47 protein-coding genes (1 of these 47 only partly in view) are annotated in these 46326 nt (G+C 40.6%); 24 read left to right on the top strand and 23 right to left on the bottom strand.

What is annotated here, in order from left to right; translation table 11 throughout:
- Both FTT71_RS08200 and FTT71_RS08195 read left to right on the top strand, forming a co-directional pair.
- On the top strand, nucleotides 1-725 hold a 725-nt coding region (locus FTT71_RS08200), incomplete at its 5' end, for an IS30 family transposase (RefSeq protein ID WP_180160858.1).
- A gap of 395 nt (nucleotides 726-1120) precedes the next feature.
- On the top strand, nucleotides 1121-1339 hold the full coding sequence (locus FTT71_RS08195; protein WP_004973244.1) for a hypothetical protein: 219 nt from the start codon (nucleotides 1121-1123) through the stop codon (nucleotides 1337-1339).
- A 154-nt stretch (nucleotides 1340-1493) separates the two neighbouring features.
- Here the strand turns inward: FTT71_RS08195 and FTT71_RS08190 are convergent, their stop codons facing one another.
- Entirely contained in the window at nucleotides 1494-1940 is a 447-nt protein-coding gene (locus FTT71_RS08190) for a universal stress protein (RefSeq protein WP_004973247.1), read from the bottom strand.
- A 50-nt stretch (nucleotides 1941-1990) separates the two neighbouring features.
- The gene (locus tag FTT71_RS08185; RefSeq protein ID WP_004973248.1) at nucleotides 1991-2440 is read right to left on the bottom strand and encodes a universal stress protein; all 450 of its coding nucleotides are present in this window, start codon (nucleotides 2438-2440) and stop codon (nucleotides 1991-1993) included.
- A gap of 315 nt (nucleotides 2441-2755) precedes the next feature.
- Here FTT71_RS08185 and FTT71_RS08180 point away from each other — a divergent pair, with 315 nt between their 5' ends.
- Nucleotides 2756-3727: an alpha/beta hydrolase gene (locus FTT71_RS08180; protein ID WP_179988659.1), complete on the top strand. Its 972-nt coding sequence runs from the start codon at nucleotides 2756-2758 to the stop codon at nucleotides 3725-3727.
- A 44-nt stretch (nucleotides 3728-3771) separates the two neighbouring features.
- Here the strand turns inward: FTT71_RS08180 and FTT71_RS08175 are convergent, their stop codons facing one another.
- The 4 genes from FTT71_RS08175 to FTT71_RS08160 all read right to left on the bottom strand — a co-directional run bounded on the left by FTT71_RS08175 (nucleotide 3772) and on the right by FTT71_RS08160 (nucleotide 7756).
- On the bottom strand, nucleotides 3772-4947 hold the full coding sequence (locus FTT71_RS08175) for a benzoate/H(+) symporter BenE family transporter (protein ID WP_179988638.1): 1176 nt from the start codon (nucleotides 4945-4947) through the stop codon (nucleotides 3772-3774).
- An 83-nt stretch (nucleotides 4948-5030) separates the two neighbouring features.
- Complete coding sequence (gene leuE, locus FTT71_RS08170) at nucleotides 5031-5693, bottom strand: leucine efflux protein LeuE (protein ID WP_179988637.1); 663 nt, start codon at nucleotides 5691-5693, stop codon at nucleotides 5031-5033.
- A gap of 96 nt (nucleotides 5694-5789) precedes the next feature.
- Complete coding sequence (tal, locus tag FTT71_RS08165) at nucleotides 5790-6776, bottom strand: transaldolase (RefSeq protein WP_136144603.1); 987 nt, start codon at nucleotides 6774-6776, stop codon at nucleotides 5790-5792.
- Between the two features lie 56 nt (nucleotides 6777-6832).
- Nucleotides 6833-7756 carry a LysR family transcriptional regulator gene (locus tag FTT71_RS08160; protein WP_180160857.1) on the bottom strand — a complete coding sequence of 308 codons (924 nt, stop codon included), beginning with the start codon at nucleotides 7754-7756 and terminating at the stop codon, nucleotides 6833-6835.
- A gap of 107 nt (nucleotides 7757-7863) precedes the next feature.
- On the opposite strand from FTT71_RS08160, the gene aceI reads away from it, so the two are divergent.
- On the top strand, nucleotides 7864-8295 hold the full coding sequence (gene aceI, locus FTT71_RS08155) for a chlorhexidine efflux PACE transporter AceI (protein WP_179988635.1): 432 nt from the start codon (nucleotides 7864-7866) through the stop codon (nucleotides 8293-8295).
- Between the two features lie 109 nt (nucleotides 8296-8404).
- Here the strand turns inward: aceI and FTT71_RS08150 are convergent, their stop codons facing one another.
- On the bottom strand, nucleotides 8405-9916 hold the full coding sequence (locus FTT71_RS08150; protein ID WP_104852102.1) for an acetyl-CoA C-acetyltransferase: 1512 nt from the start codon (nucleotides 9914-9916) through the stop codon (nucleotides 8405-8407).
- A 239-nt stretch (nucleotides 9917-10155) separates the two neighbouring features.
- Here FTT71_RS08150 and FTT71_RS08145 point away from each other — a divergent pair, with 239 nt between their 5' ends.
- From FTT71_RS08145 to dnaX, 4 genes are all read left to right on the top strand, one after another.
- Nucleotides 10156-11547, top strand: a complete 1392-nt coding sequence (locus tag FTT71_RS08145; protein WP_180160856.1) for a 3-oxoacyl-ACP reductase — start codon at nucleotides 10156-10158, stop codon at nucleotides 11545-11547.
- A gap of 142 nt (nucleotides 11548-11689) precedes the next feature.
- Nucleotides 11690-12544, top strand: a complete 855-nt coding sequence (locus tag FTT71_RS08140) for a MaoC/PaaZ C-terminal domain-containing protein (protein ID WP_179988634.1) — start codon at nucleotides 11690-11692, stop codon at nucleotides 12542-12544.
- 89 nt (nucleotides 12545-12633) lie between these two features.
- Nucleotides 12634-13920, top strand: coding sequence for a serine hydrolase (locus tag FTT71_RS08135; protein ID WP_179988633.1), 1287 nt, complete (start codon nucleotides 12634-12636; stop codon nucleotides 13918-13920).
- A 65-nt stretch (nucleotides 13921-13985) separates the two neighbouring features.
- On the top strand, nucleotides 13986-16241 hold the full coding sequence (gene dnaX / locus FTT71_RS08130; RefSeq protein WP_180160855.1) for a DNA polymerase III subunit gamma/tau: 2256 nt from the start codon (nucleotides 13986-13988) through the stop codon (nucleotides 16239-16241).
- 60 nt (nucleotides 16242-16301) lie between these two features.
- On the opposite strand, the gene FTT71_RS08125 is transcribed toward dnaX, so the two are convergent.
- Nucleotides 16302-16751, bottom strand: coding sequence for a thioesterase family protein (locus tag FTT71_RS08125; protein ID WP_004973275.1), 450 nt, complete (start codon nucleotides 16749-16751; stop codon nucleotides 16302-16304).
- A 101-nt stretch (nucleotides 16752-16852) separates the two neighbouring features.
- Nucleotides 16853-18013, bottom strand: coding sequence for an iron-containing alcohol dehydrogenase (locus FTT71_RS08120; RefSeq protein ID WP_179988631.1), 1161 nt, complete (start codon nucleotides 18011-18013; stop codon nucleotides 16853-16855).
- Nucleotides 18014-18132: 119 nt separating this feature from the next.
- Between FTT71_RS08120 and FTT71_RS08115 the strand changes: the two genes are divergently transcribed.
- From FTT71_RS08115 to FTT71_RS08090, 6 genes are all read left to right on the top strand, one after another.
- The gene (locus tag FTT71_RS08115) at nucleotides 18133-18642 is read left to right on the top strand and encodes a low molecular weight protein-tyrosine-phosphatase (RefSeq protein ID WP_004973278.1); all 510 of its coding nucleotides are present in this window, start codon (nucleotides 18133-18135) and stop codon (nucleotides 18640-18642) included.
- 3 nt (nucleotides 18643-18645) lie between these two features.
- Nucleotides 18646-19686, top strand: a complete 1041-nt coding sequence (gene murB, locus FTT71_RS08110; protein WP_004973280.1) for a UDP-N-acetylmuramate dehydrogenase — start codon at nucleotides 18646-18648, stop codon at nucleotides 19684-19686.
- Nucleotides 19687-19692: 6 nt separating this feature from the next.
- The gene (locus FTT71_RS08105; RefSeq protein ID WP_180160854.1) at nucleotides 19693-20820 is read left to right on the top strand and encodes a YdcF family protein; all 1128 of its coding nucleotides are present in this window, start codon (nucleotides 19693-19695) and stop codon (nucleotides 20818-20820) included.
- Nucleotides 20820-21863, top strand: a complete 1044-nt coding sequence (locus FTT71_RS08100; RefSeq protein WP_096900878.1) for an alpha/beta hydrolase — start codon at nucleotides 20820-20822, stop codon at nucleotides 21861-21863. The genes FTT71_RS08105 and FTT71_RS08100 overlap by 1 nt, the downstream gene beginning before the upstream one ends.
- 276 nt (nucleotides 21864-22139) lie before the next feature.
- Nucleotides 22140-22844, top strand: a complete 705-nt coding sequence (locus tag FTT71_RS08095; RefSeq protein ID WP_004973283.1) for a response regulator transcription factor — start codon at nucleotides 22140-22142, stop codon at nucleotides 22842-22844.
- Nucleotides 22841-24751, top strand: coding sequence for an ATP-binding protein (locus FTT71_RS08090; RefSeq protein WP_167846047.1), 1911 nt, complete (start codon nucleotides 22841-22843; stop codon nucleotides 24749-24751). Before FTT71_RS08095 ends, FTT71_RS08090 begins: the two co-directional genes overlap by 4 nt.
- 33 nt (nucleotides 24752-24784) lie before the next feature.
- Here FTT71_RS08090 and FTT71_RS08085 read toward each other — a convergent pair whose 3' ends face one another.
- From FTT71_RS08085 to FTT71_RS08075, 3 genes are all read right to left on the bottom strand, one after another.
- Nucleotides 24785-25951, bottom strand: a complete 1167-nt coding sequence (locus FTT71_RS08085) for a cupin domain-containing protein (protein WP_178865734.1) — start codon at nucleotides 25949-25951, stop codon at nucleotides 24785-24787.
- A gap of 120 nt (nucleotides 25952-26071) precedes the next feature.
- On the bottom strand, nucleotides 26072-26665 hold the full coding sequence (locus tag FTT71_RS08080; RefSeq protein ID WP_026438423.1) for a nucleoside triphosphate pyrophosphatase: 594 nt from the start codon (nucleotides 26663-26665) through the stop codon (nucleotides 26072-26074).
- A 7-nt stretch (nucleotides 26666-26672) separates the two neighbouring features.
- Nucleotides 26673-27056: a DUF2237 family protein gene (locus FTT71_RS08075; RefSeq protein ID WP_004973294.1), complete on the bottom strand. Its 384-nt coding sequence runs from the start codon at nucleotides 27054-27056 to the stop codon at nucleotides 26673-26675.
- Between the two features lie 139 nt (nucleotides 27057-27195).
- Between FTT71_RS08075 and FTT71_RS08070 the strand changes: the two genes are divergently transcribed.
- From FTT71_RS08070 to FTT71_RS08055, 4 genes are all read left to right on the top strand, one after another.
- Nucleotides 27196-28383 (top strand): phosphoglycerate kinase, encoded by a 1188-nt coding sequence (locus FTT71_RS08070; RefSeq protein ID WP_004973295.1) that lies wholly within the window; start codon nucleotides 27196-27198, stop codon nucleotides 28381-28383.
- Between the two features lie 140 nt (nucleotides 28384-28523).
- Entirely contained in the window at nucleotides 28524-28796 is a 273-nt protein-coding gene (locus FTT71_RS08065; protein ID WP_167846046.1) for a hypothetical protein, read from the top strand.
- 138 nt (nucleotides 28797-28934) lie between these two features.
- A complete protein-coding gene (gene fba, locus FTT71_RS08060; RefSeq protein ID WP_004973298.1) occupies nucleotides 28935-29972 on the top strand; it encodes a class II fructose-bisphosphate aldolase in 1038 nt (345 codons plus the stop codon).
- A gap of 103 nt (nucleotides 29973-30075) precedes the next feature.
- The gene (locus tag FTT71_RS08055; protein ID WP_154320705.1) at nucleotides 30076-30936 is read left to right on the top strand and encodes a DMT family transporter; all 861 of its coding nucleotides are present in this window, start codon (nucleotides 30076-30078) and stop codon (nucleotides 30934-30936) included.
- On the opposite strand, the gene FTT71_RS08050 is transcribed toward FTT71_RS08055, so the two are convergent.
- Together FTT71_RS08050 and nfsB are read right to left on the bottom strand one after the other, a co-directional pair.
- Entirely contained in the window at nucleotides 30899-31117 is a 219-nt protein-coding gene (locus FTT71_RS08050) for a hypothetical protein (RefSeq protein ID WP_004973302.1), read from the bottom strand. The genes FTT71_RS08055 and FTT71_RS08050 overlap by 38 nt on opposite strands.
- A gap of 118 nt (nucleotides 31118-31235) precedes the next feature.
- Entirely contained in the window at nucleotides 31236-31889 is a 654-nt protein-coding gene (gene nfsB, locus FTT71_RS08045) for an oxygen-insensitive NAD(P)H nitroreductase (RefSeq protein WP_004973304.1), read from the bottom strand.
- Nucleotides 31890-32130: 241 nt separating this feature from the next.
- Between nfsB and hpaI the strand changes: the two genes are divergently transcribed.
- Nucleotides 32131-32925, top strand: a complete 795-nt coding sequence (gene hpaI / locus FTT71_RS08040) for a 4-hydroxy-2-oxoheptanedioate aldolase (RefSeq protein ID WP_096900940.1) — start codon at nucleotides 32131-32133, stop codon at nucleotides 32923-32925.
- A gap of 102 nt (nucleotides 32926-33027) precedes the next feature.
- On the opposite strand, the gene FTT71_RS08035 is transcribed toward hpaI, so the two are convergent.
- Both FTT71_RS08035 and FTT71_RS08030 read right to left on the bottom strand, forming a co-directional pair.
- On the bottom strand, nucleotides 33028-33747 hold the full coding sequence (locus FTT71_RS08035) for a UDP-2,3-diacylglucosamine diphosphatase (protein ID WP_180160853.1): 720 nt from the start codon (nucleotides 33745-33747) through the stop codon (nucleotides 33028-33030).
- 117 nt (nucleotides 33748-33864) lie between these two features.
- The gene (locus FTT71_RS08030) at nucleotides 33865-34374 is read right to left on the bottom strand and encodes a peptidylprolyl isomerase (protein WP_180160852.1); all 510 of its coding nucleotides are present in this window, start codon (nucleotides 34372-34374) and stop codon (nucleotides 33865-33867) included.
- A 206-nt stretch (nucleotides 34375-34580) separates the two neighbouring features.
- Between FTT71_RS08030 and FTT71_RS08025 the strand changes: the two genes are divergently transcribed.
- The gene (locus tag FTT71_RS08025) at nucleotides 34581-36305 is read left to right on the top strand and encodes a glutamine--tRNA ligase/YqeY domain fusion protein (protein WP_180160851.1); all 1725 of its coding nucleotides are present in this window, start codon (nucleotides 34581-34583) and stop codon (nucleotides 36303-36305) included.
- Nucleotides 36306-36442: 137 nt separating this feature from the next.
- Here the strand turns inward: FTT71_RS08025 and FTT71_RS08020 are convergent, their stop codons facing one another.
- A complete protein-coding gene (locus tag FTT71_RS08020; RefSeq protein WP_168417501.1) occupies nucleotides 36443-36976 on the bottom strand; it encodes a lecithin retinol acyltransferase family protein in 534 nt (177 codons plus the stop codon).
- A gap of 135 nt (nucleotides 36977-37111) precedes the next feature.
- Between FTT71_RS08020 and FTT71_RS08015 the strand changes: the two genes are divergently transcribed.
- Nucleotides 37112-37864, top strand: a complete 753-nt coding sequence (locus FTT71_RS08015; protein WP_225530198.1) for a phosphodiester glycosidase family protein — start codon at nucleotides 37112-37114, stop codon at nucleotides 37862-37864.
- 30 nt (nucleotides 37865-37894) lie between these two features.
- Here the strand turns inward: FTT71_RS08015 and FTT71_RS08010 are convergent, their stop codons facing one another.
- From FTT71_RS08010 to FTT71_RS07995, 4 genes are all read right to left on the bottom strand, one after another.
- The gene (locus FTT71_RS08010) at nucleotides 37895-38143 is read right to left on the bottom strand and encodes a hypothetical protein (protein ID WP_004973320.1); all 249 of its coding nucleotides are present in this window, start codon (nucleotides 38141-38143) and stop codon (nucleotides 37895-37897) included.
- 224 nt (nucleotides 38144-38367) lie between these two features.
- Nucleotides 38368-38592, bottom strand: a complete 225-nt coding sequence (locus FTT71_RS08005; protein ID WP_004973321.1) for a hypothetical protein — start codon at nucleotides 38590-38592, stop codon at nucleotides 38368-38370.
- 241 nt (nucleotides 38593-38833) lie between these two features.
- Entirely contained in the window at nucleotides 38834-39916 is a 1083-nt protein-coding gene (gene trmA / locus FTT71_RS08000) for a tRNA (uridine(54)-C5)-methyltransferase TrmA (protein ID WP_154320708.1), read from the bottom strand.
- A 162-nt stretch (nucleotides 39917-40078) separates the two neighbouring features.
- Nucleotides 40079-40780 carry an NAD-dependent deacylase gene (locus tag FTT71_RS07995; protein ID WP_004973326.1) on the bottom strand — a complete coding sequence of 234 codons (702 nt, stop codon included), beginning with the start codon at nucleotides 40778-40780 and terminating at the stop codon, nucleotides 40079-40081.
- Nucleotides 40781-41044: 264 nt separating this feature from the next.
- On the opposite strand from FTT71_RS07995, the gene FTT71_RS07990 reads away from it, so the two are divergent.
- A complete protein-coding gene (locus FTT71_RS07990; protein WP_096900865.1) occupies nucleotides 41045-42286 on the top strand; it encodes an acyl-CoA dehydrogenase in 1242 nt (413 codons plus the stop codon).
- A gap of 78 nt (nucleotides 42287-42364) precedes the next feature.
- Here FTT71_RS07990 and FTT71_RS07985 read toward each other — a convergent pair whose 3' ends face one another.
- Both FTT71_RS07985 and FTT71_RS07980 read right to left on the bottom strand, forming a co-directional pair.
- Nucleotides 42365-43273, bottom strand: coding sequence for an alpha/beta fold hydrolase (locus FTT71_RS07985; RefSeq protein WP_096900864.1), 909 nt, complete (start codon nucleotides 43271-43273; stop codon nucleotides 42365-42367).
- A gap of 125 nt (nucleotides 43274-43398) precedes the next feature.
- A complete protein-coding gene (locus FTT71_RS07980; protein WP_004973333.1) occupies nucleotides 43399-43950 on the bottom strand; it encodes a PadR family transcriptional regulator in 552 nt (183 codons plus the stop codon).
- A gap of 134 nt (nucleotides 43951-44084) precedes the next feature.
- Between FTT71_RS07980 and FTT71_RS07975 the strand changes: the two genes are divergently transcribed.
- Complete coding sequence (locus FTT71_RS07975) at nucleotides 44085-46109, top strand: NADPH-dependent 2,4-dienoyl-CoA reductase (RefSeq protein ID WP_180160850.1); 2025 nt, start codon at nucleotides 44085-44087, stop codon at nucleotides 46107-46109.
- Between the two features lie 140 nt (nucleotides 46110-46249).
- A protein-coding gene (locus FTT71_RS07970; protein WP_004973337.1) for a nuclear transport factor 2 family protein crosses the window boundary here: on the top strand, nucleotides 46250-46326 show its 5' portion. It continues 337 nt past the right edge of the window; only the first 77 of its 414 coding nucleotides appear in the window; it begins with the start codon at nucleotides 46250-46252; the stop codon falls past the right edge of the window.

The following is a 46326-nucleotide window of genomic DNA, read 5'->3' as shown; positions in this document are numbered from 1 at the left end:
TTGATTATTTGATTGGTTTGGACTGGTCACCAGAACAAATTTCAGGTGCTTTAACACAACGCGGTTGGCTGGATGTACCTTCACATGAGTGGATTTACCAGTACATTTATCAAGATAAATCAAAAGGCGGTAAACTTTATCTACACTTAAGGCTTCAGAAGAAATATCGAAAACGCGGTTACAAAAACACGGATCGTAGGGGTCAAATCATTGATAAAACAAGTATTCACTGCCGAGACCAGGTCATTGATCAACGACAACGTTTAGGAGATTTCGAAGGTGACACGGTGATTGGTAAACATCATAAAGGTGCTTTATTGACTCTCGTTGATCGAAAGAGCCTGTATGTACATATTGTTCATTTAGGGTCAACGAGAGAATCCTCTAAAACGATTACTTGTGCATTAGATCGTTTACAAATGAGCCATGCTTATAGTGTGACATTTGATAATGGCAAAGAATTTTCCGAACACAAAAGAATTACTGATGCTGGCATAGAGACGTATTTTGCTGATCCTTACAAGTCTATTCAGCGAGCTAGAAATGAAAATACGAATGGTTTAATCCGTCAATATCTGCCAAAATCATCATCGTTTGATGACGTGTCAAACGAACAAATAGAGCAGATAGAATTTGCACTCAACCATCGTCCTAGAAAAACACTAGGTTGGTATACACCGAGTGAAGTTATGGCTGGTTTTTATACTGTTGCACTTGCCGCTTGAATCCGCCAGATAAAGTTTGTTATCGTTATTTAGTTAGCCTAATAAGAAACCCACCGAAGTGGGCTTGTGCGATCAAACACCATCCATTGTGTCTGGGGTAGATTATCTCACGAAAATGATTAAGGTTTGATTAAGAAATTTTTGTTTTATTAAGTTTATCTTTACAAATTTGTAGCCGATGCTGCAAAGACTTTAAATCTATGTTATAGTGTAACTTGTACAATAAAAATATCTCTATTCTCTCGTAGTTATTCATCATCATGCTGTGCTGCATTTATTTTATGCACTGCAAATTAAGTGTGATGAATGTTGTTGTATTAAAAAAACTATGCTCAAAATTTTAATTTGAGCTTGATGTGTAAGTTATAAATGAATTGGTGTAAATATTGAAAAAAATGCAAACAATGCTTGCGAAAGCAGTGAATGGTCGTGAAATTATGGTGTCTTTGGTGGCATCAAAGAAAAAGCAAAATACCCGTGATGGTTTTAAATGGGTCGAAGTCGGAAAACATGTGTTGTTGGAATGTGGTCAGGAAATTGAACTGAATTTAGATGGTCGCAGTTTTTATACCGATACGCATGAAATGTTCCGTTTACCACATCGGGTTAATTAAGTTTTAGTCTGATGAATATTCAACTCAACTGGATTGCATAAAATATGTAATTTAGAAAAATTTTAAAAGTTTTATCCAGAAAAATCCCGTTCATTGGCGAACGGGATTTTTTTATTTTGTATTTTTACTGTGGCAAAGCACAGCCAGTATTGAATTAAACCTTAACAATCAAAACAGGAACAGGGGACTGAGTCAGTACGTTTTGGGCAACGCTACCAAGCATCATCTTTTTCACGCCAGTACGGCCATGCGAACCCATAATAATCAGGTCAGCACCAATTTCATTGGCAATTTGCACAATCCCTTCTGAAGCTGCAACACCGCGGATAATTTTGGTATCTACCGAAATACCTTCACGGCTAAAGGATTGCTGAATTTCAGCCAAACGATTTTGTGCATTTTGTTCAGCCTGCATGAAATAATCGGTAATTGCTGGTGCAACTTTGTAGAAGTCCACGCCTACAAAAGGATCAACTGCAATTACACTCATAATAGTAACAGGGCAATTTAGATCTTTTGCCAATGAAAGTGCTTGTTCGGCTGCAGCATAAGACATAGGTGACTCATCTACTGGAACAAGTAAGTGTTTATAAGTTGTCATGGCAAATCCTTATTAAAAATTTATGATGAAAATATGGCTTAAAATAGTGATTAAGCTTTAACTACAAGCACAGGTAATTCTGTATGACGTAATACGTCTGTGGCAAAGCTACCCAATAATAATTTTTGGAAACCTTTACGACCATGTGAACCCATCACAATCACATCGGCATTTAAGTCTTTCGCAGTTTTGATTACACCTTCAGCAGATACCAAACCCTCAACCACGCGAGTTTCTGCATTTACACCCACTGCTTTCGCAATTTCATCTGCTTCTTTTAATGCCTTTTGTGCATTGGCTGTCGCTTGCACAAAGTATTCTTTCATAATGGCAGATGAATAATTATAGTAAAAGTCAGAATCAGTAAATGGGTCTTCCGCAACAAGGCTAATTAAGGTGAGTTTACTGTTAAATACTTTGGCAATTTCAGCTGCATGTTTGACCGCTGAAAAAGAAATTTGTGAACCATCTACAGGGACTAAAATATTTTGGTACGACATGCGGGTAACTCCAGAAATTATGATTATTCGCCTTACACTTTATTGATAGCATATAGTCTATATAGGTTCAATTTAAAATCTGAAAAAAGATTGATAATTCATTTAATTACCCGCCAAATTTGCTGAAAGAAAAGATAAGCTGAAGATGATGAATTTACTCAACTCAACGGCAAAGCTATACGATAAAATAAGATGCTAAATTTGCAAAAATAAATAGACCTTCATAATTTAATTTTAAATTACTTGGGTTTGAATTGGGTGTATGAATCTTGAGGGAAATGTGGTTTGAAAATAATTTGGATGTTGCTGTGTTTTATGTTGTTAAGTGCTTGTCAAACCACGCAGCAGAACAGTCGAATCATTGCTGGTGCATTTAATCTCACCACAGGCTTGCAGCAAAAAATCATGGATCGCTATGCACCCAAAAACATACAAGTGCAACATGATATTGTGTATGCCACGCAGCCCAATTTGAGTTTTGACTTGTATCAAGACAGTCAATTGCAAGATTTAGCTGCACGCCCGACAATTGTCTGGATTCATGGTGGTGGCTGGATTGCAGGTTCAAAAGCCCACGCACGTGGCTATTTTAAATTATTAGCCGCGCAGGGCTTTAATGTAATTGCCGTACAATATCAATTTGCCCCGCATGCAACTTATCCTACTCAGTTGCAACAAATTGATCAGGTTTTAAATTACATCACGCAACATGCAGAAAAATATCAGCTTAATCCACAACAATTATATTTAGCAGGCGATTCTGCAGGGGCGAATTTAGCTAGCCATTATGCCGCATTATTGAGTAATCCTGCATTTGCACAGCAGTCTAATTTACAGCCGACTATTCAGCACAAACAACTTAAAGGGCTGATTTTGCACTGCGGGATTTATGATCTAAAAGCGTTTGTTGAAACTGCGCCAGATGAAATGAATATCGTAGAGTGGGGTGTTTATAATTTGGTGCAGGCTTACACGGGAGATCGGAAACAGGACAGTGAATTTCTGAAGAATATTTCGCCTATTCAACATTTAACGGCAAACTATCCTGCGGTATTTATCAGTGGTGGTAACAAAGACTTTTTAACAGAAACTCAATCTATGCCGATGCTGCATGCATTACAGCAACAGCAGATTCCTGTGACGACAGCATTTTATCCAGATACAAAAGCATGGTTAATTCACGAATATCAATTTTTTATGCACCAAAAAGAAAGCCAACAAACTTTTGCTAAAACAGTGGAATTTATCCGAAGCACAGCGGCCCTTAATGTATCGCGCATACAATAAATCAATACGATGCTTCTGAAAAAGTGTTTTAATCGCTTAGTTATTTAGCTTTTGCTTTGTTTAAACTTTGAAACTGCCAAAACCACACAACCAAAAATCAGTCCCCAGAATGCAGAACCAATACCAAAAAACTGCACCCCAGAAGCACTAAATAAAAAGGTCAATAAAGCGGCTTCACGTTCTGAAACGTGCTGAAAGGCGAGGGCAATGTTGTGTCCAATAGTACCGAGCAGTGCAATTCCTGCCAAAGCTGTAATAAAAACAGCAGGGAATAACATCAGTAAACTGGTAAGCGTTGCCGCAAATATCCCCATCAAGATATAAAACAAACCGCAGCTAATCCCCGCAATATAGCGTTTACTTGCATCGGGATGCGATTGATCATCTAAGCTAATAGCAGCACTGATGGATGCGATATTGACACTAAAACATCCAAATGGCGCGAAAATAACTTGTGCTGTGCCTGTCCAACCAATTAAGTGACGTACATTTGGGTTAAAGCCATAGCTTTTGATCATGGCAAGACCGGGCAAATATTGCGATGCCATATTAATGACAAACAAAGGCAGGGCTAAACCTAAAATGGCAGACCAACTTAATTCGGGTTGCATCCAAACAGGTTGCGCAATACTCCATTGCACACTCGGCATTTGAAATTGTAAGAAGATTGGGCATAACGCGACCCCAATCAATACAGTTAAAACAATGCTATAACGTGGGCTAAATCGTTTTGCCAATACATAGGCTGCCAATAAAGACAAAATAAATGCCCATGCTTCTTGCAGGCTGGTAAATAAGGCAATTCCAAATTTAAGCAGAACACCTGCCAACATGGCGCTGGTTAAACTTTGTGGAATATAAGTCAGTACCTTTTCAAAAATACCTAAAAAGCCAAGCACTGCTGTGAGTACGCCACAAAATAAAAATGCGCCAATTGCTTCGTGTAAGCTATAACCGCTGCCCGTGGCGATAATCAGTGCCAAGCCTGCGGTAGACCATGAGGTCGCCACAGGATATTTAAATTTCCAAGATAAAATCAGCCCGCTTAGACCAATACCTAAACCCAACGCGCAAAACCAAGAGCTGATTTGCTCAGCACTTGCGCCTAAAATTTGTGCTGCCTGAATGACTAAAACCGCGGAAACACTAATACCGACCAAGAAGGTAATAAAACCTGCAAATACTGCAGGCACAGAGAAGTCATTTAAAAGTTTTTGCATGCTTTCTTAGACATATTTTCTATAATTTATGAACAGATCATACACATTTGAACAAATAGTCAAAAGTGTTTTTTATACTTTTTTTATAGCGTTGAGCTTGCCAGTCTAAAGCCAAAACCGCAGAACAAAATACCAATGCTTGCAACGCAAATGGCTGCAATTTTATAGCGTTGATTGAAATAACTGGCTAATTTGACTCCTGAAAAAATCAAGATAGATAAATAACCCATGCTAATGATTTGTAGGACGATGGCTAAAACAGCAAAGCTCAGCATCGGGTAGGTGTAATCAGGATTGACGAATTGCACAAAAAAAGACAAATAAAACAAAATTGCTTTTGGGTTAATAACGCTAATCATTAAAGCAGTTCGGTAGGGATGAACCCGTTCAGTTGTATTGCTCGTTGCTGTTGTAGAAAGATTGGCGTGCGAAGTTCTGGTTTGTGGAAACCATGTTTTATAGGCTGCAATCAGTAGTTTAATACCTAAATAGCCTAAGTAGAGCGCACCAACTACTTTTAATAAGGTGAATAGCCATGGAAAAGCATGCAGTAATGAGGCTGCCCCTAAAATGGTGCACACAATTAAAATCAGATCACCCGTAAATACACCGAAAGCACCTGCATAGCCTGTGCGTATCCCAAAGCGTGAAGCCACTGACATGACATAGAGTGAGTTTGGGCCAGGCAAGAGCACAATTAAGGTTGTGCCAATTATAAAAGTGCTGAGGTCACTAATACCAAACACGCAAACTCACCTAAATAAAAACCGATGTTGCAGTATAACAACATCGGTTTTGTGGCTTAGTAAAAATTTTGGAATTTTACTGGGATAGGTTAAAGCTTAAGCTTTAATCTCTGCATCTAAGCCGAAAGACTGGCGTAATAGGGTGGCAAGTTGCTCACGCGCTTTAATAAAGCCATCAATGCCGCCTTGTAACAATTGGAACGCCATCAAATCTGCTTCAAGTTGCGCTTTGAATTGTTCCTTTTCAATTGCTGCCAGTGGTTCAGCTTGAACTTGAATGCCATTGGTCGATAACGCTGCAGCGACTTCTCGTTCATCAGCTTCAAGTTCTGCCAATAAATTTGGTGCAACGGTCAATAAATCACAACCAGCTAAAGCCAAAACCTGATCAATACTACGGAAACTCGCGCCCATAATTTCAGTTTGTACTTGGTGCTGTTTATAGAATTGATAAATTTTCTTCACCGAAAGTACACCTGGATCTTTTTCAATAGGGTAGTACATGACATTTTCAGCTTTTTTATACCAATCTAAAATTCGACCCACAAATGGCGAAATCAACGTCACTTTGGCATCTGCACAAGCATGTGCCTGATGTAAACCAAACAACAAGGTTAAATTGGTGTGAATGCCTTCAGCTTCCAACACTTTCGCCGCTTGAATGCCTTCCCATGTCGATGCAATCTTAATCAAAATGCGGTCTGAATGAACACCATAAGCTTGGTACAGTGCTAAAAGTTCTTTGGCTTTGGCAATGGTCGCATCAGTGTCATAAGACAAAGAAGCATCCACCTCAGTCGAAACACGACCTTCAATCAGCTTTAAAATTTCTACACCAAATTTGACCGTTAAAATATCAATGCTGCGCTCAACCAATAGATCATTTGTATAACCTTCAGCTTTGGCTTGCTCAAATGCAGCTTCAATCAACGCTTTATTTTCAGGTTGATTTGCAGCCGCCGTAATGAGTGATGGGTTGGTGGTCGCATCCAAAGGACGAAACTTTTCAATCGCAGCCAAGTCACTACTATCTGCAACAATAGTGGTTAAGTTTTTTAGTTGATTTAAAGCTGTCTGTGTCATTCGAGATCTAGTTCTTAGGTTATTGCTTATACATTCAGTTATATCACAACCAGCTTTTAACCCAAGTACCAAGTAAGAGGGTTTGTGGATAATTTACCAGTTTTTCTCAGATTTCGGACGTGATTAATCAAAAAATGAGCAGCAGCGCCCAACTGACGTTCTCGGCTCCAGACCAAATCGACAAAATATTCAAATTTTGGGGTGAAATCTAGCAGCTGTAAAATTTTTAATTCGTGTTGTAGTTCAGGATGTTCATTCAGCATTTCCAAGGGCAAGACACCCCAGCCTAAACCCTGCTTAATCATACTGCAGGCAGAATGATGATTATCGGTACGCCAATAGTGCTTAGAAAATAACAACTCGGGTTTAATCTGCCGATCACGGCTCGCCACTACAATTTGCCGATTTTGTAAAATCTGTTCAAAACTGACTTGATCAGATTCAGCCAGCGGTGAATGTCGGGCAGCGACAGGCACTAAAATTTCACGTTTTAATTCCACAAATTGTTCACTGCTTTGTAATTGTTCGCGTTCAAACATAAAGGCCAAGTCCGCTGCTTGAGTCATGAGTAAATGCAGTGCATCTTCTTGTGGCGCAGAGAAAATATTGATCTGCAATTCAGGAAATTGCTGTTCTAGTAACACAATATAATCTGTCCAGCGAGTGTGTAGTAATTCAGACACCACCACAATATTTAAGTGTGCTTCCAGCCCAGAACTGAGCGCAAAAGCATGTTGTTTCCATTGCTTCATTTCTATGAGCAGTTGTTTGCTTTTTTCGTAAAGACTCTGCGCTTGTGGGGTAGGCAAAGGTTCACGCCCAATCCGTTCAAACAGTTTTAGGTCTAAATCAATTTCTAAATTAGCAATGGACATACTAATTGCCGAAGGCACCTTGCCCAATTGGCGTGCAGCTGCAGAAAAAGAACCCGATTCCATGACGGTGATAAAAATAATCAGCTGATCTTGATTGATATTCATGACAGAGGTTGGCTTTTATCTTTCAATATTATTGATGGATTCTAACTCGATTGGTCAATTAAATGAAAATAAAATAAGCGGGGAAGGATAAGTATTTGAGTAAGCAGATGTTGATTTCCAAAAGAAGATGGGTACATGCCCTGAGTTATGAAGTGATTTTATTGGTCATCATTGCTTTGGCATTAAGTTATGTGTTTGAAATGCCAATGCAAGTGACAGGTGGTCTAGGCATTGCGATGGCGGTGACATCGGTGCTGTGGAATATGTTTTTCAATCACTATTTTGAAAAGTTTGAAGCGCAACACCAGCTACACAGAACTTTTAAAATACGCGTTTTACACGCAATTGGTTTTGAAGGTGGCTTAATGCTCGCCACTATTCCCATGGTGGCGTATGCCTTAGAAATATCCCTGCTGCAGGCAATTTTGATTGATTTGCTGATGACGCTCAGCATTTTGCTCTATACCTTTATTTTTCAATATTGTTATGACCATATTGAAGCGAAACTGGGTTATGCCCCGCAACATTCAGTCAGATAAAGCGCTAGTAGCTAATTAAAAGTTGGCTGCTATAAATTTAGGGTTATAAAAAAGCCACCTGAATGAATCAAGTGGCTTTTATCTCTATCTAAATTAGAACTAGGCAGAATTATTTTTCAATAATTGCTGTTACACCTTGACCGCCTGCAGCACAAATTGACACCAATACACGACCAGAACCTTTTTGATTCAGAAGTTTGGCTGCAGTTGCAATAATACGACCACCTGTTGCTGCAAATGGGTGACCTGCCGCTAAAGATGAACCTTTAACGTTCAGTTTGCTGCGATCAATTGATCCTAAAGGTGCATCTAAACCTAAACGCTCTTTACAGAAGTTCGGATCTTCCCATGCTTTTAAGGTCGACAAGACTTGTGAAGCAAATGCTTCGTGAATTTCGTAATAGTCGAAGTCTTGTAAGGTTAAGCCAGCACGTTCAAGCATACGTGGGACAGCGTATGCAGGCGCCATCAACAAACCTTCTTTTTTACCTACAAAATCAACTGCGGCAGTTTCTTGGAAAGTCAAATATGCCAAGACTTCATGACCATTGGCTTTTGCCCATTCTTCAGAGGCAAGTAATACGCAAGATGCACCATCAGTCAGTGGGGTAGAGTTACCTGCAGTCATAGTGCGCGCGTCGCCTTTACCAAAAGCAGGTTTTAACTTCGCTAGTTTTTCTACAGTAGAATCTGCACGTAAGTTATTGTCACGTTCTAAACCTAAAAATGGCGTGATGAGATCATCAAAGAAACCTTCGTCATAGGCAGCTGCCATTTTTTGGTGAGATGAAGCTGCTAACTCATCCTGCGCTTCACGAGAGATGCCCCATTCCAACGTAGTAATGGCTTGGTGGTCGCCCATTGATAAACCTGTGCGTGGTTCACCGTTACGTGGCGCATCCATTAAATCTTTAATGTTGATTTTGGTTAATGCTTTTAAGCGGTCTTTACCTGTTTTTGCAATGTTCAATTCAAGCAATGCTTTACGCAAACCATCGCCAAATGCGATTGGCGCGTCAGAAGTCGTATCTACACCGCCTGCAACACCAACCTCGATTTGACCCAGTGCAATTTTATTCGCAACTAAAAAAGCAGCCTGCAAGCCAGTACCACATGCTTGTTGTATATCGTAAGCAGGTGTTTCAGGAGCAAGGGCAGTATTGAGTACGCACTCACGAGTCATGTTAAAGTCACGGCTGTGTTTGAGCACTGCACCTGCAACAACTTCACCCAAACGCTGACCTTGTAAGTTGAATCGTTCAACAAGACCATTTAATGCTGCTGTAAACATATCTGTATTAGATGCAGTAAAGTAAGCGCCATTAGAACGTGCGAATGGAATACGGTTACCACCGATAATAGCAACGCGGCGAACAGTGTTTTGGCTCATAATTTTATCCTGTTGAACAGAGGTATTGGTATTAGATGGTGCTTTTGTTTGCGTTGAAGCAGTTGTTTTAGCACGGCTAGTCGTGCGGGTACGTGTAGTTTTTGTCGTACTCGTGTTGGAACGGGTTGCAGTGTTGCTACTTTTGCTTGTACGTTTAGCAGTTGATGTATTTGACACAGAATCCGTTGCAGAATTTTCCACTGCTGGATTTTCTTGAGTTGTTTTGCTCATAAGGCTTTTCCAAGCATGTTAAGGGTCTACTTGATGCGTACATTAGCACAATAGTATGACAGCTGAATTGACTACAATGACATTGCAGAATGCATTCAGGTCAAGACATCTCATAATTAACTCAAGTATGATTTAGCACAAACGGGTAACGCTATTGAAATGTGGGCATTTGGCATCATATTGATGTTAAAAGATATCGTGTAATCCATCAAAAAATGAATTTATGAGAGATAATAATCATGACTGATCAATATCAAACATTTGCAAAATCTCCTATTGGTAAATTTGTCATTAAAAATTTGGGTTTACCATCCCCAACTTTTTTAGATCGTTTTGAGTCTGCAACACCAGTGGTAAAAGGTGCAGTACTTTTAGGTGTAGCCCCTGCAAGTGATTTGTCTGCATCAATTGCACAAGTTTTAGCTAATGTACATGCCAACAGTTATGCAGGTAACAATGCAGAATTGCAACAAGCTGCGGCAAAAGTGGGCTTAAATTTAGGTGCATTCAATCCAGGCGATAAAGAATCTAAATTTAAAGTGGTGGTGTTTGATGCTTCAGGTATTGAAAACTCTGAACAATTAAAAGCGCTTTATGAGTTCTTTAACCCAATCTCACGCCAAATTCAGGCTTCTGGTCGCGTGGTGGTGATTGGTACTACACCAGAAACTGCAGGCAGTGTGAAAAAAGCCATTGCACAACGCGCTTTGGAAGGTTTTGTAAAATCGGTAGGCAAAGAATTTAAAAAAGGCATTGCGGCTAACTTAATTTATGTCGATCAAGGTGCTGCAGCAAACTTAGAATCTACGTTACGTTTTGCAATTTCACCACGTTCTGCTTATGTGTCAGGTCAGGTGATTCGTGTGTCGAGTGCTGCAACTGTAGATGTAGATTGGGCAAAACCATTGGCAGGTAAAACTGCAGTGGTGACAGGTGCAAGCCGTGGTATTGGTGAAGCGATTGCGCATGTGTTGGCACGTGATGGTGCACACGTTATTTGCCTAGACGTTCCACAACAACAAGCAGATTTAGACCGTGTTGCTGCTGAAATTGGTGGTTCAACGCTAGCAATTGACATTACTGCTGCAGATGCAGGCGAGCAAATTAAAACAGCTGCCGCTGCACAAGGTGGTTTGGATATTATTGTGCATAATGCGGGGATTACCCGTGACAAAACTTTGGCAAATATGAAACCAGAGCTTTGGGATTTAGTCATTAACATCAACTTGTCTGCAATTGAGCGTGTGAACGATTACTTATTGGCAAATGATGGTTTAAATGCCAATGGTCGTATCGTTTGCGTATCTTCAATTTCAGGTATTGCAGGCAACTTGGGTCAAACCAACTATGCAGCATCTAAAGCTGGCGTGATTGGTGTCGTGAAATTTACCGCACCTGTTTTAAACAACGGCATCACCATTAATGCCGTTGCACCTGGCTTTATTGAAACGCAAATGACTGCTGCAATTCCTTTTGCCATTCGTGAAGCAGGTCGTCGTATGAACTCTATGAGTCAAGGTGGTTTACCTGTAGACGTTGCAGAAACCATTGCTTACTTTGCTTCATCGGCATCGACAGGTATTAATGGTAACGTGGTACGTGTTTGTGGTCAAAGCTTGTTAGGGGCTTAACACCTTCAAAGTTCTCTCCCTTGGGGAGAGGATTTAGGAGAGGGAGATAAGGGGATAGATTATTAACCCTTCTCTCTAGCTTTCTCCCAGCGGGAGAAAGAACTCCATTAAATAAATTAGAAAAACTTCTCAAAGGTTCAGTATGAATACTCGCCATTTTAGTCAACTTCCAAAACCCTATTTAGCCTATCCAAAAGTGATTCAGGGCTTAATTTTTAAAAAGCCAAAAGGTGAAAAAGTTCTGCCGCAAGTTGAATATGTGGTGGATTCATTCAAGGTCGATCAAAAGCACTTAAAAGCCTATAATGCAGTGACAGGTTTTAAAAATAACGGCTATATTCCTGCAATTTATTTGGCTGTATTGTCACAAAGTCTGCAAATGCACATGATGACCCAAGAAGCATTTCCATTTGCAATTTTGGGCTTGGTGCATATTCGCAACCAAGTCAAACAAAGCCGTAAAGTTGGATTGAATGAACAACTGACCTTGTCGTGTAAATTTGGTGAATTGCAACCACATGATAAAGGCGTACAGTTTGATTTTATTACCACTGTTAAAGTAGGCAATGAGGTGGTGATTGAAGGTTTAACCACGTATTTAGCACGTCAAAAAACCACCACTAAAGCAGCTGCAAAATCTGCAGAAAGCAAAGCGCCAAACTATGCCGTTCAAGCTGAATGGGATATTTCTGAAAATACGGGTCGCCGTTATGCCTTAACGTCTGGCGATTTTAACTTAATTCATATCCACGCGATTACTGCAAAAGCATTTGGCTTTAAACAAGCGATTGCGCACGGCATGTGGAGCAAAGCCAAAGCCTTATCGAGTTTGACTTTGCCAGATGCCTATGAAGCCGATGTCTGGTTTAAGTTACCTATGTATTTGCCATCTAAAGTTGAGTTTTTAACTGCAACGGACGCTAAAAATACAGATTTTTTAATTCGTAACAGTAAAAACCAAAAACCGCATGTGACAGGTGTTGTCACCGCGCTTTAATTCAGTGATCGAAAGCCCAGATTATTTAAATTTGGGCTTTTTATTTGCGCTAAACTTTTATTAACAAGAAAAACGAGATAAACAGGACGATGCAACATTTAAAGGATTATATTTTTGCTGAAACTGAAAATTATCGTGGATGGGTTGCGCCTGAATTTCATGATTTAGCGATGCAATTTAGCCGTTTGCAAAATGCACGTAGCCAACAGGGCGGGGCTGCTTTAGCGGTGTACTTTCAAGGTCAGAAAGTCGTCGATATTTACACAGGCAAAAAGTCGCCAGATGAAGACTGGCAAGCCGATACCTTATCTGTATGTTATTCCACAGGCAAAGGTGTATTAGCGACACTGGCACATATTTTGGTCAGTCAAGGACTGGTCGATTACGATACTCCCATTTATATATACTGGCCTGAATTCGCCCAAAATGGCAAAGCATTGATGACCTTAAGGCATGTGCTGAGTCATCAAAGTGGTTTATATGACATCCGTAATATCATTGCCGATGCGACTGAAATGGCAGATTGGTCGCACATGCTGGATGTGTTGGCTCAAGCCAAGCCACGTTTTGATGTAGCAAGTGAGGCAGCGTATCAACCTTTAACTTTTGGCTGGCTGGTCGGTGGGATTTTAGAAAAAGCTACAGGTCAAAAATTGGCTGAATTGATGCAGCAATACTTGGTTGAATCTTTGGCTTTGGATGGGGCGTATTTTGGTGTGCCTGCGTCTGAGCTTTCCCGTGTCGCACGACCATTTAAAACTGCTGTGACATCAGCGCAAACAGATGCATCATCTACAAATAAACAGACAGCTAAAGTTAAAAACCAAGCTAAATCGAGCAAACGTCCTGTATCAATATTCGATAAAGTCATTGCATGGAGTGGGCAAAATCCGCAAGACTTTCAGGATGGCATGATTCCCAAAGGCATGAAAAATTTTAGTTTTTTTAGTGATACAGGCTTACAAGCCGTGATTCCTGCTGCCAATGGTGTATTTACTGCACAAAGTTTGGCACGTATTTATGCCATGTTGGCGCAGGGTGGATCATGGCAAGGTCAGCAATTGATTCAGCCTGAAGTTTTTCAGAAATTGAGCCAAGTGCAATATGTGCAGCGTGATCGGGTTATGCCTATCCCGATGCATTGGCGATTGGGCTATCACCGCGTATTAAGTTTGGGTAAGCGCTCTCACGGTTTTGGACACATGGGTTTTAATGGTTCAGGCGCGTGGTGTGATCCTGACCGTCAACTCAGTTTTGCCTATACCCATAATTTTGCTGCAGGTTCTTTAATTGGTGATTATCGACTTTGGGGACTGAGTCAGGAAGCCATTCGCTGTGCAGATCGGCAATTGCAAGGGCGTAAAGGCTGGTTTTAGGCGTGATTGTACGTTCACTCTTTGCCAAAAAAACAGTATGCTTAGACCTGTAAAAAGGAGCATTCATGTATCAGGTACTTGCGCGTAAATATCGTCCTCGTAATTTTAATGAATTGGTGGGACAAAACCATGTATCACGGGCATTGACCAGTGCTTTGGAACGTGGGCGTTTGCACCATGCTTATCTTTTTACGGGAACACGTGGTGTAGGTAAAACTACCATTGCGCGTATTTTGGCCAAATGCCTGAACTGTGAAACAGGCGTGACATCTACCCCATGTGAAGTGTGTCCGACCTGTACTGCGGTCAATGAAGGTCGTTTTATTGATTTAATCGAAATTGATGCGGCGTCACGTACTAAGGTTGAAGACACACGTGAGTTGCTCGATAACGTACCTTATGCACCGACTCAGGGACGTTTTAAGGTTTATCTGATTGACGAAGTGCACATGCTGTCTACGCATTCGTTCAATGCTTTGCTAAAAACTTTGGAAGAACCGCCTGAGCATGTGAAGTTTCTGTTTGCGACCACAGACCCACAAAAACTCCCTATTACTGTGATTTCGCGCTGTTTGCAATTTACTTTGCGTCCATTGCAGGTCGATGAAATTACCAGTCATTTAACGGATATTTTAGCCAAAGAACAGATTGTTGCAGAGCAAGATGCAATTTGGCAGATTGCTGAATCTGCGCAAGGTTCTTTGCGTGATGCGATGTCTTTGACAGACCAAGCCATTGCTTATGGTCAGGGTGAAATTCATCATCAAGATGTCAAAGACATGCTGGGCTTGATTGATCGCACCATTATCTATGATTTGATTTTAGCGATTCATCAAAACCAACAGCAGCGTGTGAGTCAGTTGTTATTACAATTTAGACAGCAAGCTTTAGATGTGTCTTTGGTGTTGGATCAGTTAATTTCGACACTGCATGAATTGGCAATCATGCAATATCTGCCAGATTTAAACCTAAAATACAGTGCTGAAATTAATCAAAAAATTCAGCAGCTTGCGGGTCTGATCTCTGCACAAGATTTACAGTTGTATTATCAAATTGCTTGTAAAGGACGCGCCGATTTACAAATTGCCGTAACCCAAGAACAAGGCTTTGAAATGTGTGTACTGCGTTTACTGGCATTTCGACCTTTGCAAGCCAATGAAGTGTTGGTTGCTGCGCCACAAAATACTGCACAAACAGCGGCTTCCCAGCCAGTTGCTCAAATGGAGCAAACTCCACAAGCTGTGGCAACTCAAAATACAGCACAAACGGAACAGCATGTAACTGAATTAGATGCGGTTGCAACACCTGATCTTGATGGATTTGACTATGAGGATGACGATTATTCAGATCACACCACGACACAAACCAGTGTTGCAGAACCTTCTTCAGATGATTTTTTAGATGAGGATGAGCCTGAAGCTTTAACACATCAAGATCAACAGTCGATTCAAGCGCAACAACCGACTCCGCAAGCGCTACACTCAACAGCTGCGATTTCACCAGAATCTATGTCAGAACCTGCAGTGAATGAAGAAACTGCAATACAGGCTGAGGATAAGCAATCTGAATCTATCGTGTTTGATCCAAATGCAGATGCACAATTGTTTGGTTTAGATGAAGATGCCTCATCGGTAAGCACTACATCTGATGTGCAAAGTCATGATGATTTTTTACTGGAAAGTTTTGATGCCGTTGCACCGTTAGGTGATCTTGCTGCATCAGCCGAAACATCGCTAGTTTCATCTACACTACAATCGAATAATGCTTCACCGTCAATTACACAAAATGTAAGTAATGCAGAAACCGCTTTATTTGATTTAGCAGCGACTGAAGTCGAACCGAATGTTGCCAGTGCGACAGCACAACCGCAGCAAACCATAGCATCTAATGCCGATGATCAATTAATGCCGCAGGATATTCTGCGTTTACAGCCGCAAGTTTTAGAAGGTGAGTGGACTTTAGACAAGTGGGAATATTGGTTTAGACACAGCGAGTTGTCACCTGCTGTGCAAGAATTGGCGCAGCATGGCGTAATGACGGGGCAGATTAATGCTGAATCGGTTTTTCATATTCCTGAGCAATATCAGCAGTTATTGACTCAACTGCAACATGCTTTAGAAAGTGCTTTAAAAGAACAGTGGAGTAAAACTCTGTTTAAAGTGCAATATGAAAATGTGGATGACACGACACCGTACATTTTGCAGCAACAGCGCAAACAACGCGCTTATCAACGGGCTGAAAATTTATTGCATCAAGAACCGATTGTGAAAGATATTTTGCAAAACTTTGATGGCGAATTACATAACATTCAGTTGAAATAACCTGTTGTTAGCTTTTGTTTGCAGAATTTTAAGGCTGGGTCAAACCAGCCTTATTTTTTGCTAAGCGCAAGCTGAATCTGTGCTTTTATATGGCTGTAATGCTTCGCGGATGGAATCAGGAATCGGGCAGTTTTGGCGTGTAATTCGATCTACAAATACATGCACCACTTGTCCTTGTGCAGCGGCAAGATTTTGATTGTTTTTAAAAATTGCCAAATCATAAATTAAGGATGAGTTTCCAATTTTTTGAATAGCAACACCTACTTCAATCATTTCAGGATAGGACAATTCCTGCAAAAAATGACAGGTGGAATTGACCACTAAACCAATACAGGGTGATCGTTTGGGTTCAAAGCCTGCTTTTTGCATCAGTAGGGCATTGGCTGCGCTGTCAAAATAGCTGTAATAAGTGACATTATTGACATGTCCATACATATCGTTGTCTGCCCAGCGAGTTTGGATGGGAAAGAAAAAAGCGTATTGCTCACGGGTTTTGGTGTCAGGTTTCACAAGTTTACCTATATTTTTATCAATGTGGTGTCATGCTTTAATGGGTGGAAATCATCCCAAATAAATCTATAAAGTTAAATACAGAACGTTAAGCGTAAATGTTAGGCATAAATGGCTTGGTAAATTTGTAAAGCATCCTGCATTTGCATTGCTCTCGGGTTGTTTTGTAATAAACGACTTTGCTGCATCGCATCTTCTGCCAATTGTGGCAGTATGTTTTCTGCAATGCCTAATGCATTGAGTTTTAACAACAAACCACTTTGATCTAAATGATTTTGTAAATGATCAATAAATAAATCACATAATCCATCTGTGCAGCCTTTGCTACGAGGGTCTAACCAACACATTAGTTCTGCATAGTATTGTTTTGCAGCAGGCGCATTAAACTTTAAAACTTCAGTCAGTACCAATGCATTGCTATGACCATGTGAAATATGGAAATGCCCGCCTAAAGGATAGGCAAGTGCATGCACCGCAGCCACAGGAGCATTGGCAAAGGCTTGTCCTGCCAGCATTGAACCAAACAGCATATTTTGCCGTGCTTGCATATTGCTGCCATCTTCAAGCACTAATTTTAAGTTTTGATCAAGTAAACGCAGCGCATGTTTTGCCAGAAAATCTGAATACGCATTTTTTTTGATTTTAGAAGTATAGGCTTCAATGGCATGTACCATCGCATCTATACCTGTGGCTGCGGTAATCTGTGCAGGTAGATGACGGGTAAAATTGGCATCTAAAATGGCAACATCGGCATATAAAATAGGAGAAACAATGCCTGTTTTACTGGTTGCACCTGTGGTGACAATGGAAATAGGTGTGACTTCTGAACCTGTACCTGCCGTTGTGGGAACTAAAATGAGTGGTAAACGTGGTGCTTTCGCATTGCCAACACCGTACAAGTCCGACAGTTGTTGAGTTTGTTCGGAATGACTCAGCACGGCAATAATTTTGGCGACATCCATCGCACTACCCCCACCAAAACCTAATACAACATCAATATTTTGCTGTTTGGCAAAATCAACTGCTTCTAACACAATCTGTTCTGCGGGGTCGGCTTGCACATTCGAGTAAATGGCATAGTCCAGTTGCAGTTGCTTTAAAATTTCTAAAATAGGTTGATGTAATTGTTGTTGTAAAATGCCAGCATCGGTGACCAATAACAAACGCTTATAATTTTTTTCGGTTAAAACCGTTTTTAGTTCAGAAATTGAACCCAATCCAGAAATAATGTTGCCAACTGTTTGAAATTGAAAATGCTGCATCGTCTTTATTCCTAATTTTTATACTTAATTCAACATTATTGTAGGGTCACGATATAGGATTCATATCATAAATAACTTAACATAAGACTCTTAAAAATAAAGTAGCTTTGAGGTTGTTTATGTCATCCAAAACGCCATATAAGGTGTTATGTGTTTGTTTGGGAAATATTTGCCGCTCTCCAACGGCAGAAATTGTACTTCGACATTTTTGTGATGAACAACAACTCAATGTGTTGGTAGATTCTGCTGGAACCAGTAATTATCATCCAGGCAAAGCCCCAGATTTACGCAGCCAAAAACATGCGTTCAAACGTGGTTATGACTTATCTACATTGCGCGCGCGTCAGTTACGTATACAAGACTTTGTCGAGTTTGATTTGATTTTGGCGATGGATTTTGAAAACTTAAGCAATATTCAATCTTTAATGCGCCGTGCTGAAGCTGAACTGGGCAGTTTGCGCGCTGAAATAGCCTTAATGAGCGAACACGATCCGCATTATACGCAGCAAGAATTACCCGATCCATATTATGGCGAAGCCGATGGTTTTGAGCGGGTGCTCGATCAATGCGAGTCGAGTAGTCGCGCATGGGTGAAAGTTTTACAACAACAATTTGAATTGAAGGTTTAAGTCATGCACATTCACTACAACATGCAACTCAAACCGTTCAATACGTTAAATTTAGATGCAACTGCGTCGCATTATGTCAAAATTGAAAATATTCAAGATGTACAGGATGCTTTGGCATTTGCCCAGAAAGAACAATTAAATGTGCTGATTTTATCGGGTGGTAGCAATATGTTATTGCCTGAACATATTCATGCCTTGGTCATGCACATGGATATTCAGGGCATCGAAAAATGCGCTGAAGATGATGCAAGTGTCACCCTAAAAGTTGGGGCAGGACAAGTCTGGCATGAGTTTGTGTTGTGGAGTACGGAACAAAAGTTATATGGTCTGCAAAATCTGGCTTTAATTCCAGGTTTGGTCGGCGCTTCACCTGTGCAAAATATTGGTGCTTATGGCGTTGAAGTCGGTGAGTTTATTGAATCTGTGCAGGTCTATGATCGTGAATGCCAACAATTCAGCTCAATTGTTGCTGCAGATTGTCAGTTTGCCTATCGACACAGTATTTTTAAAGATCATCCCAACCGTTACATCATTACCCATGTGACTTTTAAACTGTTAAAACAGGCTGCGTTAAAATTAAATTATGGCGACTTAAAAGCTGCTGTAGGCGATGAGCAAACTGCTGAAAATCTGCAGCAACAAGTCATTCAAATTCGCCAAAGTAAGCTGCCTAATCCTGCAGAATATCCAAATGTAGGTAGTTTCTTTAAAAATCCTGTGATTTCGACTCAGCAATTTGACCAAATTGCAGCACAATTTCCAAATTTACCCCATTACCCACAGCCGAATGCGCAAGTTAAAATTGCAGCAGGCTGGTTGATTGATCAAGCTGGCTGGAAGGGAAAACAACTGGGTGTGGTGGGTATGTTTCATAAACAAGCGTTGGTTTTAGTCAATTATGCCGATGCCACTTTGGCAGATGTGCAACACACCTATCGTGCTGTGCAGCAAGATGTTTTGAGTCGTTTTGGTATTTCACTAGAACCTGAACCTGTGTTATTTGATGAAACAGGTTTGATTCGTGCACATCAACCGGTAGGTTAAGTGAAGATGAAACAGAATCATTGGATGCTCAGATTCGTACAAATTGCTGCCGTGCTATTTGTATTGTTTGCAGCGTTCATGATTTTTATCTATTCACCTTTTTATTCTACTTTGGTGGTCAAAATGCTGAACACTTTGGTACCTGTAGAAGTGAATCAAGTGGCAGCAAAAAGTCAGCAAATGGCGGCTTTTAGTGATCAAGACAGCTTGGAACCCGGTTCAGATTTATGGATTGCCCGACAAGCTTATTTGAAGCTGATGGAGCAAGAGATTCAATCTGAAAATTCGAAAAATTTAACTTTAATTCAGGCTCGTTATAAAGCCTTACAAGCGCTTATTTTAGAAGAACAAACGCAAAAAAAATTAGCATCTGAGCAAGAGTTGCCGCAAGTCCCATTGTTGGTGTCTAATGCAGCTTCTGAAGCAGTTGTAGAAGACCCATCCGAAAATGTAAAAGCCTTGCTCAATTTGGATAGTCATGAAAATCAGGTACTCATGGAACAATACTTGGAGTTTTTAAGCACTCATAAAATTGCCGAAACCGAAAGTGAGCCTGTAGATGAAGAAATCTTTAAAGATATTGCTTTAATTCAGCAACAAAATATTCCAAAAATACCTGCAAACTCTAAACCTTATGCGATTGTGGTTTTAGGTGGTGGCTTAACTTTAGATGATAATGGCAAAGATATTGTGGTCAATGACTACACACGTTTACGTTTAGAAACGACCCTAGCGGTGGTAAAACAATATCAATTGCCGATTGTACTGAGTGGTGTAGAAGCACCTTATATGCAGCGTTGGTTAAAAAAATATGATGTCGAAGCAAAATTATTAGAAGATCGCAGCATGAATACTTGTGAAAATTCACGTTTTAGTTCTTTATTATTACAAAAAAAAGGGGGGGCGCCGACAGTGATTTTGATTACAGACCGTTATCACATGCCACGCACCCGCCGTTTATTTGCTTTAAATGGAATTGAAACGATTCCTGTCGAAGCTCCAATGCCGACTCAACTGACCGCATGGCGTCCAAGTGAACAAAACTATGATCACAGCCGCCGTGCCAATTATGAAATGCTTGCCGCCATTCGGGATGTCTTGATTGGTTCTAGCGCATGTCGCGAGGTGCCATAATGCCTGATATTCCATTTTTAAACCCAAGCGTGTTGAAGCAATTAGATTTGCCAGTGCCGAGTAGGGAAACCACACCACAAATTCTACAACCTTTAAATTTGAATCGTGGTTTTGAACCGAGTGTTGAGTTACAAGCCTATCGACAGCTATATGGTTTTCATTTGTTGGACTGTGAACATTGGCAAGGCTATGTGCAAATGCCGTTGTTTAAATTGCATGTGCAAATTTTTCAACCCGATTTAAGCAAAACCAAATTTGATCAGGTGCAGGGCACGGTATTTCTACTGCATGGCTATTTGGAACATAGCGGGATTTATCAACCTATCGTCAAAGAATTATTAGAGCAGGGCTTTAGTGTTTTGACTTATGATTTGCCCGGACATGGATTGAGTGATGGTTATCCTGCCAACATCAAAAATTTTGATCATTATCAGCAAGTATTACATGCGGTTTATCAATATGTAAAAAATGCCGATCAATTGCCAAAACCGTGGTTGGGCATTGGGCAAAGTACAGGTGGTGCAATTTGGATGCATCACTTGTTGGAATTTGCTCAGCGCCGTGAAAATCCATTTGTAGAGCGTGTGTTGTTGTTATCGCCTTTGATTCGTCCTGCAAAATCGGCATGGTGGCATAACTCTGTTGGTTTGGGCATTATCCGTCGGATTAAGCGTGAAGTGCCGCGACATTTCCGACGCAATAATCATAATCCTGAATTTTTACGCTTTGTGCGTTTAAAAGACCCGCTGCAACCTAGAATGATGGGCATGGATTGGATTTTAGCCATGTCTAAATGGATGTTGGAGATGGAAGAACGTCCAGCTTGCCGTATTCCTGTTTGGTTGGCACAAGGGGCGCAAGATCAAACCGTAGATTGGCGCTACAACATTGAGTTTATTCGGCGTAAATTCCGCCTGCAAACCTTACTCATGTTAGAAGAAGGCTCGCATCAATTAATCAATGAACGTGCGGATATTCGTGCGGCTTTAACAGGGCTGATTCCTGCATTTTTACATGCACATAGCTCTAAGACTTATTATTAATTTATCAACCATCTTTTAAATACGGCTCTACATTTGCTTTGATGCTGTTCTCGGCATCAAAGCATATTTATGCTGCGCTGCTCATTAAAATGTGAAGCGATTTCTAAAATAAAATAGTACTTCACATTTATTTTTTATTTCATGCTCGAGTTTCATGTTTCAGTGCTATGCTCATGTTTATAAAATAAGCTAAATTTGAAAAACTCCTTAATTCTAGGGATAGTGTTTACATCAAAACGATTGATATATTTACAAACATAATCAAGGGGATGAATGATGGCAGAAATGGAAGCGATATTACCCGTACCGGTTTTAATTGTTGAAGATGAGCCTATTATTCAGTCACGTCTTAGAAAAATTTTGCATGATATTGGCTATCAAGATGACATGCTATTTTTCGTGAGTCATCTTAAAGCTGCAATGACGTGTATAGAAGATCATCCGATTGCTTTAGCTTTAGTCGATTTAGGCTTGCCCGATGGCAATGGTAAAGAACTAATCGAACAATTACATTTTAGAGATCCAAGCGCATTAATTTTGGTGATTTCTGCATGGAGCACCCAAGACAGCTTATTTTCTGCAATTCAAGCAGGTGCAACAGGCTATGTGCTTAAAGAACGTGATGATGCTGAAATTATTATCGCAATACGCAGCATTTTAAGAGGTGGTGCACCGATAGACCCATTTATCGCCCGTGAAATTTTATCGCAAATTTCACATCAAAAAGTACCCGTGCTGACCGAAGATTTATCAGATCGCGCCGATGCTCAAGCATTCAACTCACATTATGAACAGCTCACCAATCGTGAATTAGAAATTTTAAATCTGGTGGCGCAGGGCTTAAGTAACCGTGAAATTGCTGAGCAATTATTTGTGTCGCGTTATACCGTTGAAAGTCATATTAAACATATCTATCGGAAGTTGTCGGTCACTAAACGCACTAAGGCTGTCAGTACCGCTAGAACTTTAGGTCTTTTATGATTCAAAGGCTTTGGCAGTGTGGTTTGGGCGTGTTGTTATTGTTCTGTGCGTGGCAAAGCTATGCGCAGCAAGTGGTGTACCCAATTAATCAGTACTGCAATGTGCATGTACTTTCAATCAGCTCTGCCAAAACAGCATCACATAATAAAAAACCTGAAACGGGTTGGGAAAATGTTCAACTGCCCGACGTTTGGGATGATCGCTGGAAAAATTATAATGGTGGGGCGTGGTACAAAATAGAGTGGGAGTGGTTTTGTGAGCGTGATCATCGTTTAAATCAACCCATCGTTTTTGCACTGAATTTTTTAAATAGTGCAGGGGCAGTTTATCTGAATCAAGATTTACTTTGGGCAAGTCAACATTTAGAAGAGCCTTTGTCAAAAAACTGGAATATGCCACGTTACTGGATTTTACCTATTTCAGGCTTAAAACAAGGTAAAAATCAAATATTGGTCTATGTAAATGGATATGCATTTCAAAATGCGGGTATAGGAAAAATAAGTTTTAATAATGTGCATAACAATATTGAACAGCACCAGCAAAGTATATGGAATAAACGTACTTTATTTGAAATTAATGCGATTTTATCTGCCACTTTAGGCATTTTATGTTTGGTTATTTGGCTGTTTTTACGCCGTGATCAGAGTTTTGGTTGGTTCGCGTTGAGTTGCATGTTCTGGTTATTATTTATTTCTCATTTTTTAACCACAGAAACCTTTCCATACCCAAGTGTATTGGTGGCATCTCAAGCCAATTTAAGCTTTTTTATCCTCTATGTTTTAGCTTTTAGTCTGTATTTAATTAGGTTTGTCAATCAACGCTTGCCAATATTGGAAGAAAGTATTTTTATTCTGAGTTTAGCGGTAATCGTTTGTGTGTTTTTAACACCCTTAGATTATGTCAAACTGGTATTTGGGATTGTCTTTTTAAGTTATGCCAGCTTACTAGTCGTGGTTTATTTTTATTTGGCGTATTTAGCGTATAAATCCCCAAAAACAGAAGTATATCTGCTGCTATTTTGTTTAACCTTGATTGGCTTTTTTGCGGGTGTAGATGTATTTCGTTTAAGTAATGCGGCAACGGCAAGTTTATATCAGCCATTATCACCGTATACCTCGCCAGTAATTACTTTATTTATTGCGATTATTTTAGGCATACGCCTAAAAAGAAATATTCAAAAAATTGAGAAATTTAATCAAGATTTAGAGCTTAAAGTTTTTGAAGTCAGTGATGATTTAAAACGCAGTATGTCAGAAAAGCATTATTTAGAATTGGAAAATGTGCGTTTGCAAGAGCGGATTCATCTATCGCATGATTTGCATGATGGTTTGGGTGCATCTTTGGTACGTTCCATGATTATGGTCGACCAAAGCGAACAGAACATGAGTAATCAGCAGTTCTTATCTATGCTGAAATTACTGCGTGATGATTTACGTCAAATTATTGATAGTGGTTCTTCCATTGGTTCTAAAGTGCCTGAAAATCCTAAAATTTGGGTTGCGCCAGTACGTCATCGTTTTAGTCAATTGATGGATGAAATGGATATTCATTCCAAGTGGGATTTTCCAAATGAATGGGTGATTGAGCCGAATTCGTTACAGTGCTTAACTTTGATGCGGGTATTAGAAGAAAGTTTAACCAATGTGATTAAACACAGCCAAGCCAAGCATGTATCCGTCAGTATGCAATTTGTACCGCCTAAGCAATTGGTACTTAAAATTCAGGATGATGGTGTAGGTTTTGAAGCCAATAGCGTGCTTGAACATGGCATGAGTATTGGGATGCGCAGTATGAAAATGCGTTTAGAACGGGTTGGAGGGCAATTAAAATTAAATTCGACACCTGGCTATACGTTAATTCAGGCAGTTTTAACTTTAGATCCCGCTTATCTAAATTCCCCAAGATGAATTGATCATCTTGAGGGGGCTGAAACGAATATTTTAAGCGTCTTCAGCAGGTAACAACATTAAAATGGATTCATTGAGCAGTTGTACCAAATCTTCCAAAATATTTGCGTCGTAAAGGTTTTCATCGAGCAGCACGCGTTCACCATTGGCAATTTTTTGCAGCGTAGGGATAGATGCTTCTGCGACACAAATCGCTTCACCATTCGCCCAAAATAAAACTTCATCTAGCTGATTTGCATAAAGTAGGCGAGAGGCGGGTTCCAACATGATTTGATAACCCTGATCTAGCGCATCTTCTAAATCGCCTACACCTATTTCATCTACTTCAGGAATATTTTCAGGATATTTCGGTTCAGACATTAAGCTTAAAATCGCATCATCCAACACCGATGAGTTTTGTAAACGCGCCCACAATTCTGCTTTCAGATAATCCAATTCTGTCGCAGTCATTTCGCCAATTTGGGTACTTTTTTTACGAACAAGGTCTTGTAGTGGCGTGCGTAACATTTCATCGGCAGAGAATTTATCGCTCACTCGATCCATCATTTCACTAATATTCGGCATGCGGAAACCGAACGAGAACGTCAGACAATCATCTTCCGCCACGCCATAATGTGCCAAACCCGGTGGCACATAGAGTAAATCGCCAGGTGCAAGAACTTCATCAAAATTGACCTGCATTTCAGGCAATAATTTTAACGGTTGTCCTGCGACAAATTCAGTTTCAGCATCACACATTTGCCCAAGTTGCCAACGACGATATCCATAGCCTTGTAGCAAAAACACATCGTAGAAATCAAAATGCTGACCTACAGAGCCGCCTTTAGGGGCATAAGACACCATTATGTCATCACGTCGCCATTGCGGAATAAAAGGAAATTTTTTCCAAAGTTCAGCGAGATCAAAAGAGTAATGATCAACGGCTTGTACCAATAGCGTCCACAACTTTGGCATTTTTTGAAAATCAGCCTTAATGAGCGGTGATGATTTCACAGTCCATTGATTTGGATCACGATCTTTTTGTTTGATTAAACGGGCAGTCACATCTTCTTCGAGAGCCAGTTCCATCACGTCACTAGGTTCAAGTAGGTTGGCAATTTCTGGGAGTGCATTGCGTACCAAAAGTGGTTTTTTTTGCCAATATTCACTTAGGAATTGTTCTGCGGTAATTCCGCCCAAAACATCTAAAGGTTGCGACATAAAATAGCCTAAGCAAGTTTTATCAATAATCTCAATATTGTCTGATTTGTCGCTGCAAAGGGCAAGGTGATTTATAGTCTTTATAAATATTCACGGCTGTTAAATTACACAGTTTTAAACTTAAGGAACCTGAATATTCAGCATTCTTAACATGCGGCATAACTGAATCATCGGCAGACCCATCAAGGTAGTTTGGTCATTGCCTTGCATGGCTTCAAACAGACTAATACCTAAACCTTCGCACATAAAACTACCTGCACAGTGTAGCGGTTGTTCCTTTGCAACATATCGTGCAATTTCATTGTCAGTTAAGCTGCGGAATTTAACTGTGTAGTGTTCTACAACCGTTTGTTCAAAGCCTGTAGATTGCTGCTGCACACTCAGCGCAGTGCTGAAATAAACCGTTTGACCTGAATTGGCTTGTAATTGTTGTATAGCTTTTTCTGAAGTGAGCGGTTTACCTATAAAAATATCTGGCTGCTGTTCACGCCATGCCACTTGATCTGAACCAATCACAATTGCATCAGGATATTGCTGCGCAATACAGTGTGCTTTTTCAAAAGCCAAGCGTCGCGCCAAATTATCTGCATGCAATTCACCCTGTGCAGATTCATCAATATCAGGTGAAATTGACTTATACGCCAAATGCAGACGATTCATCAATTGCTGACGAGTTTGACTGCCAGACGCTAAAATAATTTCAGGATGTTGCATCAGATCATCACACCGCATAATCCATCAAAATATCTAAAGGCACATAAGACAATACTGACTGATGACAGGCTTGAATTTTAATTGGTGGTGCTTGACCTGCCTGATAGGCTTCAACCCAACGGGTGACGCAAATACACCAGAAATCACCCGGTTGTAAGCCGTTAAAACCAACTTCTGGTACTGGCGTGATTAAATCATTGCCAATTTTTTGCGAGAAATTTAAAAAATCAGAGGTCATTTGTGCACAAACGGTGTGCTGACCTAAATCGGTTGGGGCGGTATGACAAAAACCGTTACGAAAATATCCAGTAATAGGATCAAAGCAACAACTGGCGAGAGATTCGCCCAAAACATTTAAACGATTGATATTTGGATCAGGATGAATAGACATAAGTGCGAGAAAGATGGTGGCTTTTCTCTATCATAATCAAAACTTTTGCTTTAAACAGCAATTCTACAAAAGTTGCTAACCTTTTTCTGCATAATCATTTAAAATCGTGGCGTTTTGATATCAATAAAGTGAGCTATACATGAACTTTCAGCGTATGACTGACCTCGATTTAGCAGGTAAGCGTGTCCTTATTCGTGAAGATTTAAACGTACCTGTTAAAAATGGTGTGATCACCAGCGATGCACGTTTACGTGCGGCATTGCCAACGATTCAAGCTGCTGTTGCCAAAGGTGCAGCAGTGATGGTGTATTCTCACTTAGGTCGTCCTGTTGAAGGTGAGCCAAAAGCTGAACAATCTTTAGCACCTGTAGCTGCGTATTTAACCCAAGCATTAGGTCAAGATGTTCAACTGATCACTGACTATTTAGATGGTGTAGACGTTGCTCCTGGTCAAGTCGTTTTATTGGAAAACTGCCGTTTTAACCACGGTGAAAAGAAAAACAACCCAGAACTTGCCGCTAAATATGCAGCATTGTGTGATGTATTTGTGATGGATGCATTTGGTACCGCGCACCGTGCAGAAGCCTCTACTGAAGGCGTTGCACGTTTAGCACCAGTGGCAGCAGCAGGCCCATTATTGGCTGCGGAATTAGATGCTTTGGGTCGTGCCTTAAAAACACCTGAAAAACCAATGGTGGCGATTGTTGCAGGTTCTAAAGTATCGACTAAGTTAGATGTATTGACTTCATTGTCTGATATTTGCGATCAATTAATTGTAGGCGGTGGTATTGCCAATACTTTCCTTGCTGCAGCAGGCTATAACGTGGGCAAATCATTATGTGAAAATGATTTGATTGACACTGCCAAAGCAATTGCCGCAAAAGTTTCTGTACCACTGCCAACCGATGTTGTAGTTGCAGATGCCGCTGAAATTAATTTTGAAGATTTCTTGGGTTCATTGGCAGCAGCGAAAGCAACTGTGAAAAAAGTTGAAGATGTTGCAGACAACGATATGATTTTAGACGTAGGCCCAGAAACTGCAAAAGCATTTGCTGAAATTTTAAAAACTTCAAAAACAATTCTTTGGAATGGCCCAGTGGGTGTATTTGAAGTTGATCAATTTGGTGAAGGTACGAAAGCACTTTCATTGGCGATTGCAGAATCTGCAGGTTTCTCTATTGCAGGCGGTGGTGACACTTTAGCTGCAATTGACAAGTATGAAGTTGCAGACAAAATCGGCTATATCTCTACAGGTGGAGGTGCATTCCTTGAATTTGTAGAAGGTAAAACCTTACCTGCAGTTGCGGTATTATTAGAACGCGCTTAAATCTAGAAAATTTATCAATAATTTTTAAAAAGGTTGACTTCGGTCAACTTTTTTATATTTATGTCATGCCGTAGTCATCAAAATGTCATAAATATGCAATAAACTGTAGTAAATGAATGACCTAACTGTAGGAAATGACGATGATTCAAAAACTAACACTTGCTGCTTTAATTGCTGCATCTTTAGCCTTGACTGCTTGTGCAAAAAAAGAAAGCGCACCTGCGACTGAAACTGATGCATCTTCTGCAGTTGTAGATAACGCTCAAGTTACACCAGAACAACAAGCTGCAATCGACGCAATTGACCAACCAATCTTGGATGAAGGCAACACCGATATTTCTGAAGACGTTGCAAATGCACCTGCTGACGTTGCGACTGCAGACACAGAAGTTGCTGCTTCTGAAGCGCAATAAGTGCTGAAAAACGACAAATTGTAGTAATTTGTTTAAAAGTCCCTGCTTTTGCAGGGACTTTTTTTTGAAAAAGGCGATTTGTTGCTGAATTGAAACAAATCACAGGGTAGAATAACCAACATTATTTGGGAGGATATTATGGCTCTTATTTCATTGCGCCAGCTCTTGGATCATGCCGGTGAACATGCTTACGGCGTTCCAGCGTTTAACGTCAACAACTTAGAACAAATGCGCGCAATTATGTTAGCCGCAGATGCAACCAATTCACCTGTAATTGTTCAAGCTTCGGCAGGTGCGCGTAAATATGCAGGTGCGCCATTCTTGCGTCACCTGATTTTGGCTGCAATTGAAGAGTGGCCACATATTCCAGTGGTTATGCACCAAGACCATGGTACAAGCCCTGATGTATGTCAGCGTTCGATCCAACTAGGCTTTTCATCAGTAATGATGGATGGTTCTTTGGGTGAAGATGGTAAAACACCAACGTCGTATGAATACAACGTCGAAGTGACGCGTCGTACTGTGCAAATGGCGCATGCGTGTGGTGTATCGGTTGAAGGTGAGATTGGCTGTTTAGGTAGTCTTGAAACAGGTATGGCAGGTGAAGAAGATGGCGTGGGCGCAGAAGGCGTACTTGACCACTCTCAATTGTTAACATCTGTTGAAGAAGCACGTAGCTTCGTTGCAGATACTAATGTGGATGCTTTAGCGATTGCTGTTGGTACTTCGCACGGTGCATACAAGTTTACTCGTCCACCTACAGGCGATATTCTTGCAATTGACCGTATTAAAGAAATTCATGCTGCGTTGCCAAATACACACCTTGTAATGCACGGCTCTAGCTCTGTACCACAAGAATGGTTGGCGGTGATTAACCAATACGGCGGTGACATCAAAGAAACTTATGGTGTACCTGTTGAGCAATTGGTTGAAGCAATTAAGCATGGTGTGCGTAAAATCAACATCGATACAGATTTACGTTTAGCTTCTACTGGTGCAATGCGCCGTATGATGGCAGAACAACCAAGCGAATTTGACCCACGTAAATTCTTCGCAAAAACTGTAGATGCAATGAAACAAATTTGTATAGACCGTTATGAAGCATTTGGTACTGCAGGTAATGCAGACAAAATTCGCCCAATTTCTTTAGAGAAAATGGTTGAACGTTACAAATAATTCTTAATTTAATTAAGAACTCGAAAGCCCACAGTCCTTGTGGGCTTTTTACTGATGAGTCCACAATTTCCAATCAAGAACAAAAACAATCCTCGAGCGTGTCATGGAACTGATTGTAGCCGCAGCCTTTTGTAGTGTACTGGTCTCTATTTTATTAAAAGTCTGCAAAACGCAGGGTTTTAACCCCATGCAGATGATTACATGGAATTATGTCAGTGCCAGTGTGTTGTGTTTTTACTGGTTTAAACCCAACTTGGGCACGATCTCAATCCAACATACGCCGTGGTGGCTCATTATTAGTTTGGGTGTGTTGTTGCCCAGTGTCTTTTTAGCATTAGCAAAATCGTTGGACAGCGCAGGTATTTTAAAAACTGAAATTGCACAGCGTTTGTCAGTGGTTTTGTCTTTAGCAGCCGCTTATTTTATTTTTCAGGAAAATTTTAGCCAACTGAAAATTGTGGGAATCGCGCTTGGGATTATCGCGGTCTTATGCATTTTGTATTCGCATCGTGCTGCAGTGCAGTCTGCTAAAGCGCAACAAGGCATCTTATATTTGAGCTGTGTTTGGTTGGGTTATGCACTGATTGATGTTTTGCTTAAATACACCACAGGTTTAGGACTGCAATTTGCAGTTGCACTGAATTTGATGTTTGTATGTGCTTTTGTTTTGGCGATGGCTTATATCTTAATCCGCGATAAAAGCATGGGCAGTATGCAAAATATCAGTGCAGGTTTAATTTTGGGTGCACTGAATTTTGCCAATATTGCCTTGTATGTCAAAGCTCACATGCTGCTCAAAGACAGCCCTGCAGTGGTATTTGCAGGGATGAATATTTTAGTGGTGCTATTTGGCGTGATCAGTGGTGTATTGTTCTTTAAAGAAAAGCTGAAAAGCACGACCACTATTGGGCTAGGCTTGGCATTGCTTAGTGTGCTTTGCCTCGCTTATGCCATGACGGTTTAAGATAACTCAACATAAAGCGAAAAGGATGTCGCAATAAATCTGCAGTTTCTGCAAGACCATGCAGCATTGTGGTTCTATCGCAGATCGGGCAGCGCAGGGTTGGATAGCTTGGTTTGGCTTGATATAAATACAGTTTTTTACAACGTCGGCATTCTAGTTTTAGCGGCATTAAATTGAGCATCATACACCTCATTTTTATTTTTGATAGAGATTGAGTACAGATTGCAAATATAGATAAAGCAAAATTCAGACCAAAAAATAGGGACAAATTTTGTCCCTAGTGTTATCGCATGTTTGTTTTACAGTTGCGTGAAAATCTCACGTTTATCAAGGCGTGATTTTGGCAGTTTGGCATTAAAATCTTGTTCACTACGATAGCCTAAACACAATAAAACCGAAGGAATCAGTCCTTGCTCAGTTAGTTGCAGTTCTTGAGTTAAAATTGCTTCATCAAAACCACCAATTGGCGTTGCGTCAATTCCTTCAATGCCTGCAGCCAAAAGCATTTGTCCGAGTGCAATAAAGGTTTGATTTTCTGCCCAACGCTGAATATCGCCTTTTTCATTGCGGTAGTAATCGACATAACCTGTGCGGCTGTCTTTCTGACCTTGTTTAGCGGCTTCATCTTTAAAGCGTCCACTAGCAGCATCCTGATTAAGCAGGTTTTCTAAATGTAATTCGCTAATGTCAGCTTTGGTGCAAAATAAAATGGTATGCGAAGCATCTAAAACTTTAGGGGCGTTATAGGCGTACTTTCCAACTAAAGCTTTAGCAATACGTTGTTTGGCTTCAGGGCGATCTGCAATAAAAAAATGCCACGGCTGAATATTAATGGAAGATGGTGCTAAACGCAGAATTTCTAATAAACGCTCAAATTGTTCTGCAGGAATAGTGCGACTCGCATCATAGGCTTTGGTCGTATAACGAGTTTGTGCAACGTTGAGCAAATCCATGAATCATCTCCATTTAAAGACTATATTTGGGGCAGGTGTGCGCCAAAAGCTTAACATGCCTCGCTATGCTAACGGAATGAATCCATGTGCTATTTATGCGGTTAAGATGAGATGAGCACGACATAAACATCTTTAAACTTAGTGTTAAATTCAATCATGCAAGACGTTTTCACTATTGGTTGTTTATAGCAAATAGGCGTTAAATATAAACTTGAGCATGGTGCATCCCAAAGGTGTATGGATGGAATATATCAATTATTTTAAGCGTAAATTAAAAACTCAGCAGCAAATTGGCTTATGGGTAGGTTTAGCAGATGCGTATGGTACTGAAATTGCTGCCAATGCAGGCTATGACTGGCTTTTAATTGATGGGGAACATGCACCGAGTGATTTAAGAACCACTTTGTCACAATTACAAAGTATTGCGGCTTATCCCTCTCAAGCGGTGGTGCGCCCGCCGATTGGCAGTGTGCAACTCATTAAACAACTGTTGGATATTGGCGTACAAACTTTGCTGATTCCTATGGTTGAAAGCGTTGAACACGCTGAGTTGATGGTCAAAGCGGTACGTTATCCACCTGAAGGTATTCGCGGCGTAGGCGCAGCTTTAGCACGTGCAACTCGCTGGAACAGTATTCCAAATTATTACGCGACAGCGCATGAAAATATTTGTTTGCTCATTCAAATTGAATCGGTCACAGGTTTAGAAAATCTGGATGCTATTTTACAAGTCGATGGGATTGATGGGGTGTTTATTGGTGCGGTGGATTTATCTGCCACGATGGGTTATGAAGGCAATCCGAACCATCCAGAAGTACAAGCCGCTGTGGTCGATGCGATTCAACGGATTCGTGCAGCAGGCAAAGCAGCAGGGATTTTATCGACCCAACATGAAGTGACACAAAAGTATTTGGATTTAGGCACAGAATTTGTGGCAGTTGGGGTAGATACCAGTGTGTTGATGACTTCGCTGCGTGAGTTGTTGGCTAAATATAAAGCTGATGCCGAAGTGATTAAAACGGAAGGTGGGTATTAATCTGCTAGCTGAAGAGATTTTGGCTAAAGAGGTTTTAGTTAGCTATGTTTAGCTAAGTACCTTTAGTGTTGTATCTATTATTTTTATGTAAAGATGTTGCGCTTAATAGTTCCAATGACTCAGTTGCCAAGTTGCTAAGGCTTGATTTGGTTCAACTACTAAAATTTGTGCAGCATCTGCGCGCCAATCGCCTAATACAATTCTAGGTTTGCCGTGTTCATTGTGAATATTTGGACGATGCGTATGCCCATGAATTAACACATCTGCATGCTGCAAGGCTTGTGACACAGCATCTGCATTTACGTCCATGACGTCATAACTTTTGACTTGATTGGCTTGCTGACTTTTTTTGCGGAAACCTTGTGCAAGTTTTTGCCGAAAAGCCAAAGGTGTTTTCTTTAAAATCCCTAAAATGATGGGATTGCGAATGATTTTACGGAATTTTTGATAGGACACATCATCGGTACACAGTGCATCGCCATGTTCTAAACGTACCTGTTGAGAACCAATATGCAGCGTGTACACATCGGGCAGGAGTTGTCCTGAAAATTGATCTAGAAATTTCTGACCTAAAGCGAAATCACGATTGCCGACAATAAAGTGAATTTGATTACCTGCTTGGCTAAATTGCTTTAGACGTGTAACAACTTCATCGAGCCACGCTGCGGTGTAATCATCACCAATCCATGCATTAAACCAGTCGCCTAAAATATACAGTTGGGTGTTTTTATTTTGATAAGCATCTAGCAAATCTAAAAACCCCCGAACAAGTCGAGGGTGATTTGGTGACAAGTGTAAATCTGCGATAAACAGATAGGTCACGAATTATTCCTTGGAATCTCCCTCAATCCCTCTTTTAAAAGAGGGAATTCTCCTCCCTAAACGAATTTTAAAGCACAGCTTTAAAATGATGTGTGTAAGGGAGGTCGGGTAGGATTCTTATTCAGCAATGATTTTTGCAGATTCAATCACCACATTTTCTAGTGGAACATCTGCGTGATAACCACGGTTGCCAGTACGCACGCCTTTAATAGCATCTACAACGTCCATGCCTTCAACAACTTTACCAAACACGGCATAACCCCAACCTTGTGCAGTTTTGCCTGTGTGGTTCAAGAAAGAGTTATTTTTTACGTTAATGAAGAACTGTGCAGAAGCAGAGTGAGGTGCTTGGGTACGAGCCATTGCAATTGTACCAACATCGTTGCTTAAGCCGTTGTCAGCTTCGTTTTCAATCGCATCACGTGTTGCTTTTTCTTTGAAGTTTTCATCCATGCCACCGCCTTGGATCATGAAACCATCAATAACACGGTGGAAAATTACGCCGTCATAAAAACCATCACGAACGTATTCTAAGAAGTTAGCAACTGTAATTGTTGCTTTTTCAGCGTTCAATTCTAAAACAATACGACCTTTATTGGTGTTTAATTCGACTTGAGGAAAACTCATTGTGTAATCTCCTAAACATGGACACGAATGCCATGGGTTTTTTGGTTGAGAGAAGCATAAGCAAACTGTAAACTACAAGGCAAGTAAAAACGTTATTTTCTTTGTTAAAAACAAGGAAAAGCGTTCTAATGGGTGATGTATGCTTCACTACTGAAGTTTCTGTAACCTAGTTTATCCAATTTTATTTTAGAAGTGATTTTATTGCTATGAAGCCAAATGATGTTGTTGCATCTCTGCCAAACACCCCGACACCAAGTTCAAATGCCTCTGTCGATGCTGTGCAGCAAGAACAACAGCCGGGCTTGGACTTTATACGTCAAGTCATTACCGATGATATTGCGGCGGGTCGCACTCAGCAGGTGGTGACACGTTTTCCACCTGAGCCGAATGGTTATTTGCATATTGGTCACGTGAAAGCAATTTGCTTGAACTTTGGCATCGCACAAGAATATCAAGGGGTGTGTAACTTACGTTTTGATGACACCAACCCAGATGCAGAAGAACAAGAATATGTTGATGGTATTGCCAATGACGTGAAATGGCTGGGTTTTGAGTGGAATGGCGAACCACGCTATGCATCAAGCTATTTCGATCAATTATATACATGGGCAATTCAGCTGATCGAACAAGGCGATGCTTATGTCGATTTGCAAACCCCTGATGAGATTAAGCTCAATCGTGGTTCTTTTGTAGAGCTGGGTAAAAATTCGCCATATCGTGATACGCCAGTAGCAGAAAACTTGGCTTTATTTGAAAAAATGCGCAATGGTGAATTAGGCGAAGGTCAGGCAGTACTCCGTGCCAAAATTGATATGGCTTCACCAAACGTACACATGCGTGATCCGATTTTGTATCGTGTTTTACATTCATCGCATCACCAAACGGGCGATAAATGGAAAATGTACCCAATGTATGATTATGCGCATCCATTATCAGATGCCATTGAAGGCATTACTCATTCACTATGTACTTTAGAATTCCAAGACCATCGTCCATTCTATGATTGGGTGGTGGAAAAGGTGAAATCCGAGGCTGTGCCGCGTCAGTATGAATCTAGCCGTTTGAATATTGATTACACCATCACATCTAAGCGTAAATTGCGTAAATTGGTTGAAGGCGGTTTTGTGAATGGTTGGGATGACCCACGTATGCCAACAGTGGTAGGTATGCGTCGTCGTGGCTTTACACCAGAAGGTTTGCGTGATTTCTGTAAGCGTGTAGGTGTGTCTAAGTCGGATGGTATTGTGGATGTTGCAATGCTTGAATATTGCATCCGTCAGTCATTGGAAAATACTGCAGCACGTGGTATGGCGGTGTTAAATCCACTTAAAGTGACTTTGACTAACTTGCCAGAAGCATTAGATTTGGTCCATGCACGTCATCCAAATGTAGATATGGGTGAACGTATCATTCCGCTGACTTCTGAAATTTACATTGACCGTAAAGACTTTGAAGAAGTGCCGCCTAAAGGCTTTAAGCGTTTAGTGCCAGAAGGTGAAGTACGTTTACGTCACGCCTATGTGATTAAATGTGATGAAGTGATTAAAGATGCCAGCGGTGAAGTGATTGAACTGAAATGTTCAATTGACCCAGAAACTTTGGGTAAAAACCCAGAGGGGCGTAAAGTGAAAGGCGTGATTCACTGGGTATCTGCAACGAAAGGTGTAGCAGCAGAAGTCCGTTTATATGATCGCTTATTTACCGAATCTGACCCAGAAGTGGGCGATGATTTCTTGGCGAATTTAAACCCTGAATCATTAACCGTGGTTCAAGCCATTGTTGAACCTGCTTTGGCAACAGCACAACCTGAAGATCGTTTCCAGTTTGAACGCGAAGGTTACTTCGTTGCAGATCAGTATGATCACAGTGCTGAAAAACCAGTGTTTAACCGTATTTTAGACTTAAAAGACAGCTTTAAACCTGGAAAATAAGCTACATTTCTAATTTTAGTAAATGTTGTAAAAGCCCAACTTTGTTAATCCAAGTTGGGCTTTTTTATAGCAGGAAATCGAATAGATTTGGGACTTGTGTTAAGCATCATAAAATAGCGATTTGGAAAGATAAGCACTTAGCGGTTTTTATGCTGTTCCTGCTTCATCAGTATTTGTGGTAACTGCATTTTAGCTTTATCACGCAGTTTTTTCTTAATATACAGAACCAGTGCAAAGCAAGTGGTAGTGAGCGTGAGCAGCATACTGTTCATGTAGCTCATCAGTGAACTGACATAACCAATCGTGGTTAAACGATCCATCATCTTAAACACTTGAGGGCTGCTTTCTACACCTGTAATGGCCCAGGTACATAAGTGTTCGCAGTTATTGATAATTAGATGATAGTTATTTTCATGCATTCTGGAACGCATACGACGTACCACTTTACGCCCTTTATATTTGGCTGCATGGTAGCTTTGTACTTTAATTTCTTTGCCGTGACTAAACTTTTCAATACTGGTCATTTCAATCGGGTGCTTTTTGAAAAGATGTGCGAAACCCGAATAGTGAATCACGCGACCACGCCCGGCATAGATACCATGATGGCTATAGCCGAAGTGTTTCACAATTAAATGTGCCCCTAAAGGAAATCGTGTTTTCTGCTTGAGCATCGTACGCTTGACCAATAAAGTAACATGAGTAGAGAAAAGAAATCAGGTTTTATAGTGTACTGCGTCTGAAGCAAATATGCGATAACCCATTCAGTTATATGCACAATTTGTAACATAGCAGGTATGGAGATGATAATGTTTTGTTCTCGGTGGAAGTGCTTATTGCTCTGTTATTTATTCTGCACGCCTACTGCACAAGCGGAAATTCGCGCATGGACGGTTAACAACAGTAAAATCAATGCAGATGTGGTGGAAGTGACACAGTTGTCACAGTTAGGCTTATATCTGAAAGATCGGCAAGGGAAACCATATCTGCAAATTTCACAACTACAAAAAAATCTACAGTCTTGTGAAAACATGCAATTTGCCATGAATGCAGGCATGTTTCATCCAGATTATTCGCCTGTGGGTTTGTATGTGGAACAAGGACGACAACTTAAAAAGCTGAACCGACAGCAACAGGGATGGGGGAATTTTTTAATTCAGCCCAATGGTGTACTGGCGTGGAATCATCAACGGGTGTTTTTAGGAACAACCCAACAATATGCCAATCAAGCGTTCAAAGCGCAGTATGCGACACAGTCTGGCCCAATGTTAGTTATTAATCGCCAGTTAAATTCACGTTTTTTGGCAGACAGTACTTCTTATAAAATTAGAAATGGGGTTGGGTTAAAAGACCAAAGCCTGTACTTTGTGATTAGCAAGACGCCCGTAACTTTTCATCAATTTGCCACCTTTTTTAAAGATGAGCTGCAAACGCCAAATGCCTTGTATTTAGATGGTTCGATTTCTACAGCGTATATTCCGCAATTACAACGTCATACTCATCCACATCGCAATTTAGGTCCAATTTTAGCTTATATAGATCATCAAGGCTGTAAACCCTAACATTGGAATTTGGTTTTGGCTTGGCTGAATTTATTGTCCAATAAAACCTAAGGCTGTGCCTTGCATCCTGCAGATTTTGACTGCTTCTTCGCTTTTCATTTGTTTGACTTCATTTTCAAATTGCTTTTTTTGTTGTTTAAGTTGCTCATCTGAAATACCCATGTTTTTAGCAAAACTTTCCATTTTCTCCCAAGTTTCGGCACATTCTTTCGGCATTGGGCTACAGGCTGTTAAACTTAGGCTGAGTAGGGCAAGACAGCTAAGGCTAGTTTTTTTCATTGTCATTTTCTCTGTTTGAATAATTCGAATTTATTGGTGTAATGATTATGTGTAGAAATATTAGCGCATGATTATGAAGATATGATTGACTGCGTTTGAAAAGATTAGCGTTTTTGTGCAAGTTCAAGCACGTGTCGCGATTTATAAAATTTATCGTTCTAATATATATGCAGCCATTAAAAAAGGCACTTAGTTCAACTAAATGCCTTTTTTATCATATTCCATTACTGGAATGGTAGATGCTGGAGTTCATTCAACTCTTTGCGGCTATAACCTCGCGAAGCGAGAACCTTCTTAATCCCGATAATGACATCTTCATCTGTGGCTTTGGTTAAAGCTTCGAGAAGTTGTTCATTTGTCTTGCAAGAGCAATCATTTTCAACACAAGCAATTTGATTTTTATGCTCGTTTTGCTGTTCTGTAGAGAACAACTTTTGCCAAAAACTCATAGAGCCTTCATTCACAACCTAACATAGATCGAAATATAGCCAATATAAAAAATAAATCAAGTCGACCTAAGTGATAAAAGCAGCAATCGAGTTGCAGAATTTTCGATGATATTGCATTTTTTTAACGAAATTATGACAGCTAAAGGGCTTGTAATGCTTTAACTGATTCATTTACATCATAATATTTACAAGTGCTAAAAAGCAGAACTTGTAAATATTGAAGAATAATGCAACAAATTGTTTAAATCTTTTCCAGTAAAACACCCGACTCAACATGATGGGTGTATGGGAATTGATCAAACAGTGCAAATTGCGTCACTTTATGGCTTTGACACAAGGTTTTTAAATTGTCATGCAATGTGTCTGGGTTGCACGAAATATAAATAATACGCTTAAAACGCTGTAGGAGTTTTAAGGTGTCATCGTCAATTCCTGCGCGTGGCGGATCGACAAAGACCGTATCAAAATCATAACTTGCAAGATCAATGTTCGCTTCTTGCAAGCGGCGGAATTCACGCTCACCGTTATAGGCTTGAGTAAACTCTTCAGCCGATAAGCGTGCCACTTGAATATTCTCAATCTGGTTTTGTTCAATATTCCACTGCGCTGCATATACCGAAGATTTAGCCAGTTCTGTGGCAAGTACACGACGGAAACGAGTCGATAGCGGCAGGGTAAAGTTACCATTACCACAATAAAGTTCTAATAAATCTTGCTCAGAATATTCGGCAACCGTACATGCCCATTCCAGCATTTTTTGGCAAACTTGCGCGTTTGGCTGGGTAAAGCTGCTTTCAATTTGCTTATAGGTATAAGTGCGCTCAAAAACCTGTAATTGTTCAACTACATACTCATCGGATAGCACGAATTTTTGCCCACGGCTGCGTCCAATCAGTTTAATGTTTAATGCTTTGCTCAAAGCTTGGGCTGCAGGCTCCCAATCAGATTCAAGTTTGCGGTGATAAAGCAGTGAAACCAACATTTCGCCACTTAAAGTCGCTAAAAAATGCACTTCAAATAAACGAGCCGATAATACGGGATCGGCTTTCAGGGCGGCTAACAGCTTTGGCATTAATAAGTTAATGCTGCGGTCTGCAATCGGAAACTCATCTACACGAATAACTTTTTTCTGCTTATCTTCACTGCGTTCAAACATGGCATAAAACAGATCATCTTCAATATGCCAAATTCGGAACTCTGCCCGCATACGGTAGTTGTGTTCTGGTGAGGCAAATACTTGCAAGGCAGGCGGGTTATATTCGGCAAATTGGGCAGAAATACGGGCAACTTTTGCATCAAGTTGTTGCTGATAAGATGAGGTCATATGCAGTAAACATCACAAACACAGAGAAAGAGCGATGGTAACAAAGTTTTAAAGAGATACCTAAAACTATTATGAAAATGATGCAATGCTGCAAGATGTCAAAATAGCCTAAGCATGTTGATGACATCTTACAAGTGGAAAAATTTAGATACTGTAATTACTTTAAACTTGATGTAATTGATCGAACAATTGCTGCATGCCCTCAGTGGCAGTTTTGGAAATCCGTTGAAATTGAGCAGGAAGTTGGGCTTGCATGGCTTTTGGGTCAATATAATAAGCCTGACAATTTGCAGGAATTTCGTGTACTAATCCAGCAACAGGGTACACCACCAAACTTGTACCAATCACAATAAAAATATCGGCATCTTGAATCAAATCCAGTGCTTCTTCATAGGCAGGAACTGCTTCGCCAAACCAGACCACATGCGGACGTAAAGGATAGCCTTGTGGGCAAAGATCCTGTTGCAAGTTCAGCGAGTCACCTTCAATTGGAAAAAATTCTGTCGTGTATTGTGCATGAGGCCCTGAGCTTTTGGCTAAACGAATATTGCCGTGTAAATGCAAAACTTCTGAACTGCCTGCACGTTCATGCAAATCATCAATATTTTGGGTGATCACTTGTACATCAAAATCATCTTCAAGTTCAGCAATTAAGCGATGCGCCAAGTTAGGCTGCGCATTAAGAATGTTTTTACGACGTTCATTATAAAAGCGTTGGACTAATTCAGGATTCCTTGCCCATGCTTCAGGACTTGCGACATCCTCCACGCGATGTTTTTCCCATAAGCCATCACCATCTCTAAAGGTGTTGATTCCACTTTCTGCGCTCATACCTGCACCCGAAAAAACCACTAATTTACGCATGTTTTATTCTCTTGATGGATGGTTAGATTTGAGTATAAGTGCCGAAAATAGAAACACAAATCTACAGCTCATTTTTTCAGAATTTTAAGTATCTAAATATGTGAAAGTTTAGTGCTGTCTATAACTTTGCTGAATAATTGAATCAAAGTTCACTTTTTATTGCTTGTTATTTCATTTTAATGATAGAACATAAAGTAAAGTAGTATGACGCTGCAAAATCAAATATTGATGAACCAGAACCTATAATAATGTGCAGAGGATGCCATGTCACAACACAATCCATCGCCAAATCACACGCCTGCAACTCACAGTGAAAAAGTGAAATTTGATTGGAAAGATCCTTTTTTGCTTGAACAGCAATTGACTGAAACCGAACGTATGATTCGTGATAGTGCCTATGCTTATTGTCAGGAAAAATTACTGCCGCGGGTACGTGATCAGTTTAGACATGAAACGGTAGATCGCAGCATCTTCCGTGAAATGGGTGAGCTTGGTTTGTTAGGCTCAACCATACCTGAACAATATGGCGGTGCAGGTTTAAATTATGTGAGTTATGGGCTAATTTCACGTGAAATTGAACGGGTCGATTCAGGTTATCGTTCAATGGCAAGTGTGCAAAGTTCATTGGTGATGGTGCCAATTTATGAGTTTGGCAGTGAAGCACAAAAACAAAAATATTTACCCAAACTCGCTTCGGGTGAATGGATCGGATGTTTTGGTCTGACTGAACCTGATTTTGGCTCCGACCCTGGCAGTATGAACAGCAGAGCACATAAAGTTGCAGGCGGTTATCGTTTACACGGTGCGAAAATGTGGATTACCAATAGTCCAATTGCCGATGTATTTGTGGTGTGGGCAAAAGAAGTTTCAGCAGATGGGCAAGTGGGTGATATTCGCGGTTTTATTTTAGAAAAAGGTTGGGATGGACTTTCTGCACCAATCATTCAAGGCAAGGTTGGTTTACGCGCTTCAATCACAGGTGAAATTGTCATGGACAATGTTTTTGTGCCTGAAGAAAATATGTTACCTGAAGTGCGTGGTTTAAAAGGGCCGTTCACTTGTTTAAATAGTGCACGTTATGGCATTGCTTGGGGTGCTATGGGTGCGGCTGAGTTTTGTTGGCATACTGCGCATCAATATACGATGGATCGGATTCAGTTCGGACGTCCTTTGGCGACCAATCAGCTCATTCAAAAGAAACTTGCCGATATGCAAACCGAAATCGCGCTGGGTTTACAAATTGCTTTACGTTTTGGTCGTATGAAAGATGAGGGTATTGCTTCACTCGAAGGTACTTCGCTGATTAAACGCAACAACTGTGGCAAGGCCTTAGAAATTGCTCGTATGGCGCGCGATATGCTTGGTGGGAATGGTATCAGTGATGAATATGGCGTGGCGCGGCATTTGGTCAATTTGGAAGTCGTGAATACCTATGAAGGGACGCACGATGTGCATGCGCTAATTTTAGGTCGTGCGCAAACGGGTATCGCGGCTTTTGCCAATTAAATCTAGATCTAAACTAAATCTAGGTCTAATGATGCTACGGTGGAAAATATTGCAAACCACATTTTCCACCGTTTTACTTTAGCTGTTTAGTTTTAAAAATTGGCTAATTTCCTGATTAAATTTCAACGGTTCGGTCAGTAAAGGGGTATGCCCAGATTGGTGAAATATGACTTGTTTCGCATTCGGCATAGCTTCTACCACTTGACGTTGTCCTTCTGCCGCATACAAGGTCGATTGTGCGCCTGTAAAAAAGACTGTCGGACAACCCAGTTGAGTTAAAGCCTCACGATAATCTTCCTGATGGTGTAAATAATTGTCGATATACCACCGTAAATAATCTAAACGCTGTGTAGGTAAAATATAGCGTTGTAAAACAGGACGTTTGACGGCCAGTTTAAATAAAAACGGACTGATTTTATTGCTGGCTTGTAATTCTATAAATTCTAGCCAAAGTTCGACTAAGTTTTTACGCTGCAACACATCCATTTGTTGAATATCAGTATATTGCGCGTGATCATGTAAAAACTCGGACAGATGAATCAATAACTGTTTAAATTGTTGATGTTGATTGCCAAATAAGCCATAAGGCCAGTTTTCATCTACCCCAATTTTTGGTGCTTGGTCAATTTGTAAATAACTGCTTAAATGCGCAGCCAATTGTCCATATTGCATGCCATGCATGGCAGTGGTTGCACCCATGGAATAGCCAATCAGTTTAAATTGTTGCAGGTTCTGTTGTTGAAGCAGACTGTTTAAATCTTGCCAATGGCTCGAAATAGCATCCAGTTCTGGAACGGCACACAGGTTTGAACCCCCAAAACCACGCCAGTCTGGAATAATAAAACGATACTGCTTTTTATGTTGATACAGAAATGGCAACCATTGCCAACTGTGCATGCCTAAACCTGAAAGCACAACCACAGGCTCACCTTGACCAAATTCACGTACAAATAGAGCTTCGCCATCGGGCATGCGGTAAAAAGGCATCAGCATTTCCTTGCATGGTTGTAATTAAAGATGCGTTATTCTTTATAGCATAGCCTGATCATTTCTGTATGGTGAGCAACCCTGATTTCACATTGATGTGGTTGCTATTACTTAAAAATATACTTTTAAGATGAGGCTTCGGCATCAAACTTTTTCAGTTCAGGAATCACATTTTCTAGCCATTCAATCCAGCCAATTTCCTGATCTATCCCTAGCTGCAAAATCATTTTATGAATATACAGGGTACGGTTGTTCGCAGGTGCTTGGCTAAAGTCTTTGGCAAAAATCTGTTGATAGGTGTGCAACTTGGCTTTGTGAAGCAGCAAATGTCGTTCTAGTTCGGGTAAGACGCTGTTGCCGCCAAGTTGGGCTTCGGCACGTAAACGTACCATAAGTTCTTCGCGTAATTGTGCAGGCGGGCTTTGCTCGACCATCCAGTTTGCCAGTTCATGCCGCCCCAAAGCTTCTACCTGATAGGTTTTGCTACGACTGCTAGAATCTTCATCTTCTAAGGTTGAAATCCAACCTTTTTTCAGCATTGTATTTAGTTCGCGATAAATTTGTTGATGGGTCGCATTCCAGAAAAACCCCATAGAGCGGTCAAAACGGCGTGCCAATTCAATACCGTTACTGGGTTTTTCAATTAAACTGGTCAATAAAACGTGAGCGAGCGACATAAACAGAGCAACTTTATTTTTTTCAGCTTTAATTATGCAACATGTTGCATAAAAATTAAATCTAGAATATAAAAGTATGCAACAAGTTGCATTAAGCATAAAACAGCCAGCATTTTTGCCAGCAGGGAGATTCTATGTCTGACTATCCACATTTACTTGCGCCTTTAGATTTAGGCTTTACCACTTTAAAAAATCGGGTCTTAATGGGTTCAATGCACGTTGGACTAGAAGAAGCACCGGGTGGATACGAACGTATGGCGGCTTTTTATGCAGAGCGTGCCAAAGGTGGCGTTGGGCTGATTGTAACAGGTGGTATTTCACCGAATGATGCAGGCTTAACCTTTGCGGGCGGCAATAAACTTGATACTCGTCAAGAAGCAGAAAAACATAAAGTGGTGACTCAGGCTGTGCATGATACAGGCGGCAAAATTGCTTTACAGATTTTACATACGGGACGTTATTCCTATCAGCCCGATATTGTCGCACCGTCAGCAATTCAGGCACCGATTAACCCAAGTAAACCACATGCACTAACATCGGCAGAAGTACAGCAAACCATTGCCGACTTTGTGAATTGTGCCAAATTGGCACAATACGCAGGCTATGATGGTGTCGAAATCATGGGTTCGGAAGGCTATTTAATTAATGAGTTTATTGTTGCGCGTACCAACCATCGTGATGATGAATGGGGCGGCAGTTATGAAAACCGTATTCGTTTCCCAATTGAAATTGTTAAACGTACCCGTGCAGAAGTGGGTGAAAACTTTATTATTATTTACCGCTTGTCGATGTTGGATTTAGTCGAAGGCGGTTCGAGTTTTGAAGAAGTGGTGCAATTGGCACAAGCGATTGAAAAAGCAGGTGCAACCATTATCAATACAGGGATTGGCTGGCATGAAGCACGTATCCCAACCATTGCTACCAAAGTCCCTCGCGCAGCTTTTACATGGGTGACAGAGAAATTAAAAGGTTTGGTTAAAGTGCCACTGATCACTTCAAACCGTATTAACACCCCTGAAATGGCTGAGCATGTTTTGGCTGCAGGACATGCCGATATGGTATCGATGGCACGTCCAATGTTGGCAGATGCTTTCTTTGTGCAAAAAGCAGAGCAAGGTCGCAGTGATGAAATCAACACATGTATTGGTTGTAACCAAGCTTGTTTAGACCATATTTTCTCAATGAAGATTGCTTCATGTTTGGTCAATCCACGTGCTTGCCATGAAACAGAACTCATTTTTAAAGAAGCAACACAGACTAAAAAAATTGCGGTGATTGGTGCAGGGCCTGCAGGTTTGAGCTTTGCAACCTATGCTGCAGAACGTGGGCATCAGGTGACGATTTTTGAAGCATCGAATCAAATTGGTGGGCAGTTTAATATTGCTAAAACCATTCCTGGTAAAGAAGAGTTTTACGAAACTTTGCGCTATTTCAAACGCCAAATTGAGCTGCAACCGAATATTAAATTGGTATTGAATCATACGGCTAGTTTTGAACAATTGCTCAATGCTGACTTCGATGATGTGGTTGTGGCAACAGGTGTAACCCCGCGTCAATTGGATATCGCAGGTATTAATCACCCTAAAGTGCTGAGCTATATTGAGGTATTAAAAGAGCGTAAGCCTGTAGGTCAACGTGTTGCGATTATTGGCGCTGGTGGTATTGGTTTTGATACTGCAGAATATTTAAGCCATGAAGGTGAAAGTGGTAGTCTAAATCCTGAAAAATTCTACGATGAATGGGGAATTGATACCAATTATGCGCATGTCGGTGGTTTAAAAGCAGCAAAAGTTGAAGAATCGCCACGTGAAATTTATTTATTGCAACGTAAAGCATCATCCGTGGGTGCTGGCTTGGGTAAAACAACAGGCTGGATTCATCGTACAGGTTTAAAAAACCGTGACGTTAAAATGATTGCAGGGGCAAGTTATGACCTGATTGATGATCAAGGCTTGCACATCACCGTCAATGGTCAAAGTACAGTGCTCGAAGTTGATCATGTGGTGATTTGTGCAGGGCAAGAGTCTTACACCGCCATGTATGAGCAATTACAGGCAGCAGGCAAAAATGTGCATTTAATTGGTGGGGCGAAAGAAGCAGGCGAGTTAGATGCCAAACGTGCAATTCGTCAGGGTGCTGAATTGGCAGCGAAAATTTAATGTAATTCCTTCTCCCTCTCCTTTGGGAGGGGGCTGGGGAGAGAGTTAATAATCGCTTCTGCCCAGTGCAGCAGTGCTTCAGTCTCACTCAGGGACTCTGCATAGAAATGAAATATCAAAACAAAAAAAAGGAACTTAACATGACTTTGGAAACAACAAAATTAGCGGTACAGCGTTGGCATACAATGCTGCAAAACCATGATATGTCTATTTTGAG

Origin of the sequence: Acinetobacter sp. YH01004 (assembly GCF_013420455.1) — a bacterium.
Taxonomy (GTDB): Bacteria; Pseudomonadota; Gammaproteobacteria; order Pseudomonadales; family Moraxellaceae; genus Acinetobacter; species Acinetobacter towneri.
This window is presented reverse-complemented; position numbering and strand designations above follow the sequence as displayed.

Excerpts from the sequence above, each read along its gene's own strand:
- tal (WP_136144603.1), bottom strand. The coding sequence starts at position 6,776 with ATGACACAGACAGCTTTAAATCAACTAAAAAACTTAACCACTATTGTT.
- FTT71_RS08065 (WP_167846046.1), top strand. The coding sequence starts at position 28,524 with ATGATTCAAAAACTAACACTTGCTGCTTTAATTGCTGCATCTTTAGCC.
- FTT71_RS08010 (WP_004973320.1), bottom strand. The coding sequence starts at position 38,143 with ATGAAAAAAACTAGCCTTAGCTGTCTTGCCCTACTCAGCCTAAGTTTA.
- FTT71_RS08005 (WP_004973321.1), bottom strand. The coding sequence starts at position 38,592 with ATGAGTTTTTGGCAAAAGTTGTTCTCTACAGAACAGCAAAACGAGCAT.
- FTT71_RS08020 (WP_168417501.1), bottom strand. The coding sequence starts at position 36,976 with ATGCTCAAGCAGAAAACACGATTTCCTTTAGGGGCACATTTAATTGTG.
- FTT71_RS08080 (WP_026438423.1), bottom strand. The coding sequence starts at position 26,665 with ATGCAACATCCTGAAATTATTTTAGCGTCTGGCAGTCAAACTCGTCAG.
- FTT71_RS08095 (WP_004973283.1), top strand. The coding sequence starts at position 22,140 with ATGGCAGAAATGGAAGCGATATTACCCGTACCGGTTTTAATTGTTGAA.
- hpaI (WP_096900940.1), top strand. The coding sequence starts at position 32,131 with ATGGAATATATCAATTATTTTAAGCGTAAATTAAAAACTCAGCAGCAA.
- aceI (WP_179988635.1), top strand. The coding sequence starts at position 7,864 with ATGTTGATTTCCAAAAGAAGATGGGTACATGCCCTGAGTTATGAAGTG.
- FTT71_RS08190 (WP_004973247.1), bottom strand. The coding sequence starts at position 1,940 with ATGACAACTTATAAACACTTACTTGTTCCAGTAGATGAGTCACCTATG.
- FTT71_RS07990 (WP_096900865.1), top strand. The coding sequence starts at position 41,045 with ATGTCACAACACAATCCATCGCCAAATCACACGCCTGCAACTCACAGT.
- FTT71_RS08075 (WP_004973294.1), bottom strand. The coding sequence starts at position 27,056 with ATGTCTATTCATCCTGATCCAAATATCAATCGTTTAAATGTTTTGGGC.
- fba (WP_004973298.1), top strand. The coding sequence starts at position 28,935 with ATGGCTCTTATTTCATTGCGCCAGCTCTTGGATCATGCCGGTGAACAT.
- FTT71_RS07985 (WP_096900864.1), bottom strand. The coding sequence starts at position 43,273 with ATGCCTTTTTACCGCATGCCCGATGGCGAAGCTCTATTTGTACGTGAA.
- FTT71_RS08085 (WP_178865734.1), bottom strand. The coding sequence starts at position 25,951 with ATGTCGCAACCTTTAGATGTTTTGGGCGGAATTACCGCAGAACAATTC.
- FTT71_RS08150 (WP_104852102.1), bottom strand. The coding sequence starts at position 9,916 with ATGAGCAAAACAACTCAAGAAAATCCAGCAGTGGAAAATTCTGCAACG.
- FTT71_RS07995 (WP_004973326.1), bottom strand. The coding sequence starts at position 40,780 with ATGCGTAAATTAGTGGTTTTTTCGGGTGCAGGTATGAGCGCAGAAAGT.
- FTT71_RS07980 (WP_004973333.1), bottom strand. The coding sequence starts at position 43,950 with ATGTCGCTCGCTCACGTTTTATTGACCAGTTTAATTGAAAAACCCAGT.
- dnaX (WP_180160855.1), top strand. The coding sequence starts at position 13,986 with ATGTATCAGGTACTTGCGCGTAAATATCGTCCTCGTAATTTTAATGAA.
- FTT71_RS08135 (WP_179988633.1), top strand. The coding sequence starts at position 12,634 with ATGCAACATTTAAAGGATTATATTTTTGCTGAAACTGAAAATTATCGT.
- FTT71_RS08195 (WP_004973244.1), top strand. The coding sequence starts at position 1,121 with ATGCAAACAATGCTTGCGAAAGCAGTGAATGGTCGTGAAATTATGGTG.
- FTT71_RS08070 (WP_004973295.1), top strand. The coding sequence starts at position 27,196 with ATGAACTTTCAGCGTATGACTGACCTCGATTTAGCAGGTAAGCGTGTC.
- nfsB (WP_004973304.1), bottom strand. The coding sequence starts at position 31,889 with ATGGATTTGCTCAACGTTGCACAAACTCGTTATACGACCAAAGCCTAT.
- FTT71_RS08030 (WP_180160852.1), bottom strand. The coding sequence starts at position 34,374 with ATGAGTTTTCCTCAAGTCGAATTAAACACCAATAAAGGTCGTATTGTT.
- FTT71_RS08100 (WP_096900878.1), top strand. The coding sequence starts at position 20,820 with ATGCCTGATATTCCATTTTTAAACCCAAGCGTGTTGAAGCAATTAGAT.
- FTT71_RS08050 (WP_004973302.1), bottom strand. The coding sequence starts at position 31,117 with ATGCTCAATTTAATGCCGCTAAAACTAGAATGCCGACGTTGTAAAAAA.
- FTT71_RS08180 (WP_179988659.1), top strand. The coding sequence starts at position 2,756 with ATGTTGTTAAGTGCTTGTCAAACCACGCAGCAGAACAGTCGAATCATT.
- FTT71_RS08015 (WP_225530198.1), top strand. The coding sequence starts at position 37,112 with ATGTTTTGTTCTCGGTGGAAGTGCTTATTGCTCTGTTATTTATTCTGC.
- FTT71_RS08120 (WP_179988631.1), bottom strand. The coding sequence starts at position 18,013 with ATGCAGCATTTTCAATTTCAAACAGTTGGCAACATTATTTCTGGATTG.
- FTT71_RS08025 (WP_180160851.1), top strand. The coding sequence starts at position 34,581 with ATGAAGCCAAATGATGTTGTTGCATCTCTGCCAAACACCCCGACACCA.
- FTT71_RS08140 (WP_179988634.1), top strand. The coding sequence starts at position 11,690 with ATGAATACTCGCCATTTTAGTCAACTTCCAAAACCCTATTTAGCCTAT.
- FTT71_RS08090 (WP_167846047.1), top strand. The coding sequence starts at position 22,841 with ATGATTCAAAGGCTTTGGCAGTGTGGTTTGGGCGTGTTGTTATTGTTC.
- FTT71_RS08055 (WP_154320705.1), top strand. The coding sequence starts at position 30,076 with ATGGAACTGATTGTAGCCGCAGCCTTTTGTAGTGTACTGGTCTCTATT.
- FTT71_RS08145 (WP_180160856.1), top strand. The coding sequence starts at position 10,156 with ATGACTGATCAATATCAAACATTTGCAAAATCTCCTATTGGTAAATTT.
- FTT71_RS08175 (WP_179988638.1), bottom strand. The coding sequence starts at position 4,947 with ATGCAAAAACTTTTAAATGACTTCTCTGTGCCTGCAGTATTTGCAGGT.
- FTT71_RS08105 (WP_180160854.1), top strand. The coding sequence starts at position 19,693 with ATGAAACAGAATCATTGGATGCTCAGATTCGTACAAATTGCTGCCGTG.
- FTT71_RS08160 (WP_180160857.1), bottom strand. The coding sequence starts at position 7,756 with ATGAATATCAATCAAGATCAGCTGATTATTTTTATCACCGTCATGGAA.
- trmA (WP_154320708.1), bottom strand. The coding sequence starts at position 39,916 with ATGACCTCATCTTATCAGCAACAACTTGATGCAAAAGTTGCCCGTATT.
- FTT71_RS08185 (WP_004973248.1), bottom strand. The coding sequence starts at position 2,440 with ATGTCGTACCAAAATATTTTAGTCCCTGTAGATGGTTCACAAATTTCT.
- FTT71_RS07975 (WP_180160850.1), top strand. The coding sequence starts at position 44,085 with ATGTCTGACTATCCACATTTACTTGCGCCTTTAGATTTAGGCTTTACC.
- murB (WP_004973280.1), top strand. The coding sequence starts at position 18,646 with ATGCACATTCACTACAACATGCAACTCAAACCGTTCAATACGTTAAAT.
- FTT71_RS08115 (WP_004973278.1), top strand. The coding sequence starts at position 18,133 with ATGTCATCCAAAACGCCATATAAGGTGTTATGTGTTTGTTTGGGAAAT.